Raw genomic sequence first — 56798 nt, 5'->3', positions numbered from 1 at the left:
TCGACGAAGCCGTCGCGCTCGTGCACCAGCGCGCGGTAGTGCGCGCGCGAGCGCGCCGCCAGCCCGGACATGAGCTCGCGCCAGCGCCCCTCGCGCGGCTCCGGCGGCCGCGGGCGCAGGCTGGCGCGCAGCACCGCGCCGGTGGCCTGCTCGAGATTGCGCAGCGCCAGCGCGCGGATGCCGTACTTGCGGTGGATCACCTCGCCCTGCTCGGTGACGCGCAGGCTGCCGTCGACCGAGCCGCGCGGCGCGGCGATGATCGCCTTGCCGGTCTTGCCGCCGCCGCGGCTGACCGAGCCGCCGCGGCCGTGGAAGAACACGATGCGCACGCCGGCCTCGCGCGCCAGCGCGGTCAGCTCCACCTGGGTCCGCTGCAGCGCCCAGCGCGAGGCCAGCAGGCCGCCGTCCTTGGCGCTGTCCGAGTAGCCCAGCATCACGGTCTGGCGGCCGCCGCGCGCGGCCAGGTGCCCGCGATAGACCGGATCGTCGAACAGCGCGCGCATCACCGCCGGGGCGGCGTCGAGGTCGTCGACGGTCTCGAACAGCGGCGCCACGTCCAGCGGCACCTCGCCGTCCTCGACGCAGCCGGCCACCCGCGCCAGCGCCAGCACCGCCAGCGCGTCGGCGGCATTGCGGCTCATGCTGATGATGTACGGCCCGAAGGCGTGCTCGCCGTAGCGCTGGCGCGCGTCGCGCACCGCGCGGAACACGGCCAGCGTGGCCGCCGCCCCGGCCGCCTCGGGCGCAGCCGGGGCGGTCCCGCCGATCCAGCCGTGCAGGTCGGCGGTGCGCGCCTCCACCGCGCGCTCCGGCCAGTCCGGCTCGCCGCGCAGCGCCGCCACGGCCGCGTCGTGCACCGCCGAATCCTGGCGCAGATCGAGCGCGGCCAGGTGGAAACCGAAACTGCGCGCCCGCAGCAGCACCCGCTGCAGCGCGTAGCGGCCGGCGTGCTCGCCGCGACCGCGCGCCAGGCTGGCGTCGATCAGCTCCAGGTCGGCGATGAAGCCGCGGGCGTCGGCGTAGCCCGAGGCATGGCCGCGCCCGGTCGCCGACAGCCGCGCCGCCATCATCTCCAGCAGCTGGCGGTAGACCATGTCCGCCTGGCGCGGCTTGAGCCGGCGCCCGGCGTCGGGCAACAGCTCGCGGTAGTGCGCGATACGCGCGGGAACGGCCGGATCGATCGCGACGCGGTCCTCGGTCTGGGTGAGGATGGTCATCAGCCTGCGCAGGTCGTGGCGATAGCAGCCGAGCACCTGCGCCCGCTGCGCCGCCAGCGTGGCCAGGATGGTGTCGGCGCCGACGTTGGGGTTGCCGTCCATGTCGCCGCCCACCCAGGTGCCGAACTGCAGCAGCACCGGCAGCTCGGCCGGCGCGCCGTAGACCTTCTCCAGCGCCTCGGCGAAGGTGCGGTAGTACGCGGGCAGCACCCGGTACAGCACGTCGCCCAGGTAGAAGCCGACGTGCTCCATCTCGTCGATCACCGTGGGCCGGGTCGGCGGCGCCTCCGAGGTCTGCCACGCGGCGGTCAGCGCCTGGCGGATGCGCTCCAGATCGGTGGCGCGCTCGTCGGGAGTGCGGCCGCGGTCGATGTCGGCGACCAGGCGGCGGACGATGTCGCGCTCCTTCTCCAGCAGGGTGCGGCGGATCGCCTCGGTGGGATGCGCGGTGAACACCGGCTCGATGCGCATGCGCCCCAGCAGCGCGCGCACCTCGTCGAGCGGCACGCCGTCGTCGCGCAGCTGCGCCAGCACCGCCTCCAGCCCGCCCGGCTGCGGGCCGTCGCCGGTACGCTGGTAGTCGCGGCGGCGGCGGATCCGGTGCACGCGCTCGGCCAGGTTGATCGCGCCGAAGTAGGCGGCGAAGGCGCGCACCAGGGCCTCGGCGTCGGCCAGCGGCACGCGCGAGAGCTGCTCGGCGAGCGCGTCGACCGGCTCGCCGGCCTCCCGCCGCGCGATCGCCGCGCGCCGCACGCCCTCGACCTCGTCGAGCAGCGCCGGCGAGCCCTGCTCGGCGAGCACGTCCCCGACCAGTGCGCCCAGGCGGCGCACGTCGTCGCGCAGCAGCTCGTCCGTGGCTGCGAACTCGGGTTCGCGGAGGGGTTCGTCGCGGTCGTTCGGTGATGTCGTGGCCATGACCCGAGACTAACGCAGGATCGCGTTGCCCGTTCGTGGGCGCGGTTCGCGCCCGGCCCGGGCCGGTGCGCTTGAACGGCACCGGCACTTGAATCAGACTGCCGCGGCGCACGCGCATTCACCCTCCGACCCACACCTCCCACAGGGACGTCATCCGATGCCTGATTTCCTTCGCCCGCTGTCATCGCGCCTGCTGCTGGCGCTGGTGCTCGCCACCGCCGCGACCGCATGCTCCGGCCCGACCGGCGCCGACGCCGATGCCGATGCCACCACCACGCAGGCCGAGCTCGACCCGATCCTGGCCGATCCCAGGCCCGGCGACCTGTACGCCGCCGAGGTCACGCACTTCTCCGGGGTCTCGTTCGGCAACGACGAGGACCGCAGGGCCTACGGCCTGATGAAGGTGCAGGAGGTGACGCCGGACCAGGTGATGGTCATCACCGAGATGGGCGCGTGGCCGAAGGCGCGCGGGGCCGTCAACGAGCTGCGCGGCGATCTTTCCGAGATCACCTGGGACGAGCAGGAAGTGATCCCGCTGTACCGCAACGAGCTCGCCGGGCTGGTCGCCGACGGCAAGATCGTCGAGGTGCGCAGGCTCGAGGCGGAGTGATCGCCCGCCGGCGCCCGCGGGCGCCGGCTTTCGCGCGGGCTAGTAGGCGAATTCGCGGAACACCCGGTCGATGTCGCCGCCCCATTCGCCGTGGTACAGCGCGAGCTTGCGCTCGGCCGGCGTTTCCCCGGACTCGGCGAACTCGATCAGCGGATCGAGGAAGTGGGTCTCGTCGGCGCCGGACGGGTTGCGGCGGTCGCGGCGGCGCAGCCCCGCCACCGAGATCTTCAGCGCCTCGATCGCCAGCTCGCGCACGCTGGCGCCGCGGAACGGCAGCCCGAGCGCCCGCTTCGGCACCCCGTCGCGCAGCGCGTGGCGCTCGGCCAGGTTGAAGTCCTTGACCAGGTCCCAGGCGGCGTCCAGCGCGGTGTCGTCGTAGAGCAGCCCGGTCCAGAACGCGGGCAGCGCGCACAGCCGGTTCCACGGGCCGCCGTCGGCACCGCGCATCTCCAGGTACTTCTTCAGCCGCACTTCCGGGAAGGCGGTGGTCATGTGGTCGGACCAGTCGCGCAGGGTCGGCAGCGTGCCGGGCGCGGCCGGCAGGCGGCCGGCGAGGAAGTCGCGGAAGCTCTGCCCGCTGGCGTCGGCGTAGCCTCCATCGCGGTACACGAAGTACATCGGCACGTCGAGGATGTAGTCGACGTAGCGCTCGTAGCCGAAGCCCTCGTCGAACACGAAGTCGAGCATGCCTGTGCGGCCCGGGTCGGTGTCGGTCCAGATGTGCGAGCGGTAGCTGAGATAGCCGTTGGGCCGCCCTTCGGTGAACGGCGAATCGGCGAACAGTGCGGTGGCGACCGGCTGCAGCGCCAGCGACACGCGGAACTTGCGCACCATGTCGGCCTCGCTGGCGTAGTCGAGGTTGACCTGCACGGTGCAGGTGCGGGTCATCATGTCCAGGCCGAGGCCCCCGACCTTGGGCATGTAGGCGCGCATGATCCCGTAGCGGCCCTTGGGCATCCACGGCATCTCGTCGCGCCGCCATTTGGGCTGGAAACCCATGCCCAGGAACCCCAGGCGCAGGTCGTCGGCCACGGTCTTGACCTCGAGCAGGTGCGCGCCGACCTCGCTGCAGGTCTGGTGGATCGACTCGAGCGGCGCGCCGGAGAGCTCCAGCTGCCCGGCCGGCTCGAGGGTGACCGAGGCGCCGTCGCGGACCAGGGCGATGGTGCGCCCGTGCTCGCGCACCTCTTCCCAGCCGAAGCGCGCCATGCCGCGCAGCAGCGCCTCGATGCCGCGGTCGCCGTCGAACGCGGGCGGGCGCAGGTCGTCGAGCCGGAAGCCGAACTTCTCGTGTTCGGTGCCGATGCGCCAGTCGGCGGGCGGCTTCTCGCCGGCGGCGATGTAGTCGACCAGCTGCTGGCGGTGCTCGACCGGCGCGTCGCCGGCTTGGCTGGGGCTGGACAATGGCGCGCTCGCTCGGGAAACGGAAGCGACGCCGGCACGTGGCGGGCGTCGCGGGGCCCACTATATCCGTTGCGCTGCCCCGGTTAAGCGCCGCGCACGGCGCGTCAGTGTTCCGCCGGCGTGTGGTGCCGCCCCGCGTCGGCGAGCCGGCGGGCCGCGGCACGTATCACGCACGCGCGGGCCGGCGCGGCGGGCCGCACCGGCCATCGCACCATCTCCCCTTGAGCCCCCACGGCCTTCATCGGCGACGCCGCCACGCCCAGGCCACTCCTACGGGGAAGGAGGCTTCATGCGGCAGTGGCCGTCACAGCGGCCGGTGATGGACCTGGAACGCCATGTCGCGAACGCCGGCGGCATCGAACAGCTCGATCCAGGCCGGGCCGTTGCCGTCGGCGATGAAGTAGCCGCGCCCGGCAGGGTAGCTGTTCCCCGGCGGTCCCACGTACGCGCCGCAGTCGCCGTCGTAGGCGGTGAGCGTGAAGGCGTACAGGCCCGGATCGAGCTTGGCCGGTTTGGTGAACTCGACCATGCGCATGCCCACCGCCGGGGTCGGGATCGAGGTGAACACGTAGCCCGGCACCTTTTCCTCGGCCAGGACCGAGCCGTTGGGCACGCCGGCGCTGGTCTTCTCGATGGTGACGTACACGGTGGCCTTGGGCTGGCACGACAGCGGCAGCATCAGGTGGCTGAGCAGACCGGGCTCGTGCAGTTCGAAGGCCTGCGCCAGGCGCTGGTGGACCGAGCCGCCGAGGGCGAGCAGCCCGGTGGTATCGATATTGACCTGCTCGGCGCCGAGTTCGGGCTCCACCGCGGAGGCATCGCCCGCGGCCGGCAGCGCCGCCGCCAGGACCAAAGCCAGGGTCGGGGTCGGGATCTTCATCTGCATCTCTCCGATCGCGCCGGCGGGGCGCCGGCTCGTAAGGAGACACACGCAGTCCGGCGGCCGCGGGTGCCACGGCCACTCCAGGAGACCACGCGGCCGGCATCATCCCTGGCAGCGCTCCGCACTGGCGCGCTCCCGGAGCCTTCGCTTGGCCCGGGCGGGCAGCGAAGCCGCGCCGGCGGGTGTCCGGACTGCCGTCGCTCCCACCACAGCGGAAATACGCGGCGGGCACCGCGACTCGCGGCCGGATCTTGTCCTGGCGACGGGCGCGGCTGCGCCTCAGAGCTGCAGCCAGCCCTCGACCACGGCGCGCGCCTCGTCCAGGCCCTGCTTGGCCAGTGCCGAGAACGTCTGCACCCCGACCCCTTCGCCGAATTCGGCCTTCAGCTCGCGGCGGACCGCCTGCAGCGCGTTGGCGGCGCCGCCGCGGCTGAGCTTGTCGGCCTTGGTCAGCAGCACGTGCGCCGGCAGCGCGCGCCGCACCGCGTAGCCGAGCATCTGCCGGTCGTAGTCCTTGAGCGGGTGGCGGATGTCCATCACCACCACCAACCCGCGCAGCGCCTGGCGGCGCTCGAAATAGCCGGCCACGAACGCCTGCCAGTGCGCCTGCAGCTCGCGCGGCACCTTGGCGTAGCCGTAGCCGGGCAGGTCGACCAGGTGCCGGTCTTCGTGCGGGGCGATCTGGAAGAACACCAGCTGCTGGGTGCGGCCGGGGGTCTTGGACACCCGCGCCAGCGCGTTCTGGCGGCACAGGGCATTGAGCGCGCTGGACTTGCCGGCGTTGGAGCGGCCGGCGAAGGCGACCTCGTGGCCGAGATCGGGGGGCAGCTGCGCGGGGGTGTGCGCGGCCAGCCGGTATTGCGCGCGTGCGAGGGGTTCGGACATGGCGCTAGCATCGCACGGCGGGGCGCCCGCGCCGCGGCGCCATGGCGTGGTTTGACCGCGCTTGCGGCCGCCGACGATAATTCCGGGTCATGCCGGGCGCAGGTCGCGCCCGAATCCCGCGTTTCGGAGCCCAGCAATGCGCCACGCCCGCGCCTACGGTATCGCCGGCCTCACCGCCCTCGGGGTGGTGGCTGCGGTCGCTTTCGCCCAGTCCACGACCGTGCCCCTGCCCGAGGAGGCACCGGTCGAGGCCTCGCCGCTGGGCGAGACGGCGGTGGCCGACCTGGCGGAGGCCGACTGGGGCGACCCCCAGAACGGCGCCACCCTGGCCGGCACCTGCGCGGCCTGCCACGGGCTCGACGGCAAGGCTACCGTGCGCGAGGTCTACCCGAGCATCGCCGGCCAGAGCGAGCGCTACATCGCCCGCCAGCTCGCGCTGTTCAAGAGCGGCGAGCGGGTCAGCCCGATCATGCAGCCGTTCGCCGCGCCGCTGAGCGCGCAGCAGATGCGCGACCTCGGCGCGCACTACGCCATGCAGGAGGCGGGCGCCGGCGTCGCCGACGACACCGTGGTCGCGTCCGGCCCCTACGAGGGCATGAAATTCTTCGAGATCGGCCAGCAGCTGTTCCGCAGCGGCGATGCGGAGCGCCAGATCCCCGCATGCATGGCCTGCCATGGCCCCACCGGCGCCGGCAATCCGGGCCCGCCCTACCCGCATGTGGGCGGCCAGAGCAGCTGGTACTCGGCGCGGCGCCTGCAGGAGTTCCGCGAGGGCACCACCGGCGAGAGCGACACCCGCCTGTTCGACATCATGCACGAGGTGGCGCAGGACCTGACCGACGAGGAGATCCAGGCACTGGCCAGCTACATGGAAGGCCTGCATACGCGCCCCGACGCGCGGATGCGCGAGATGATGGCCCAGCTCGACACCGGCGCGGCGCCTGCGCCCGCCGCCGGCCAGGGCGAGGCCGACATCCAGACCCAGGACGGCGGCACCGTCGTCATCGAGGAGGGCCAGGACGCCGCCGGCGCCGTGGCCGCGCCGGACGCCTCGGATCCGGCCGGTCCCCGCACCGGCTCGGAGCAGGCCGAGGGCGAGGCCGAAGCCGGGACCGAAGGCGACCGAACCGGCGACCCCTCGCAGCAGTGAACTTCCACGGCCGCGGCCGGTCCAACCGCCCACAGCCCTTGAAACGATCCGCCGGCCGAGGCACATCGGCCGGCGTTTTTTTGTCCGGGAGGCCCCGCCGATGACACCGATCCGACGTTGGCCGCTGGCCGCCCTCGCGGTCCTGATGCTGTGGGCTGGCGCCGCGCAGGCCCAGCCGGCACCGGTCGAGGGCCAGGACTACGTGACGATCGCCGACGGCGCACCATGGGCCGCGGACGGGCGCATCGAGGTGGTGGAGATCTTCTCCTACGCCTGCCACATCTGCGACGAGCTCCATCCGATGGTGGAGGCCTGGCGCGGTCGCCTCGCCGACGATGTCCGCTTCGAATACCTGCCGGTGGTCTACCGCCGGCAGGACGCGTTCGCGACCGCGTTCTTCGCGGCGCAGGCGCTGCGGCAGCTGCCGCGGGTGCACGGCGCGACCTTCGATGCGGTCCACCGCGGCGGCGATCTCGCGCGCAACGCCAGCACCGCCGAGCTGGCCTGGTTCTACGCGCAACAGGGCGTCGACCGCGGCGCGCTCGAACGGGCGATGGCCGACGCGGCGACCGGCCAGAAGCTGAATGCGGCCCGCGAATTCCTCCTGCGCAGTGGCGCGGAGGGGACGCCTACCTTCATCATCGACGGACGCTATCGCGTCCAGGCGCGCAGCCTGCGCGATCTGCTGCGGATCACCGACCAGCTGATCGCCATGGTGCGCGCCGAACGTTCCCGAACCGGCACCTTGCCGACCACCACGAGGCCAACCCCGCCATGACCAAGCGCCTGGGCTTTCTCCCGCTGTTGCTCACCGTGATGCTTGCCGCCTGCTCCGGCGAGGACGCCGCGCCGGCGGCGGACGCCACCCCGGCCACCCCGGCCCCCGCCGCCGCCAGCGCGGAGCCCGCGCCCGCCGCCGACCCCGCGCCCGGGGCGGACGCCGAGGCCGCTGCCGCCAGCGCGGATGAAGACGCCGCCGCGGCGAGCGCCGAAGCCACCACCGAGACCGCCCGTCCCGCGCCGCAGCCGCCGGAGGGTCCGGCCCCGCAGCCGGGCACCGACTACGCGGAGATCCCCAACGGCCAGCCCTACCAGCCGCTCGACGGCAAGATCGAGGTGGTGGAAGTGTTCGGCTACACCTGCCCGGCCTGCGCGCAGTTCGAGCCGCAGATGGCGGCCTGGAAGCGGCGCCAGCCGGCCGACGTGCGGGTGACCCCGGTCGCGGCGCCGTTCGGCGGCTACTGGATGCCCTACGCCAGGGCGTACTACGCCGCCGAGTCGATGGGTCTGGTCGATCAGACCCACCAGGCGGTGTTCGAGGCCATCCATCTGCAGCGCACGCTGCCGGTGCAGAACGCCACGCCGCAGGCCATCGGCGAGTTCTACGCCGGCTACGGCGCCGATGCCGGACAGTTCGCCAGCACCATGGAGAGCTTCGCGGTCGCCGGCAAGCTCAAGCGCGCGGAGGCGTTCATCAACCGCGCCGGCGTCGACTCGACCCCGACCATGGTGGTCAACGGCAAGTACCGCGTGCTCGGCCCGAAGCCGTTCGACGAGGTGCTGCGCATCGTCGACCACCTGGTGGCGCGCGAACGCGCCGCGATGCAGCCCTGACGGCGGCGCCTGCCCGACCCTCCCGATGGCGACAGAACCGGACTCCCTGGAGCCGCAGCCACAGCGGCTGCGGCTGCTAAGCGCCAACATCCAGGCCGGCTCCAGCACGCGCAGCTACAGCGACTACGCGATGCGCAGCTGGTCGCACGTGCTGCCGGCAGGCAACAAGCTGCGCGCGCTCGACCAGATCGCCGAACTGGCCGGCGGCCACGACATCGTCGGCCTGCAAGAGAGCGACCCGGGCAGCTGGCGCTCGGGGTTCACCAACCAGACCCACTACCTGGCCGAGCGCGGCGGTTTCGACTACTGGACCCACCAGCCGAACCGCCGCGTCGCCAACGTCGCCTCCAGCGCCAACGGCTTGCTCAGCCGCTACGAGCCGATCGAGGTGCACGACCATCCGCTGCCCGGCCGGGTGCGCGGCCGCGGGCTGCTGCTGGCCCGCTTCGGCGAGGGTGACGCCGGCCTGACCATCGCGGTGGCGCACCTGTCGCTGGGCGCGCAGTCGCGGCGCGCGCAGCTGAGCTACATCGCGGAACTGCTCAAGCAGTATCCCAACGCGGTGCTGATGGGCGACTTCAACTGCACCTCCGACCGGCCGGAGATGGAGATCCTGTACCGCGGCACCTCGCTGCAGCCGCCGTCCTGCCAGGTCCACACCTTCCCCAGCTGGCGCCCGCAGCGGGCGATCGACCACGTGCTGGTGACCAGCAACCTGTCCTGCGACAACATGCGGGCGATGCCGGCGGCCCTGTCCGATCACCTGGCGCTGTCGGTCGAGCTGGTGATCCCGGAAAACGCGCTGCGCACCGAAGGCTGAGCCCGCCGCGGCCGTGCCGCGCCATTGGGCAATGCCGCGCAGACCCAGCAGCGCCGCGGGCCCACCTGGCGAACCGATCATGACCAGGCCGAGCCGAACTCGAGCCGAACTCGAGCCGAGCCGAGCCGAGCCGAGCCGAGCAGGATGGTCGATCGCATGTGGGAGCGACGGCAGTCGCGACGCGACGCAGCGCCCGCAGGGGAACATCGCTGGCCCCCAAGCCGTAAACCTCCTCCAGCCGTGGCCGCGCTCCCGCCTTGCCGGCGGGAGCACCGGGCCGATCAGAACCGCAGGTCGGCGCGCAGGTACCAGAACCGGCCGCCAGGGATGTCGTAGGTCGATGCGTCGTAGCCGTTGAGCGAGCACGACAGGCAGATCGGCGGATCCTTGTCGAAGACGTTGTTGACCCCCGCGGTCAGCTCCAGCCCGCGCATCCAGTCGAAACGGTAGCCCAGCTGGACGTCGTGGTAGGTGGTGGCGTCCAGGGTGTTGGTGCCGGTGGCCTGGTCGCTGCAGACCGGGAACGCCGCCGCGCGGCCGCAGGCCTCGGTCAGCTCGGAGATATGGCGTACCGTCCAGGCGGCGCGCCAGGCGTCCAGGGTCCAGTCCAGGCTCGCGGTCGAGGTCCATTCCGGAATGGCGCTGTCCTCCACCTCGACGCCGGGCTCGCGCGGCTGCCGCTGGCCGGCGCCGCCGACCGCTTCGTAGCGGCCGACGAAACTGTTCTGCCAGGCGAGCTTGAACTGCCCGGCATCCCCGGCCGGCAGCGTCCAGTAGAGGTCCACGTCCCAGCCGTCGGTCTTGATCGAACCCAGGTTGGTCAGACGGTTGTTGAATGCATTGATGTCGCCGGTCACGGCGCGGCCGATGCCGTCGCAGTACAGCGGATCCAACGTTTCTACGCATTCGTCCAGTTGCGCCTGGGCGCTGAGTGCCTGGATCGGCCCCTCGATGGAATGGCGGTAGAAGGTGACCTCGAAGTCCAGCCGCTCCGACCAGCCGGCACCGCTGGCGAACCAAGGACTCCAGACGAAGCCGGTGGTGAAGCTGCGTGCGCGCTCGGGGTCGAGCTCGCTGTTGCCGCCGGTGGTTATCGAAATCTGCGGGTTGGGCTGCGAGTAGCCCCCCGGTACGCCCAGTGCGCGACAGTTGGCCTCCAGCGACGGATCCGGCAATGGTTCTGAGCACGGGTCGTCCAGCTGCGCATCGAAGCGGCTGTCGGAGCCGAACAGCTCGCCGATCGACGGCGCGCGGAAGCCCTCGGCATACGTGGCGCGCATCAGGAAGTCGTCGGTGACCTGCCAGCGCAGGCCGTACTTGGGGGTGAACTCGCCGCCGAAGGTGGAGTAGTCGGAGTAGCGGCCGGCGAGATTGAGGTCCAGCCGCTTGCCCAATGGCGAGTCTGCGAAGATCGGCACATTGAGTTCCGCGAATACCTCGTTCACGTCGTATTCGCCGGAGGTCGGCAGCGAGGGCACGCCGTTGTAGTGCCCGCGCACCGTGATCGGATCGGGCTGGTACCGACCTTCGTACTTGCGGTACTCGTAGCCTGCGGCGAAAGCTACGTAACCCGCCTCGCCGGGCATCCTGAACAGATCGCCCGACAGGTTGGCGGAGACCAGCGTCAGCTCGTTCTCGCTTTCGTCGCGTACCACCGGCTGGATCCACGCCAGCATTTCCGGCGTGAGAGTGCCCGGACCGCCGAAGATGTTCATCGGTACGCAGCCGGTGACCGCCGCGCAGTCGGCCGGATCGCCCAGCGCCAGCGCAATGTTGAAGATGTTGTAGCTGCCGTAGTTGGTCTGTTGGGCCTTGTTCTTGCTGTAGGCCGCGTTGACGTCCCAGAACCAGATGGTGTCGCGGACGTCGAAGCTGCCGACCAGGCCGGTATTGAAGTATGTGGTGTCGACTTCCTGCTCGAACACGCGCGGGCCACCTTCCACCGGTCGGCGGGTGAGCAGGAGCAGGTTCTCACCCGACACCAGATCGAACCCGAACGGGTTGTAGGGATTGAGTGCAGAAATGGTGATCTCGTCGGCCAGCGGGTTGCCCGTGCCGGCGCTGGGACCCAGGAAAATGGGCTCGGGCGCAGCCTGATTGGTCGACTCGCGACGGTTGTACAGCGCCTTGGCGTACCACTGCAGCCCTGGATTGATGTCGAAGCGAAACTGTCCGAATACGCCCGTACGCTCAGACGGCGTCATCAACAGGTTGTACTCGGAGAAGTTGAACAGGTTCTCCGGGCCAAACGCGATGAAGTCCTCGGGATAATCCACGCCATCCGGAAAACTGGTCCCGTTGGGCGTGGTGATGTCGCACAGATTAATCGGCGGGGTAGCCGGATCGTTGTCGTGATCGACCAGCGGGCAGCTCGGATCCAGGAAGCGGAAACGCCCGTTCGGCGTCCCGGAACTGCCGAACGCTACCCCGGTTCCCGGCACCGGGAACCGCGACTGCTCGCGGGTGCGCGAGTACACCACGCCCTGGTCGACGTGGCTCAGCCCCAGGAACAGGTTGCTGCGCTCGGTGGTGCGCCCCCAGGCGAAATCGAAGCCCTTGACCGCGCCGTCGCCCTCGCCGTACTCGCCGTAGTTGAGGGTGACCTGGCCGCCGTCGAAATCCTGGCGGGTGATGATGTTGACCACGCCGGCGATGGCGTCCGAGCCGTACAGCGAGGAGGCGCCGTCCTCGAGCACCTCGATGCGCTCGACGATCGCCAGCGGAATGGTGTTGAGGTCGGTCGAGGCGCCGACGCCCGAGGCCGAGGCCTCGTTGACCCAGCGGATGCCGTCGACCAGCACCAGCACGCGCTTGGAGCCGAGGTGGCGCAGGTCCACCTGCGCCGAGCCGGCGCCGACGCCGCCGCCGTCGGGCGGAAAGCCGAAGTTGCCCGAGGAATTGAACTTGGTGTTGAGCGCCGAACCCGAGCCGCTCAGCTGCTGGATCACGTCGCCGATCGAGGTCAGGCCGCTGCGGTCGATGTCCTCGCGGGTCACCGTATGCACCGGCACCTGGCCCTCGATCTCCGCGCGCTTGATCCGGGTGCCGGTGACCTGCACGGCATCGAGGGTGCGGGTGCGCTCCTCGGCGGCGTCCTGGGCGGCGGCGGTGGCGGGAACGGCGAGCAGCAGGGACAGTTGGACCGCGAGGGCCAGCCGGCAAGGGGTGGGCGACGTCATCGATCTCTCCTTGGTGTGAACGGCCGCCGCGTGCCCCTGTCCACGCGACAATGCCCCCGTTGTAAACAATCTGTAAAAGTCAGACTGCGACGACCATCACTTAAATCGCGAGACCGGGCCAAGTTTCATCGCCAATCTCGCACATCGGCGGGCGTCCGGATCATCCCGCCGAGCCAGGCGCCGCGGCCAGGCGCCCGCTGCGCTGCAGCGCCAGCATCGCCGCGATCCCCAGCAGCGGCCCCGGCACCAGCACCAGGAACACCCAGCGCCAGCTGCCCAGCGCGGCGGCCAGCAGCGGCACGATCCAGATCGTGGCCACGGTGAGGGCGAAGCCCAGCGCCAGCTGCAGCGTGAGCGCGGTGCCGATGCTGCGCTGGTCGCCGTGCTCGGTGACCAGCGCCGAGAACTGCGCCGAATCGGCGATCACGCTGATTCCCCAGACCAGCGCCACCGCAACCAGCAGCCAGCCGGGGCCGGCGTGGGCCCAGCCGGCGGCGATGCAGCAGGCCCCGGACACCGCCATCGCCGCGGCCGCGGTGCGGGCGCGCCCGAAGCGGTCGGCGGCCGCGCCGGCGAGCACGCAGCCGGGCAGGCCCGCGGCGATCGCGGCGAACGCCAGCAGCGAGGCGCGGCCCGGGTCGCCCGCCACCGCGGTGGCGGTCAGCGCGAACGTCGAGAACCAGGCCCACATCGCATACAGCTCCCACATATGACCGAGGTAGCCGAGCGAGGCCAGCACCACCCCGCGATTGCGCAAGATCGCCGTCACCTCGCCGAGCCGGAACGGCGCCCGCGGGAACGGGTACGGACCTTCGCGCACGCCGAAGGCGACCACTGCCGCTCCGGCCAGGGTCAGCGCCGTGGTCCAGCCGATCACCCCCTGCCAGCGCGCGCCGCCGAGCGCGTTGACCAGGTGCGGCAGCGCCGAGCCCACCGTGATCGCGCCGATCAGCACCCCCAGCGCCAGCCCGCGGCCGCGCACGAACCAGGTCGCCATGAGCTTCATCGCCGGCGGGTAGACCGCCGCCAGGCAGGCACCGGTGGCGACCCGCGCCAGCAGCAGCTGGAGCGGCGATTGCGCCAGCAGCACCAGGGCATTGGCGGTCGCGGCGCCGCAGGCCGCGATGGCGATCAGCCGCGGTGCCGACACGCGGTCGGCCAGCCCGAGCAGCGCCGAGCCCAGCGCCCCCAGCACGAACCCCAGCTGCACCGCGATCGTGATCCAGGCCGCCAGTGACGCGCCGAAACCCCACTGCGCGCGCAGCTGCACTACCACCGCGCTGGCCGAGAACCATGGCGACATCGCCAGCACCAGCGCCAGCGCCATCAGCGCCAGCGCGCGGCCGCGGCCGGCGGCCGGCGCGGCCACTGCCGCCGCATCGCTCACCACAGCAGCAGGCTGGCGCCGACCAGCACCATGAACACCGCGAACACCCGCCGCAGCGCTGCCCCGCTGATCGCGTGCGCCAGCCGCGTGCCTAGCGGCGCGGCCAGCACCGAGGCCAGGGCCACGCCGATCGCCGCCGGCAGGTACACGTAGCCGATCGCATGTTCCGGCAGCGCGCCGGGCGGAGCCTGCAGCGCATAGCCGGCGGCGGCGGCGATGCCGATGAAGATGCCGCAGGCCGACGAGGTGCCCACCGCACGCACCGGCGCCACCCCCAGCCACACCAGCAGCGGGACCGTCATGCTGCCGCCGCCGATGCCGACGACCGCCGAAATCGCGCCGATGCCGCCGCCGGCGGCGGCGATGCCGACCCCGCGCGGCACCACCGCGGCGCCGTCCGCCTGGCGCGGGCGCGACAGCGCCATCTGCGCACCGACCACGAAGCAGTAGATCGCCACGCACCATTTGAGGACGTCGCCGTCCAGCGCGATCGCGAAGCGGCTGCCCAGCCAGCCGCCCAGCAGCACCCCGGGCACCATCCAGGCCACGGTCGGCCACAGCACGCTGCCGCGGCGGTGGTGGGCGCGCGCCGAAGAGGCCGCGGTGAGCACGATGCTCGCCATCGAACTGGCCAGCGCGGCATGCATCGCCGCCTCCTTCGGCACCCCATGCAGCGGCAGCAGCCATGCCAGCGCCGCCACCAGCACCAGGCCGCCACCGATGCCGAGCAAGCCGGCCAGCACCCCGGCGATCGCGCCGAGCAGGAGGAAGGTGAGCAGCAGCATGCGCGGGCCAGGGTCTGCGGGAGGTCGCGCCATCATGCCGGACCTGCGCGCGCGGGGCCGGGCGCGCTTCCCGCCCGCGGCATCGCCAGGACCGCCGGTGGCGCGCCGCGCTGGCGCGGCGGCGGGCGCTTCATGCGCGCTCCGCTATAGTCGGGCGCCCCCATCGACATCGTCCGCCGATGAAGCTCCTGTTCGCCGCGGCGCTCGCGCTGGCCGCCGTTCTCCCCGCCGCGCGCGCCCAGACCAACGACCAGCAACTGCGCGCCGCGCTCGATGCCGCGGCCCGCGGCCAGCCGGTGCCCGCGCACCTGGCCTCGCACCCCGCCTACGGCTGGATCGAGTACGCCGGGCTGCGCCGCAACCTGGACAGCCTGCCGGCGGCGCAGGCGCAGGCGTTCCTGGCCCGGTACGCGGAGCAGGCGGTGGCCGGCGCCTTCCGCGAGGAATGGCTGCGCGCGCTGTACCGGCGCCAGGACTGGGCTGGCATCCGCGCCGCCTGGTCGCCTTCGATCCGCAACACCGCGCTGCGCTGCATCGAGCTGGACGCGCGCCAGCGCACCGGCGCGGCCGATGCGCGCTGGACTGCGGAGGTGCAGGAGATCTGGCGCAGCAGCGGCAATTCGCTGCCGGACGAATGCGATGCGCCGTTCGCGGCGCTCGACGCGCGCGGCGGGCTCGCGCCGGAGCTGCGCTGGGAACGCATCGAGATGGCCGCCGCGGAGTGGAACGTCGCGGTGATGCGCAGCGCCGCGCGCGGCCTGCCCGCGGCCGAGCGCGCCCTTGCCGACGACTATGCGGCCTTCCTGCAGGCCCCGCACGAGCGCGCGCTGCGCTGGCCGAAGACCCCGCGCAGCCGGCTGGTCGCCTCGCACGGCCTGGCGAAGCTGGCCAAGGAGGCGCCCGCGGCCGGCGAGGCGCAACTGCCGCGCTACGCCGAGGCGCTGGGCTTCACCGAGCAGGACCGCGGGCGGGTGCTGTACCAGGCGGCGCTGTGGACGGTGGCCTCCTACGAACCGGATTCGGCGCGGCGGCTGGCGCGGGTGCCGGCGGCGTCCTACGACGAGCGCCTGCACGAGTGGCGCGCGCGCGAGGCGCTGGCACGCTCGGACTGGCGCGCAGCGCTGGCAGCCATCGAGGCGATGGGCGACGAGCAGCGCAACGACGCGCGCTGGACCTATTTCGCCGCGCGCCTGCACGCGCTGCTCGGCGACGCGCCGCGCGCGCAGGCGTTGTACGAACGGGCCGCGCGCGAACCCAACTTCCATGGCTTTCTCGCCGCCGACCGCCTGCAGCGGCCCTACGCACTGTGCCCGATCGAGGTCCCCGGCGATGCCTCCGCCCGCGCACGGGTGGCCAACGACCCGGCGATGGTGCGGGCGATGGCGCTGTATCGCGCCGACCGCCCCGGCTGGGCCACGCGCGAATGGAGCAGCGCGCTCGAACGCTTCGACGACACCCAGCGGCGCATCGCGGTACAGGTGGCGCAGGACAACGGCTGGAACGACCGCGCCCTGTTCGGGCTCGGCCGCCAGCCCGAAGAGACCCGCCTGTACGCGCTGCGCTTCCCGCTCTCCCACGACGGCCTGATCCGCGCCGAGGCGCAGCGCCAGGCGCTCGACCCGGCCTGGATCGCCGCCGAGATCCGCGCCGAGAGCGTGTTCAACCCGCGTGCGCGCTCGCAGGCGGACGCGCGCGGGCTGATGCAGGTGCTGCCCACCACCGGCGCGGCGGTGGCGCGGCGCCTCGGTCTGGCCTGGGGCGGCGCCGCCAGCCTCTACGACCCGGCCACCAACATCCGCGTCGGTACCGCGTACCTTCGCGAGATGAAGGAAAAGTACGGCCGGCCGTACGTGGCCATCGCCGCCTACAACGCCGGCCCGGCGCCGACCGCGCGCTGGCAGTCGCAGCGCCCGGGCATGGACGCCGATTTCTGGATCGAGACCATCAGCTACAAGGAAACCCGCGAGTACGTGGCGCGGGTGCTGGCCTTCAGCGTGATCTACGACTGGCGCCTGCACGGCGCCGCGGTGCCGGTGACCGATCGCATGCACGGCCGCCTCGGCACGCCCCGGCGCGAGTTCCACTGCCCCGCCCCGGCCGCCGCGTCCGCGCCGGGCTGACGCGGCGCCGATGGATCGGTGGTCCGCGCTCGCGGCGGTCGCGACGCCGCGCGCCGAAGGGCGCCTCGACCCGAAGCCCGGCAACCGGACGCGAGGCCTGAAGCAATCGGGCATCATGCCGCCATGAACACCTACCTCGTCGGCGGCGCGGTGCGCGACCGCCTGCTCGGGTTGCCGCCGGGGGACCGCGACCACGTGGTGGTGGGGGCGGCGCCGGAGGCGATGATCGCGGCCGGGTTCCGCCCGGTCGGGCGCGACTTCCCGGTGTTTCTGCATCCGGACACCGCCGAGGAGTACGCGCTGGCCCGGACCGAGCGCAAGTCGGCGCGCGGCCATCGCGGCTTCGTGGTCCACGCCGATCCCTCGGTCACCCTGGAGCAGGACCTGGAGCGGCGCGACTTCACCATCAACGCGATCGCCGAGGCCGCCGACGGCGCGCTGGTCGATCCGTTCGGCGGCACCCGCGACATCGAGGCGCGGGTGCTGCGCCACGTCGGCCCGGCGTTCGTCGAGGACCCGCTGCGGGTGCTGCGCGCGGCGCGTTTCATGGCGCGCTTCGCCGGGCTCGGCTTCGGCGTGGCCCCCGAAACGATGGCGCTGATGCGCGAGATGGCCGCCGGCGGCGAGCTGGCGGAGCTGGTGCCCGAACGGGTCTGGCAGGAGCTGTCGCGGGCGCTGGCGATGCCGACCCCCTCGGCGTTCCTCGCCACCCTGCGCGCGGCCGGCGCACTGGCGGTGGTGCTGCCCGAGGTCGACGCGCTGTACGGCGTGCCGCAGCGCGCCGAGTACCACCCCGAAGTCGACACCGGCGTGCACGTCGAGCTGGTCTGCGACATGGCCGCGCGGCTGGCGCCTGGCGATGCGCTGGTCGGCTTCGCCGCGCTCGCCCACGACCTGGGCAAGGCGCGTACCCCGCCGGAGGAATGGCCGAAGCACATCGCCCACGAGCGGCGCGGCCTGAAGCCGCTGGCGGCGCTGTGCGAACGGTTGAAGGTGCCCACCGCGCACCGCGAGCTGGCGGCGATGGCGTGCCGCGAGCACCTCAACGTGCACCGCATCGGCGAGCTGCGCGACGCCACCGTGCACGACCTGCTGGCGCGCTGCGACGGGTTCCGCAAGCCCGCCCGGATCGCGCTGCTGGCGCTGGTCTGCGAGGCCGACAAGCGCGGCCGCCTCGGCCGCACGGAAGACGACTATCCGCAGGGCCGCGAGCTCGTGCGGCTGCACGCCGCCGCCGCCGCGGTGAGCACCCGCGACCTGGCGATCGACGGGCTCAGCGGCCCGGCGGTCGGCGAGGCGCTGCGCAAGGCCCGCATCGCCGCCATCGCGCGCGCGCGCCTGCCGGGCGACGCGTAGCCGTGGACTGCGGCGCGCGGGCTCATTCCTCCTCGGCCGGCGCCTGTGCCAGGATCCACTCCCGGAATGCCTGCATCGCACCCGTTTCCGGCCGCGTGCGCAACCGCGTCAGCCAGTACGCGCCCACGTCCACCTCGATGTCGAAAAGGCGCACCAGCCGTTCGGCGGCCAGCTCCGCCCCGAACATGCGCAGCGGCAGCAGCGCCACCCCGGCGCCGGCGGCGGCCGCGCTGGCGATGGCCAGCGACGAATCGAATACCGGCCCCCGCGGCGTCGGCTCCGGCAGCCTGGCCGCGCGGAACCAGCGCGACCATTCGTCGGGGCGGTAGGAACGCAGCAGCGGCAGCGCGGCCAGGTCGCGCGGCTCGCGGATCCGCCGCGCCAGCGCCGGCGCGCACACCGGCGCGAACGGCGCACCGCACAGCCGCACGGCGTCCAGGCCCTGCCACGCGCCTTCGCCGAAGCGGATCGCCAGGTCCAGCCCCTCGCCCGCCTGGTCGACGCGGTTGTTGTGGGTCAGCAGGCGCAGGTCCACGCCCGGGTGCGCGAGCGCGAAGCCGCCCAGCCGCGGCAGCAGCCAGCCGGTGGCGAACGTGGCCACCGCGCTGACGGTGAGCGCCTCCAGCAGGCGCCCGCCCTCGAACCGGCCGAGCGCGGCGCCGATGCGGTCGAAGGCGTCGCCGATCACCGGGAACAGCGCCGCGCCCTCGTCGGTCAGCGCGACCCCGCGCGGCAGCCGCCGGAACAGGGCGAACCCGAGCCGCGCCTCCAGCCCCTTGATCCGGTGGCTGAGCGCGGCCTGGGTGACGCACAGCTCCAGCGCCGCGCGGGTGAAGTTCAGGTGCCGGGCGGCGGCCTCGAAGGCGCGCAGCCCGTTGAGCGGAAGGTTGGGGCGATCCATGGAGCCATGAACCCGGCTAATGACTTCGATGAGATAACGTCGCTTGTCGCCCGCGGTCAAGCTTTCCAGAATCGCTGCGGCTGGCGCACCGCCAGGACCGAGACCGGAGCGAAAACGATGGGCATGGGAGCCGGGGCCGCATTCGCGGCGATGTGGCTGGCGGGCGCCGGCGCGGCGGCCGCGCAGGACACCGCGCCGCTGCCGCAGCTGCGCGCGTACGAGGTTCCGGCGGCGTGGCGGCAGCCGGTGGCGCCGCTGCGCATCGCCGAGCGCACCTGGCAGATCGGCACCGCCGGGCTGAGCGCGATCCTGCTGCAGGGCAGCGAGGGCGCGGTCCTCATCGACGGCGGCATGCCGCAGGCCGCCGATCACCTGCTCGCCAACCTGCAGGCGCTGGGCCTCGCCCCGGCGGACCTGAAGCTGATCCTGCACAGCCACGCGCATGCCGACCACGTCGGCCCGCTCGCCGCGCTGCGCCGGGCCACCGGCGCGCGCGTGCTCAGCAATGCCGAGTCGGCGCGGCTGCTGGCGCAGGGCGGCGCCGACGACATCCACTTCGGCGACGGCCTGCTGTACCCGCCGGTGCACGTGGACCGGGTGCTGCAGGACGGCGAACGCGTGGTGCTCGGGGACCTGGCGCTGCTGGTGCATTTCACCCCGGGGCACACGCCCGGCAGCATGAGCTGGAGCTGGGAGGATCGCCGCGAAGGCCGGGCACTGCGCATCGTCTATGCCGACAGCCTGAGCGCGCCCGACTACCGCCTGCTGGACAATCCCCGCTACCCGCGCATCGTCGACGACTACCGCGCGGCCTTCGCCACGCTGCGCGCCCTGCCCTGCGACTTGCTGCTGACGCCGCACCCCGACGCCAGCGGCTGGCGCTTCGATGCCGGCGCGGCGACCCAGCCTTCGCCGGTGGACTGCCGCGCGTACGCCGACCGGGCCGAGACCAGGCTGGAGGCGCAACTGGCCGCCGAGCGCGACGGCGCAGGGCGCTGACGCCTCCCGATCGCGGCGGCTGCGCACCACGACATGGACCCCGCCCGCGACCTCGTTGTCCAACCGTTCCAGCCACGGAGCCCGGCATGATCGACAGACGCGGATTCCTGCGCGCCACCGGTGGCGCGATCGCCCTCGCCGGGCTGCACGGCGCGCTCGCGGCACAGGGCCCGCCCTGGCTTCCCGGACTGGCGCAGGCCCTCGACGGGCTGGAACGCGACAGCGGCGGGCGGCTGGGCGTGGCCATCCTCGACAGCGGCTCCGGGCGCCGTTTCGGCCGGCGCGCGGACGAACGCTTCCCGATGTGCAGCACCTTCAAGCTCCTGCTGGCCGCAGCCGTGCTGCGGCGGGTCGACCAGGGCAGCGAGCGGCTGGACCGGAACGTGTCCATCGCCGCCTCCGACCTGGTCCCGCATTCGCCGCGCACCGGGCGGCGGGTCGGGGAAGGCATGCGCGTGGACGACCTGTGCCGGGCCAGCATGATCTGGAGCGACAACGCCGCCGCCAACCTGTTGTTGCGGACCATCGGCGGACCGGGCGGGCTGACCCGCTTCGCGCGCGCGCTCGGCGACCCGCACACCCGGCTGGACCGCTGGGAGACCGCGCTCAACAGCGCCACCCCCGGCGATCCGCGCGACACCACCACGCCCGCGGCGATGGCCGGGAACCTGCGGCGCCTGCTGCTGGGCGAGGCCCTGCACCCCGCCTCGCGCGCCCTGCTGACCGGCTGGCTGGTCGACAACCGCACCGGCGATGCGCGCCTGCGCGCGGGCCTGCCGGCGGGCTGGCGCGCTGGCGACAAGACCGGCACCAGCATCAACGCCGAAGACCAGGGCACCGCCAACGACATCGCCGTGCTCTGGCCGCCCGGGCGCCAGCCGGTCCTGGTGGCCTGCTATCTCACCGGTGCGCCGCCGGACGTCGACGCGATGAACGCGGTGCATGCGGCGGTCGCGCGCGCCGCGGCGGCGGCGCTCGGCTGACCGGCGCGGCGCAACAGCCGGGCAGGCGGTGCGCCCACACCCGCGGGCGCCGCCCCGGAACGTCGGCCGCGACCGGCCGCGGTCCGGCAAACTGGCCCGTCACGCGTCCTGCAGCCGCGCCTGCAGCGCCATCGCCGCGGCCGGGTTGCGCGCCTTGGCGGCGCCGATGAAATAGACGAATACCTCGCGCGGCCGCGCCGGCGGCCGCTCCGCGCCGATGGTCGGCAGGTCCTCCGGCGCGCCGCCGGCGGCCCAGGCGCGCGCGCGGCGCGCCCAGGCGTCGAGTTCGTCGTCGGGGTAGCCGCTGGCGACCCGCTCGCGGCTGCGCATCAGCCGCGCATAGACGAAGTCGCCGGTGAGGTCGGCGAAGGACGGGTAGTCGGGCGAATCGGTGAACACCGTCGGCAGGCGGTGCTGGCGCGCCAGCGCCAGGTACTCCGGGCAGGCGAACGATGGATGCCGCACCTCCAGCACGTGGCGCAGCGGCGCACCGTCGAGTTCGCGCGGCAGCAGCTCGAGGAACGCGGCGAAGTCGTCGCGGTCGAACGCGCGGCGCGGGTCGAACTGCCAGAGGATCGGCCCAAGCCGATCGCCCAGCTCGGCCAGCCCGCCGAAGACGAAGCCCTCGATCGACTTGCCAGCGCCGGCCAGGCGCTTGGCGTCGGTGCAGTAGCGCGGCGCCTTGAGCGAGAACACGAAGCCCTCCGGCGTCTCCGACCGCCAGCGTGCGTAGGTGGCCGGCTTCTGGGCGCCGTAGAAGGTGCCGTTGATCTCGATCGCGGTCAGGTGCCGGCTGGCGTATTCCAGCTCGCGCTTCTGCACCAGCCCGGCCGGATAGAAGTTGTCGCGCCACGGCTTGAAGGTCCAGCCGCCGATGCCGGTGCGGATGCCGTGGATCGGTACCGGCGCGTCGGCGAACAGGTCGGTGCTCATGCGCTTTTCCTTGGATGCAGGTGGTGCGAAGTCGCTTTGCATAGAGCGGAGCTTGCTCCGCCGATCCCGGCTCCGGGAACCCGCGCAGCCGGGCAAACTCGGCTCCACGGGAACTTCGGGGGCATGCAGCCGGACAGGCCGGGCGCTACACGCCGGAGCGACGCACGTGGCGATCGAGGATGGCGGACAGCGGCGCGAGCTCAGGATATCGCGGCAGCACCTGGTCCAGGTAGGCAACGAAGCGGGGCGCGTCGGCCAGGTATTTAGGCTTGCCATCGCGGTAGTGCAGCCGGGCGAACAGACCGAGGATCTTGAGGTGGCGCTGCATGCCCGCGCAGTCGGCGTCACGCCGGAATGCGTCGGGCGCGGGCACCGGCAGCCCGGCTGCGAGGGCGCGTGCATGGTAGCGGCCGAGCCAGGCGTCCACCCTCGCCGCCGGCCAGGAGTGGAAGGCGTCGCGGAACAGGCTGACGGGGTCGTAGGCGAGCGGCCCGCGCACGGCGCCCTGGAAATCGATCACCGCTACGCCGCCGGGTACCGGCATCAGGTTGCGCGGCATGAAGTCGCGGTGCACGAACCCCTGCGGCTGGGCCAGCATGTTCCCGATCAGGTGGTCGGCCACCCGCTGCAGGGCGTCGCGCTCCTGCCCGTCGAGCGCCACGCCCAGGTGGCGGCCCAGGAACCACTCCGCGAACAGGTCGATTTCCCGCTGCAGCATCGGCCGGTCGTACCCCGGAAGGTCCGGTGGACACGCGATCGCCTGCAGCACCAGCAGCTGGTCGAACGCGGCCTCGAACATCGCGTCGGCATCCAGTGGGCCGATCGCCTGCAGACAGGTCTCGGTGCCCAGGTCCTCCAGCAGCAGGAACCCGGCATCGACGTCCGCCGCCAGGATTTCGGGCACGCGCACCCCGGCCCCGTCCAGTAGCGCGTGGATGCGCAGCCATGGGCGCACGTCTTCCAGCGCCGGCGGCGAATCCATGACGATGCGGCTGCCGGCGGCCGTCCTCGCGCGCCAGTAGCTGCGGAAGCCGGCATCGGCCGAGGCCGGCTCGAGTGCGAGCGCGCTGTCCCCGACCACCTCGCGCGCCCAGTGCAGGCGCGCGGCGACACGGGCGGCGGCCGGAGCGAGCGCTGCGATCTGGATGGCGTCCATTCGCGCAGGGTAGCAAGCGCACGGGCGGCCCATAAGAGCGCGCGATGCGCGCGGATCAGATTCTGGGATACCAGCCCCGGCGGTCCATCGCGTACACCACCGCCCACCACACCGCGACAAAGGCCACGGCGAAGGCCAGCGAAGGCAGGAATGGGCCGAAAAGCGGCGCCAGCCAGCCAAACCCGATCCGGTACAGCGGCTCCAGCCACCCGGCCGCGATCAGCAGGTAGACCATGGCCGCGGATCCGGCGTAGGCGACGATCGCGTTGCTCCCGAAACGGCGCCCCAGCGGCGGCCAGCCGCGGCGGTCCACCAGCACGTGCGCCGCCGCCAGCGCCAACAGCGCCCAGCCCGCGGTCCACAGCACATACGAGGGAGTCCAGAGATTCTTGTTCAGCGGCAGCGCCTGCGCCCCTAGCGCCCCAAGCGCCAGCGCCGCCGCGCCGGCCGCCCACAGCCGCGTGAGCCGCCCCGTCCTGAGCCACGCCCCGGCGCGCAGCCCGATCAGCGTGGTGGCGAGTGCGCCCAGGGTGGAAAGCAGGCCTTCCGGATCGTGGCCCCGGCCGGTGGCCGCATCGAAGCGGTACAGCAGCGGCCCGAACAGTCTGGTGTCGATGCGGCTGGCGGGATTGCTCCACGGCTCGACGCCACCGGCGTACGCGAGCAGCGCGGCATACCCGGCCAGGGCCCCGCCCAGCAGCCACCATTGCGCCCGTGGCCCGGTCCACAACGCCAGCGACCCGACCACCAGGAAGCAGACGCTGATCCGCTGCAGGACCCCCCACAGGCGCAGGTGCGGCGCGTCCAGCACCCACCATGCCAGCAGGTGCAGCAGCAGGCCCAGCGCGACGATGCGCAGTGCGCGCGCCAGCACCGCGCGCTGCAGCGCCGGGCGCTCGGCGCCGGCCTCGGCGCGCGCCGATATCCCCAGCGCGATCGAGACCCCCACCAGGAACAGGAACAGCGGGAACACCAGGTCGGCGGCCGTGCAGCCATGCCAGGCCGCGTGCAGCAGCGGCCGATAGACGTGCCCCCAGTCGCCCGGATTGTTCACCAGCAGCATCGCCGCCACGGTCAGGCCCCGCAGCGCATCCACCGAGGCGAAGCGGGGCAGACCCGGACTTGGGGCAAGCCGAGGCGCCGGCAGGCACAGCCCGGCGGCGGTACCCAGGCCCGGGCCGTGGGCGAAGCGCCCCTGGCTACTCGGGCTCACCGCCGATCCAGGTCCGGCGCACCCGCAGATCGGCGTCGAGCAGCACCAGGTCGGCGCGGTACCCGGGTGCGATGCGTCCGTAGCGGTCGCCCAGGCCGAGGCATTCGGCCGGATAGGCCGACGCCATCCGTGCCGCCTCCTCCAGCGGCAGCCCCAGCAGGCGCACGCAGTTGCGCACCGCCGTGGCCATGTCCAGCGCGGACCCGGCCAATGCTCCGGCTGCATTGCGGCAGATGCCGTCTACCGCGGTGATGGTCTCGCCGTACAGCGTGTAGGCGGGATCGTCGGCGCCGACCGGCGGCATCGCATCGGTGACCAGGAACAGCTTGCCGCGCGGCTTGGCCGCCAGCGCCACCCGCAGGCTCGCCGGGTGGGCGTGCACGCCGTCGACGATGACGCCGCACCAGCTGTCGCGGTCCTCCAGCGCGGCGCCGACCGCACCCGGCTCTCGCCCCTGCAATGGCGTCATCGCGTTGAACAGGTGGGTGAAGCCGCGCACGCCAGCGGCCAGGCCCGCGCGCAGCTCGTCGTAGCTGCCGTCGGTGTGGCCGGCGAAAACGACCACGCCCGACTCGGCGAGCGCGCGGATGGTGGCGGCCGGAACGCGCTCGGGTGCGAGCGTGAGCAGCGTCGGGCCGTTGTCCAGCGACCCGGCCAGCGCGATCTCGGCGGGGCCGGGCACGTGGAACATGGCGGCATCGTGGGTCCCCTTGCGGGCTGGCGCGAGGTAGGGTCCCTCGAGATGGATGCCGAGCACGCCGGGCACGCCCTGCGCGATCGCCTCGCGCACCGCGGCGATCGCCGTGCGCATCGTCTGGGGCGTGTCGCTGATGAGCGTCGGCAGCAGCGCGGTGGTGCCGAAGCGGCGGTGCGCGCGGGCGATCGCGCGTACGCCCTCGACGGTCGGCAGGTTGTTGAACAGCACGCCACCGCCACCGTTGACCTGCAGGTCGACGAAGCCCGGCAGCAGCGTCGCGCCGCCCAGGTCGACCCTGTCCGCGTTGCGCAGCCGCGGATCGTCCGGCGCGGCCACGGCCCCGATGCGCGCACCCTCCAGCAGCACCGCGACATCGTCGCGAAAGCCCTGGTCCACCAACACCCGGCCATTGAGCAGCGCCGTTGCCATCACACCGTCTCCGTCACCTTGGCCAGATGCGGCGGCGCGTCCGGCGCGAAGCCGCGCGTGCGCGAGAGCGCCTCGACCGCCCGGTAGAAGCTCTGCACCGTCAGCAACGGCGCGGCGGCGGGGTGCGGCGCCTCCGCGACCGGCAGATTGCCGTGGCGCGAGGCCGTCCACGTGGCGGCGCCACGGGCGCGGAACTCGTGCGCCATCGCCAGCGTGCCGCGCTCGGTCTCGTCGGGCTGCGCGAGCACCAGCACCGGGAAGCCCGGACCCACCAGCGCCATCGGACCATGCTTCACCTCGGCCGAACTGTACGCTTCGGCGTGGAGGCCGCAGGTCTCCTTGAACTTCAACGCCGCCTCCTGGGCCACGCCCAGGCCCAGGCCGCGCCCGAGCACGAACAGGTTGGCGGTTCCGGCGAGCCCGTCGACCAGCGCCGTCCAGTCCTGGTTCCAGGCGGTGCGCAGCGCATCCGGCAGCGCTGCGAGCGCCTGCTGCAACCGCGGATCGTCCTTCCAGCACGCGGCCAGCTGCAGCAGCGCGGCCAGCGAGGCGATATAGCTCTTGGTGGCCGCGACGCTGCGCTCGGGACCCGCATGCAGGGCGATCACCGTGTCGGCCAGGGCGGCGAGCGGAGAATCCTCGGCATTGACCAGCGCCACCACCCGGGCCCCTGCCGCCTTCGCGCCTTCGGCGTTGCGCAGCAGGTCGGGGCTGCGCCCGGACTGCGAGATCACCAGGTAGAGCGCGCCGCGCAGGTGCTGGCTGGCGGCGTAGACCGAGCCCACCGATGGCGAGGCCGAAGCCGTGGCCCTGCCCAGCTGCGTCTCGAACAGATACTTGCCGTAGGTGGCGGCGTGATCGGAACTGCCGCGGGCGCAGGTGACCACGAACGGCGGCGGATCGCGGCGCAGCGCACGGCCCAGCTCGGCGACCGCTTGGGCGTTGCGCGAGAGCTGCAGGGCGACGACCTCGGCCGCCTGCGCGGCCTCGTCGAACATCCAGCTCGGGCCGGTCGGAGCGGCGGCGGTATCGGCATGAGCGTGCATGTCAGGCGTCCTGGGCGGGGGGCGGGCGCGGACGCATCGGGGCAGTGGAACCACGCACCACCAGCTGCGGCACGAAGCCGTGGTTGTGCACCGCGGCGACGGGCGCCTCCGGCGCGTCGAGACGCAACTGCGCGATCAGCAGCCGCGCGGCGTGGCGGGCGATCTCCTCGGTGGCCTGCTTGGCGGTGGTCAGCGGCGGCCACGACTGCTTGGAGAACGGACTGTCCTCGAACCCGGCGATCGACAGATCGTACGGGACGTTCATCCCGACCGACTTGGCCGCGGCCAGCACCCCGGCGGCGATCTCGTCGTTGGAGCCGAAGATCGCGGTCGGCGGGTCCCTCAGCGCCAGCAGCCGGCGCGCGCCGCGGAAGCCGTCGTCGAAGGTGTAGTCGCCCGGCACCACCAGGTGTTTGTCGAGGGTGATCCCGTAGTCCTGCAGCGCCTTCTCGTAGCCGAGATAGCGCTCCGAGCTGGAACGATGCTCCTGCCCGCCCCAGAGGAAGCCGATCCGCTGGTGGCCCAGCTGCACCAGGTGCTCGGTGATCTCGTAGGCGGCGTCGCGGTCGTCGACGAACACGCAGGGGTGGCCGTCCTGGGGGTCTTCGGCGGCGGCGATGATGCGTACCAGCTTCACTCCGCGCGACGCCAGCGCCTCCACCAGTTCCATGCGCTCGGACATCGGTGGCGCGAGCACCAGCCCGGCCAGGCGCGAGCGCCGCATCCAGTCGCACAGTTCGTTCACCAGCAGCGGCGAGCTGGCGTCGCAAGGGTGGATCTGAAGGTCGAAACCGGTCTCGCGGCAGGCGGAAAGGACGCCGTTCTGCACGCTGATGATGTAGTAGGGGTTGGGGTTGTCGTAAGCCACCCCGATCACGAACGCGGTGGCGCTGCGCAGGTTGCGCGCCGATGGATCCGGCTCGTAGTCGAGCTCGGCGATGGCGTGCAGGACCCGCGCCCGGGTCGCCTGCATGACCGACGGCTCGTTGTTGATCACCCGCGAAACCGTCTTCAGGGACACCTTCGCGCGCTCGGCGACGTCGCGGATGGTCGGCTTTCTCATGTTCGTCTATCCCGGCCGGTGAAGCTCATGATGCGTCCGGTCGCCGCGCACCGGCCAGGCCCAGGCGATGGCCGCGCCGGGCGTAGTAGAGGATGTACAGGTAGCAGGGCAGCATCAGCAGCAGGAACACCAGCTGGAAGTCGAAGTGCTGTTTGAAGACCGCGAACGCCTGCGGGATGATCGCGCCCCCGGCGATCCCCATCACCAGCAGCGCGGAGCCGGTCTCGGTGGAGCGCCCCAGGCCGCGGATCGCCATGGGGAAGATCGCCGGCCACATCATCGCATTGGCGAAGCCGAGCGCGGCGACGAAGCCCACCGACAGGTAGCCGCCGGTCAGGTACGCGGCGGTGGTGAACGCGATGCCCAACAGCGCCGAAACGCTGAGATACCGTTCCTGCGAAACGAAGCGCGGGATCAGCACCAACCCCGCCAGGTAGCCCAGCAGCATCGCGAACAGGGTGAACGAGGTGAAGAACTTGGTGTGATCCAGCGGCAGCGCCAGCGCCTGGCCGTAGGTGCCGATGGCGTCTCCCGCCATGACCTCCACGCCGACGTAGGTGAACAGGCACAGCACGCCCAGCCACAGGTGCGGGAAGCTGAAGATTCCGCGTCCGGCGCCCGCCCCGCCCGCGTCCGCATTCGCCTCCGCCGGCCGGAGCTCGGGCAGCGGCGAGAGCAGCACGCCGGCCGCCACCAGCATCAACACGCCGGCCATCGCCATGTACGGTGCGTGGATCTTTGCGGCGAAGGCGTCGAGCAGCTGCGCCCGCCCGGCGGGATCCGCGGCGGCGACCTCGCCGGCAAGATCACCGATGCCGTGCAGCACCAGCGTTCCCAGCACCAGCGGCGCGAGGATCCCCGCGACCTTGTTGCAGATCCCCATCAGCGCGATCCGCTGCGCCGCGCTGTCGATGGGCCCGAGGATGCTGACGTATGGATTGACCGCGGTCTGCAGCAGCGCGAGACCGCCGCCGATCACGAACAGTCCCGACAGCGCACCCGGGTACCAGCGCTGGGTGGAGAACTCGCCGAACAGCATCGCCCCGCCCGCCATCACCGCCAGGCTCAGGGCCAGGCCCTTCTTCATGCCGGTCCGTTTCAGCACCCAGGCCGCGGGCAGCGCCAGGAAGAAGTAGGACAGGTAGAACACCATCAGCACCAGGAAGGCGTTCACCTCGTCGAGTTCGAAGGCGAGCTGCACGAAAGTGATCAGCGGCCCGTTGATCCAGGTGAAGAAACCGATGATGAAGTAGAGCAGCCCCATGATCGCGATGGCCATGGGGAGTGGCGAGCGGGCGCTCACGGCGGCAACTGCGGTCATCCTGGCGTCTCCTGTGATTCGGCCCCGGCCTGCGCGAACCACGCGGGCGCCGGTGTCTTCTTCAAGCCATATGAGTCCAACGTTGTCATAAAACTTGCCGGACTGCCACGAAATCGACGAGATTTGCGTCGAAGAACGTGCTGTCATGCAACATTTGTCCTGCCAATTCTGTCGATGTCCTGCTTAAGACAACCGTTATTATCTACATCCGTGGCGCTAAATTAGCTCTTGGTTCACATGAATACCCATGAATAGATCTAATTGCGCCGAGCCGGCAAGGAAATCCACAAACCATGTTGACATCGTTGTCAAACTATTTTCACACTCGGTCACGACTTCCGCGGTGCATCTCGCCGCAAGCACCCACACCAGCACCGGGGACGACGTGCCAGCGATCGCAAGCCCGCTACGGATCGACGCCATGAACAGCAGCGCGAAACCGTTCATCGCCGCAGACGTCGGCGGCACCCATGTGCGCATCGGGCTGGTACGGCGCAGCGACGACCCCTCTCATCCGATCTCGGTGCTTCAGTACCGCAAGTACGTCTGCGCCGCATGGCCGGGGCTGGCGGACATCGTCGAGGACTTCCTGGCCCGGCTCGGTGCCGTCGGCGTCGAGGAGGGCGCGATCGCCAGCGCCGGTTACGCGCTCGAGGACGGTTCGGTGATCACCGTGAACCTGCCCTGGGGCATCTCGCTCAACGAGATCCGCGAGCGCCTCGGCTTCCGGGAGTTCCACCTGGTCAACGACTTCGAAGCCGTCGCCCATGCCGCCGCGTATGTCGACGCCAGCGAGGTGCTGCAGTTGGCGGGCCCGGAGACCGCACCCCCCGGTCCGACCCTGGTCGTCGGCCCCGGCACCGGCCTGGGCGCGGCGGTATGGATCCCGACCGCCAAGGGACCGGTGGTCCTGGCCACCGAGGCGGGACAGGCGGCGCTGACCACCGGCAACGATCTGGAAGCCGCGTTGCTGCGCGAACTGCTGCGTGAGCGCGACCACGTGCCCAACGAGCATGCGCTTTCCGGCCCCGGGCTGATGAACCTCCACGCGGCGCTGGCGAAGCTGCGGGGCGGGGGTCGGGCCTACGCCACGCCCGGAGAGATCACCGCCGCGGCGCTCGAGGGCAGCGACCCGCTCGCGCGCGAGAGCCTGGAGGTGTTCTGCGGCCTGCTGGGGAGCACGGTCGGCGACATGGCGCTGCTGTACGGGGTCCACGGGGGGATCTACCTGGCGGGCGGGATCCTGCCGCAGATCCGCGAATTCCTGCTCCAGAGCAGCTTCGTGCCGCGGTTCCTCAACAAGGGGCCGATGCGCGAGGCGCTCGAGCGCATCCCGGTGAAGCTGGTCGAGCACGGCCAGCTGGGCGTGATCGGCGCCGCCACCTGGTACCTGGGCACGAGGGCGGACGGGCGCTGAGGCGGGAGCCGGCGCCAAGGGCAGCAAGCGCGCGGGCGGGCAGCGACGCGCGGTACGGATACGCAGGGCACGGCACCGGCCGCACGGCCGCCGCCGCAACTCAGACAGCGACGAGGAGACACATGATGAATCACCGTAAATCCGTATTGTCCGCGGCGATCCTGGCCTGCCTGGGTGTGAGCGCACAGGCGCAGGCACAACAGGCTCCCGCGCAGCAGCCGGTGGCGGAGGCCGCCGAACTCGACCGCGTGGTGGTGACCGGCATCCGCGGCAGCCTGCAGCAGGCCCTGGACACCAAGCGCAATGCCGACGCCTTCGTCGACGCGATCACCGCCGAAGACGTGGGCAAGTTCCCGTCCACCAACGTCGCCGAGGCGATGACGGTCATCCCCGGCGTGACCATCGACCGCCTGTTCGGCCAGGGCGAGAAGGTGAGCATCCTCGGCACCGACCCTGCGCTCAACCGCACGCTGCTCAATGGCCAGACGGTCGCTTCGGCCGACTGGTTCATCGTCGACCAGCCCGGCCGCACCTTCAACTACGCGCTGCTGGCGCCCGAGATCGTCGGCAAGGTGGAGGTGTACAAGTCGCCCGAGGCGCGCATCGACGAAGGCTCGATCGGCGGCACGGTCATCGTCACCACCCGCCGTCCGCTCGACCTTGACGCCAATACCTTCGCCGGCTCGATCGGCTATCTCTACAACGACCGCTCCGAAGAGGCGGATCCGCAGGGTTCGCTGATGTACAGCTGGAAGAATCCGGCCGGCACCTTCGGCGTCGCCGTCTCGTTCCAGACCTCCACGGAGAACCTGCGCCGCGACGGCGTCGAATCCTATGGCTCGGTGTCGGCGCGCGACTATCGCGACGGCCAGGGCGGCGGCGGCTCGGTCAACAACCTGCCGCCGGACTGGTCGCAGGCGCCGAATCCGGACGGCTCGCAGCCGACCCTGCCAGCCAGCTGCACCGGCACGTGCGCCGAGACCCTGGAGAATAACCTCGACGCGCGCGGGCCCAACTCGCTCAGCGCCTCGTTCTTCGAGCAGGAGCGAAAGCGCAACAGCTTCACCCTGTCGCTGCAGGCCAGGCCGGTGGACAGGCTCGATCTCGAGTTCAACGCCCTGCGGGTGGATGCCAGCTACGACAACCTCAACCAGTCCATGTTCGCCTTCATGGGCAACGCCTGGAACGGGTTGATGAAGATGACCGACGTCACCATCGAGGACGGCATCATCACCCGGGGCACATTCGCCAACGCGCTGTCGGTGCTCGACGTGCAGAACCGGCTCGCGGAGATCGATACCGAGTCGTACGACTTCAAGGCCGGCTGGGACGACGAACGCTGGTTCGCCTCCGCCCACGTCGGCACCACCAAGGCCACCGGCGGCACCAGCCAGCAGGTGTTCGGCGAGTTTCTCAACTGGGCCGACTACAGCTACGACATCAGCGGCGCGCCGGGACGCCCCGGCAGCGTCTCCTACCCGGGATCGAATCCGTTCAGCGACCCCTCGGCGTTCCGGTTCGACGGCGGCTGGGGCACCGACCCCGACGACCCGGCGGCCTGGAACCCCGGGTGGGGCGGCAACGTGGTGTTCAAGCCCACCAGCGACCGCGAGCGCTACGGCCAGCTGGACTTCGGCGTCCGCCTGGATTCGCCGGTCTACCTGCTGCGCTTCGGCGCCAAGCGCCGCGAACACGAGACCGAGCAGCTGATGGGCGGCGTCTCGCTGGCATCGGTGGCCGGCTACGGCGATGCGCCCGCCTCGCTGTTCGATCCGAGACAGGTGCCCGACAACTACCTCGACGGGTTCGACGGCGTCACCGACGAGATGGAGAATCGCTTCTACATCGACGGATGGGCGCTCGCCGACTACATCCTCGGCGGCGACTGGCTTGCCCCGTGGCAATCGATGCCGGTGCCGAGCACTTTCAACGATCCATCTTTCGCGGCCAACACCTTCAAGATCACCGAGGATGTCGACGCGGCCTACGTGCAGGCGGACTTCAGCTTCGCGCGCGTGCGCGGCAACGTCGGGCTGCGCTACGTGCGCACCGAGTCCGAGAGCGCCGGCTGGGCCTGCGTCGCCACCGACGTGCCGCCGCCCTGCCCGGCCGACGGCTATGCGCCGGTGAGTGTGAACAAGCAATACAACAACGTGTTGCCGAACCTCAACCTGGTGTACGAGGCCACCGACGACCTGCTGCTGCGTTTCTCCGCCGCGAGCGTCATCGCCCGGCCCAACTACGCCGACATGTCCAGCTACTTGTGGCTGGGCGACCAGACCCTCACCGGCGGCGGCGGCAACCCGGATCTGGAACCCTACGAGGCCAACAACTTCGACGCGTCGGCCGAATGGTACTTCGCTGAAAACTCGATCCTGTCCGGCACCGTGTACTACAAGGACATCGACAACTACATTCTCACCACCACGCGCCCGGAAACACATTTCAACCAGGCGCAGGGCGAGGAGACGGTCTACCAGGTCTCGCGCCCGGACAACGCCGGCACCGCCAAGATCCAGGGCGTGGCGATCGCCTTCCAGCAGAGCTTCGACAACGGCCTGGGCGTCCTGGCCAACTACACCTACTCCGACGGCGAGTCGAGCACCGGGGAACCGATGCCGTACAACTCCGAGAACCAGGTCAATCTCAGCCCGTTCTTCGAGGCCGGCGCCTGGAGCGCGCGCGTCACCTATTCCTGGCGCTCGAAGTACTTCACCAACGTCGACCGCGGTGACGAGCTGTGGGTGCGGCCGTACGAATCGGTGGACGCCTCGCTGGGCTACCGCTTCAACGACAACTACAGCCTGACTCTCAATGCGATGAACCTGCTCGACGAGGCCTATCACAGCTATGCCACCGACGAGCGGCTGACCCGCGGCGTGTACCGCAGCGGCCGGCGCTATACCGCGATGTTGCGGGTGAACTTCTGAAACCGTCGGCGCATGCCCCTGCCGTTGAGGCGACCTGCGCGGGCCGGGTGCGCCGGGCCCGCATTCTTCGGACACTGGATAGAGGACGAGGCGATGATCCGCGCTTGCAGCCCCCTTCTTCGCACGCTACTCATCGGCCTGGCCGTCCTGCTGGCCGCCGCCTGCGGCCCGCTCGACGCGGCCTCCGCGGGGGCGGAAGAGACCGCGGTGCCCGATCCGGCCGCGGCCCTGGTTCCGGCGCCGGTATCGCTGCGCGCCGGTGACGGCCGGTTCGCGCTGTCCGCGGCCACGCCAGTGCACGCCGAGGGCGCGGACGCGGCCGCGGCCGCACGCCATTTCGCTGCGTACGCAGCGCGCAGCCACGGGCTGGCGCTGGAGGTCGGCAGCGGGCAAGGCAGGGCCGGCGGCATTCGTTTCGACATCGACGCTGGCGCGGACTTCGGCGGGCCCGAGGCCTATGCGATCGAGGTCGCGCCGGAAACGGTGCGCGTGAGCGCGGCCGATCCGCGCGGGCTGTTCTATGGCGCGGTGACCCTGTGGCAGCTGCTCCAGGGCGATGCGGACCGTACCGGCGGAGTCGCGCTCCCGGCGGTACGGATCCAGGACGCCCCGCGCTTCGGCTGGCGCGGCTTCATGCTGGACTCGGCGCGGCATTTTCAGAGCGTCGAGGAGATCAAGCAGCTGCTCGACGCGATGGCGCGCCACAAGCTCAACGTCTTCCATTGGCACCTGACCGACGACCAGGGCTGGCGTATCGAGATCCGGCGCTACCCCCGCCTGGCCGAAGTCGGCGGTTGCCGCATCCCCGCCGGAGACGGAGGCGTCGATCCCGGCACGGGGGCGCCGGTGCCGTACTGCGGCTACTACACCCAGGCGCAGATCCGCGACATCGTCGCCTACGCCGCCGAGCGGCACATCACCGTGGTGCCGGAGATCGACGTGCCGGGGCATGCGCAGGCGGCGGTGGCGGCCTACCCCGAGCTCGGGGTGACCGGCGAGCAGGTCGAGGTGCTGAACGAATGGGGCGTGAACCAGACCCTGTTCAACGTCGAGGAGAGCACCTTCGAGTTCCTCGAGAACGTGCTGGCCGAGGTCGTGGAACTCTTTCCCGGCACCTACATCCATGTCGGCGGCGACGAGGCGGTCAAGGACCAGTGGCAGGCTTCGGAACGGGTGCAGGCGCGGATGCGCGAACTCGGCCTGGCCGACGAGGCAGCGTTGCAGAGCCACTTCATCAAGCGCATGGAGCGCTTCCTGGTGGCCCGCGGCCGCCGCCTGATCGGTTGGGACGAGATCCTCGAAGGCGGCCTGCCGCCGGAGGCCACGGTGATGTCCTGGCGCGGCATCGAGGGCGGCATCGAAGCGGCCAGGCAGGGCCACGACGTGGTGATGACGCCTTCTTCCGAACTCTATCTCGACTACCTGCAGACCGATTCGCCGAACGAACCCCCGGGCCGCCCGGCGATGGTGACGCTGGAGCAGGTCTACCGTTTCGAGCCGGTGCCCCCGGGACTGGAGGCGGAACGCCGGATGCACGTGCTGGGAGTGCAGGCCAACCTGTGGACCGAGCATGCGCGCACGTTCGAGCGCGTGCAGCACCACGTCTTCCCGCGCCTGGCCGCGCTCGCAGAGACCGCCTGGACGCCGGCGGATCGGCGCGAATACGACGGCTTCCTGCGGCGCCTGCCGGCGCAGATGCAGCGCTATCGCGCAATGGGGATCGAGCCTGCGACGACCCCGTTCGAAGTGCTTGCGGACGCCACCCGCAACCGCGGCAGCGTCACCGTCGCGCTGCGCAATCCACTGGGCTATCCGGTGCGCTACACCCTCGATGGCAGCGAGCCGGGGCCCGGTTCGGCCATCTACCGCGCACCGCTCGATCTCGCGCTGCCCGCCACCGTCCGGGCGGCGGCATTCCACGGCGGCGTGGCGCTGGCGCCCGCCGCGACCCACGTTTTCGACGACGCCTCGCTGCTGGTCCGCACCGACGAGCAGCTCGGGACCTGTCCCGATACCGGCCGCCTGCTCCTGAGGCTGGAGGACGATGGCCCCCTGCACGGCGAGCGCGCGATCTTCAATGTCACGATCTTCTACCCGTGCTGGCTGTGGCCCGAGGCCGATCTGGAAGGCATCGCCGCACTGGAGGTTCGCGCAGGACGCATCCCCTATTACTTCCAGCTCGCCCACGACGAGCCGAACCGCAAGTTCCTGCCGGCGAGCACGGCCCACGGTGAACTGGTGGTGCAGTCGGGCGGTTGCCAGGGACCGCGTGTGGCCACGCTGCCGCTTCCGGCGAAGCCCGATGCCGACGGCTTCATCACCCTGCGTGCCCCGCTCACTCCGACTGCCGACAGGACCGACCTGTGCCTCACCTTCACCGGCGATACCCGGCCGACGATGTGGGTGCTGGACCGCGTCCGCCTGCTCCCCGGCCGGCCCCGGCCGTAAAGCGGAGTCTGCTCCGCCGCGCCCGGCCCCCGAAGGGCGAATTCGCAAGCCGCGGTCGCACACGAAGCAGTGGAGCGTGTTCCGCGCTACGGATCGACGTCGCGGCCGGAGGGCGGGATCCGTCGATCGACCGCGAGCAACGCATCGCGCCAGGGCGTGAGCCGCGTCGCCAGCCCGGCGATCACCCCGAGCGTGTTGGCGAGCGCGTCGGCGCGCTCGGCCTGGCGCAGATCGGTCAACGCGCCCTGCGCGTACTCCAGCCCGATCCCCATCAGGACCAGGCCGAGGCCGGCGCCGAGCAGCGAAGCCCAGCGCGAGTGCAGCTGCACCGCGCCGGCGGCGAGCACGAAGTAGGCGGCGAGGTGGCCGAGCTTGTCGCCGCCGGCGACCGGCGGCAGCGGCGGCGGCGGCGCCAGCGAGGCCGCCACCACCGCGGCCACCGCCAGGCACCACAGCCCGCTCCACAGCAGCGGACGGCGGAACGGCTTGAGCGAGCGGCCGGGGCGCAGCCGGGTCACAGGCGGTAGCTCAGGTCGCCGGCGAGGAAGGCGTGCGCGAAGTGGACGTCGCGGGCGAAGCCCATCGCCTGGAAGCGCTCGCCCATCGCGCCGGGCAGGGTCAGGGTCTTGACCTGCTGGCGCAGTGCGTAGCGGGCGGCCTCGTCGGCGGCGCGCGCCTCCTGCTCGGCCAGCAGCCGGTCGAGCCCGTTGCCGAGCAGGAAGCTGGCCTGCGAGCAGTAGCCGGAGAACTCGAAGCCCGCGCCGGTGCCGGCCTCGGCCAGCGCGGTGAAATCGACCGACGCGGTCAGGTCCTGCAGGCCGAGGTTGGCATATGCGTTGCCGGCCACGCGGTGGCGGTGGAAGGCGCGCAGGGTGCCCTCGTCGCGCTGCGGCAGGTAGTACTCGCGGCGCGGGTAGCCGTAGTCGACGAACAGCAGCGCGCCGGTGTCCATGCCGCCGATCACCGCCTGCACCCAGTACGGCAGCTGCGGCAGCAGTTCGGAGCGGTAGCCGTCGGCGAACGGAGCGTCGAGCTGGCGCTCGACGTGGCGCACGGCCGCGGCGAGCAGCGCATCCGCGGGCCGGTCGAGGCGCGCGAAGTTCCCGCCGGGCTCGATCCCGACGTGCTCCTCGAACACCTCGCCGTCGCGAAGCACGAAGCGCGGGGTGGGCAGCGCGTCGATCACCTCGTTGGCGAACAGCACGCCGTTCCAGCGCTCCTCGAGCGGCCGTTCGAGCCAGCGCACCCGGTCGAACACCGGCGGGGTCAGGCGCCGCTGCAGGTGCTCGCGCTGGCGCTGGCGCAGGTCCGCGCTGGGCTCGAGGATGGCGTAGCTGGCCGGCATCGCATCGAGCTGCATCAGCTGCTTGATGGCGTATTCGGCGAAGCGACCGCTGCCGCCGCCGATCTCGACGAACCGCGCGTCCTCGCCGATGGCGCGCAACACCGGCGCCAGCGCCTCGGCCACGCAGCCGGCGAACAGCGAACCGAGCTCGGGTGCGGTGACGAAATCGCCGGCGGCGCCGAACTTGGCCGCCCCGGCGCTGTAGTAGCCGAGCCCGGGCGCATACAGCGCCAGCTCCATGAAGCGGGAGAACGGGATACTGCCGCCGGCCTGCGCGATCTGCTCGCGGACCAGCGCCTCGAGGCGCCGGCTGTGCGCCAGGGCGTCGGCGTCTGCTGGGGGAATCGACATCGGCGCTCCATTCAGTCCTGCTTCCAAGTCTACGGAAGCGGCGTTGAATGGCGGGTGGCGATAGCCGGTATCGTGGCGGCTGCCGCATCGCACCGGAAGCCCGCCATGGCCGCAGACCACCGCCCAGTCGCCCTCGTCACCGGCGCCGCGCGCCGCCTGGGCGCGGCGATCGCGCGGCGCCTGCATGCCGACGGCTACGACATCGCCCTGCACTACCGCCGCTCCGCGCGCGAGGCCGCGGCGCTGCTCGCCGAGCTGGAGACAGCGCGGCCCGGCAGCACGCTGGGGCTGCAGGCGGAACTCGGCGACTTCGACCGCCTGCCCGAGCTGGTCGCCGGGACGGTCGGCCGGTTCGGCCGGCTCGACGCGCTGGTCAACAACGCCTCGAGCTATGCCGCCACCCCGCTGGGCAGCGTCACCCCTGCGCAGTGGGACGCGTTGTTCGCCAGCAACGCCCGGGCGCCGTTCTTCCTGGCGCAGGCCGCGGCACCGCACCTGCGCGCGGCGCGCGGCGCGATCGTCAACCTCACCGATATCCACGCAGAGCGCCCACGGCCCGGCTACGCGCCGTACTGCATGGCCAAGGCCGCGCTGGCGATGGCCACCCGTGCACTGGCGCTGGAGCTGGCCCCGGAGGTGCGGGTGAACGCGGTGGCCCCGGGGGCGATCCTGTGGGCCGAGGACGAGACCGACGAGGCACGCCAGCGCCGCCTGCTGGCGCGCACCCCGCTCGGCCGCACCGGCACCCCCGGCGAGGTGGCCGCCGCGGTGGCCTGGCTGCTGGCGGATGCCGGCTACGTCACCGGGCAGGTGATCGCGGTCGACGGCGGCCGGCTGATCGGCGGCTGACACCCGCTCCCGCAGAGCCGGGTTTGCCGGGCTGCGCGGGCCGGTTGCAGCTGCGGAGCCGCCAGCGTAGGAGCGTGCCATGCACGCGAAGGCCGGCGCGGCAGGCAAGGTCCGGGGTCGCCGCCCACCCCCGCCCGGAACCGCCCGCGACCCCCGCGGCCATGGGCCACTCCTACAACACAACGGTCAGGCCATCTCCCCGGCCGCGCGGTCAGCGCTTGTCGAACGCGTGGTCGAGCTGCAGGCCCTGGAACGCCTCCGGGGTCTGGTGCGAGACCGCGTAGCGGTACAGCACCGCCGAATACACCCCGCTGAGCGCTGCCTGGAACACCCCCAGCAGCAGCAGCGCGATCAGGAACAGGCCGCCGACCAGGATCGCCAGGCCCAGCCAGGCCTGCGCCGCGAGGATCGTCAGGCCGATCCCGAGCAGCACGGTGCCGAAGGTGATCAACCCGAACGCCGCGCCGATGCCGATGTTGCCGATGGCGTTCTCGCCCCAGGTGCGCTTGAGCAGGGCCACGCTTTCCTTCAGCGCGTCGATCGGCCCGAGGTCGCGGCTGACCAGCACCGGCACCACCAGGAAGGTGGCCAGGGTCCAGGCCGCGCCCAGGCCGCTGCCGATCAGGCGGACGATGAAGTTGTTGCGGTGGTTCTTCAGCGACTGCAGCAGCACGCCGACCGTGGCGGCGATGGCGGCATAGCCGAGGATCGCGGGAATGCGCTTCTTGGCGGCATTGAAGCCGTCGGCCAGGGTCGGGTCGCCGCCGTCCAGGCGGATCATCGCCGCCGCCACCAGCGCGCTGTTGAAGAAGATCACCACGCTGTACTGGCAGAAATAGAACAGGAACCCGAACACGAAGGCGCCGGCGCCCCAGCCCTCGGCGAAGACGCCCAGCAGCGACATCGGCAGCAGGAACGTCGCCAGCACCACCAGGGTGGCGGCCCCTGAGATCACCGGGAACAACATCAGCTCCTTGTCGGAGCGCAACACCGCAGCGCTGGCCTTCACCAGCGCCCAGCTGCGGGAAAATTTCTCGAACATTGTCCTGCCCCCTGTGATGATCCCATTCATCCTGCCGGCAGACGCGGCCCGCGACAAGTCCGGCTCGCCCCGCGGGAGCGTGCCGTGCACGCGAAGGCCGGCGCGGTGGACCACACCCGGAATCACCGCCGACCCGTCCGGAGCCACCCGCGCCCTTCGCGGCCATGGGCCGCTGCTACGGGAGCTCGAATGGCGAGGCGCCGGGCAGCGGTACCGGCGCCATCGGCACCGCGCGCTCGGGCGAGGCGGCCCACAGCTCGGCCAGGGTGCGGCCGCTCACCGGCTCGACCAGCTCCGGCGCGACCTCGGCCAGCGGCCGCAGCACGAAGGCGTGGCGCAACTCCGGCCGCGGCAGCCGCAGCGGCCGGCCCGGACCCTGTCCGGCCCCGGCCGGGGCGTCGAGCACCAGGTCGCCGAACAGCACGATGTCGATGTCCAGGGTGCGGTCGCCGTAGCGCGGGCCGGAACGGTCGCGCCCGTGTGCGTCCTCCAGCGCATGCAGCCAGGCATCGAGTGCGGGTGGATCGAGGTCGCTGTCGATCACCGCTGCGGCGTTGACGAAGTCCGGGCCGTCGAAGCCGACCGCCGCGGTCCGATAGGCCGGGGAGAATCTGGCGCCCGGAAAGCGTGCCGCGATCGCCGCGATCGCGGCGGCCAGGTGCCGGCCCGGCTCGATGTTGCTGCCCAGGCTCAGGCAGGCGCTGGCCACGTCAGGGCGCCGCCTCCGCGGCATCTGGCCTGCGCTCCAGCCGGGCCAGCCCGCCCGCGACGTCGGCGCCCGAGGGCGACTGGAACAGGCGCAGCCCGAACTCGGGCAGCACCGCCAGCAGGTGGTCGAAGATGTCCGCCTGGATGCCTTCGTATTCCGCCCAGGCGGTGGTGGCGGTGAAGCAGTACACCTCCAGCGGGATGCCGTGCGCATCCGGCTGGAGCTGGCGGACCATCAGGGTCATGTCCTGGCGGATCTGCGGGTGCGCGCGCAGGTAGGCGGCGACGTAGGCGCGGAAGGTGCCCAGGTTGGTGACCCGGCGGGTATTGACCGGATCCTTGCCGGCCGCCTCCAGCTTCGCGTTCCACTCCTCCAGTTCGCGGCGCTTGGCATCGAGGTACTCGTCGATCAGGGCGATCCGGCGCAGCGCGTCGCGCTCGCCCGGCTCGAGGAAGCGCACCGAGCTCTGGTCGATCAGCAGCGGCCGCTTGATCCGGCGCCCGCCGGCCTCGCTCATGCCGCGCCAGTTCTTGAACGAATCGCTGATCAGGCGATAGGTCGGAATGGTGGTGACGGTCTTGTCCCAGTTCTGCACCTTGACCGTGTTCAGGGCGATATCGATCACGTCGCCGTCGGCGCCGAGCTCCGGCATCTCGATCCAGTCGCCGACCCGGAGCATGTCGTTGCTGGCCAGCTGCACGCTGGCCACCAGCGAGAGGATGGTGTCCTTGAAGACCAGCAGCAGCACCGCGGTCATCGCGCCGAGGCCGGACAGCAGGATCAGCGGCGAGCGGTCGATCAGCGCGGCGATCGCCAGCACCGCCGCGAGCAGGAACACCACCAGCTTGGCGACCTGCAGGTAGCCCTTGATCGGCCGGGTGCGGGCGCGCTCGGCGTTGCGCGCGTACAGGTCGCCCAGGGCATTGAACAGGTTGCCCAGCGACAGCGCCACGGTGAGGATCACGTAGGCGCGGGCGACGTTGCGCACCACCAGCACCACCGCCTCGGGCAGGTCCGGCACCGCGGCGATGCCGAACGAGATCACCAGCGCCGGCACCACGTGCGCCAGCCGCGACAGCACTCCGCGCGCCAGCAACGCGTCGTCCCAATGCATCGGAGAGGCGCGCACCAACCCCCGCACGATGCGCAGCAGCACCCGCTGGGTCAGCCAGCTGGCGAGCGCGGCGACGACGACCAGGAGCAACAGGGAAAGCAGGGGGTCGGCGTGCGGCACGCTGGCCAGGGCGGGAATGGAGTCGCTGAATCGCTGCATGCGGACAGGTTAACAGGCGGCCGCCGGCGGTCGCGTCATGCGCCGCGGGTGCGCTCGATCACCACGCCCACCGCGCGCGCGCCGCGCACCGCACCGGGCTTGCCGAGTTTCAGCCGGAGCCAGGTCACCCCGAACTCGGACAGCACGATCTCCGCGCAGCGCTCGGCCAGGGTCTCGACCAGGCCGAATTCCGACTGCGACACATATTCGATCAGCCGCTTGCTGACCGCCTTGTAGTCCAGGGTGTCGCCGATGGCGTCGCTGGCCGCGGGCACGCGGTTGTCGAACGCCATCTCCAGGTCGATCACCAGCGGCTGGCGGATCCGCCGCTCCCAGTCGTAGATGCCGATGGTGGTCTCGATCTCGAGACCTTCTATGAAGACTTTGTCCATAAGAGCCGTGAATCGGGATTCGTGGTTGGCGATTCGGGATTGGCGATTCGCGAGAGCCGAAGCGGGTCGCAGGCACAGGTTAACGCGCCGACGCATCCCGCACTTGCGAATCACCAATCACCAATCACGGCGCCGGCGCCGCCAACGGCGGCAGCGACGCCATGTCCCAGCGCGGCAGCGCGCGGACCGCGGCGGTATCGTGCTGGCCGGCGGCGAGCCGAAGGGCGCCGGCGAAGGCGATCATCGCCCCGTTGTCGGTGCACAGCTCCGGGCGCGGAAAGCAGACCCGGCCGCCACGGTCGGCGGCCATGGCGTGCAGGCGCTCGCGCAGGCGGCGGTTGGCGCCGACTCCGCCGGCGACCACCAGCACCCCGCTGCCGGCCGCGTCCAGCGCGCGGCCGCACTTGATGGCCAGGGTCTCGACCACCGCGTCCTCGAAGCCGCGGGCGATGTCGGCGCGGGTCTGCGCGGACTGATCGCTGCCGCGCCAGGCCAGCAGCACCTGGGTCTTCAGCCCGCTGAAGCTGAAGTCGAGGCCGGGCCGGTCGGTCATCGGCCGGGAGAAGCGATGCGCGCCTGGGGCGCCCTCCGCGGCGAGCGCCGCCAGTTGCGGCCCGCCGGGATAGGGCAGCCCCATCAGCTTGGCGGTCTTGTCGAAGGCCTCGCCGGCGGCATCGTCCAGGGTCTCGCCGAGCAGGCGGTAGACGCCGATGGCGTCCACCGCCACCAGTTGGGTGTGGCCGCCCGAGACCAGCAGAGCGACGAACGGCGGCTCCGGCGGATCGTCCTCCATCAGCGGTGCCAGCAGGTGGCCCTCCATGTGGTGGACGCCCAGCGCTGGCACGTCCAGGGCCCAGGCCAGGGCCCGCGCCACCCCGGCCCCGACCAGCAGCGCACCGACCAGCCCCGGGCCGGCGGTGTAGGCCACCCCGTCGAGCTCCCGGACCCCGAGGCCGGCCTCGGCGAGGGTCCGGCGCAGCAGTGGCAGCAGCTTGCGCACGTGGTCGCGGCTGGCCAGTTCCGGCACCACGCCGCCGTATTCGGCGTGCAGGGCGACCTGGCTGTAGACCGCCTGGGCGCGCAGGCCGGCGGCGCCCGGCAGGGCGGTGTCGTAGACCGCCACGCCGGTCTCGTCGCAGGAGGTTTCGATGCCGAGGACGCGCATGGGCTGCCAGATGGGGGCGGGAAGGGCGGAACACCACGCCGGCGGGCGGGGAGATGGCTTGCGGGGGGCGTGCCGGTGCCGTTATCATACGCGGCTCGCCGTGCCCAGCCCGGCGAAGCTACCGTCCCGGAGAGTCCATGCCAAGCGTCAAAGTCCGCGAAAACGAGCCGTTCGAGTTTGCCCTCCGCCGCTTCAAGCGCACCTGCGAGAAGGCCGGAGTGCTGGCCGAGACGCGCAAGCGCGAGTACTACGAGAAGCCGACCCAGGAGCGCAAGCGCAAGGCCGCGGCCGCGGTGAAGCGCCAGGCCCGCCGCGCCTCGCGCGACGTCACCAAGCGCCAGCGCCTGTACTGAGTGCCGCCCCCGCGCCTTCGGCGCGGAGCGACCCGTACTCCTGCGAGAAGCCGGCACGCGCGAGCGTCGCCGGCTTCTTGTGTTGGAGGCCGGGATTCGTCGAAGCGCCGTGATTCGGCATGGGTGATGCGGGATTGGATCAAGCGAATCGCGCGAACCGGAGCTTTCGGCCCCCGTGAATTCCTTCGACAAGGCTCCTCGAATCACACATCCCCAATCACCATCACGGCTCCGACCATGACCCTCAAGCAGACCCTCACCGACGACATGAAGGCGGCGATGAAATCCGGCGACAAGGCCTCGCTCGGGGTGATCCGGCTGATCAATGCCGCGATCAAGCAAAGAGAAGTCGACGAACGCGTCGAGCTCGACGATGCCGCGGTGATCGCGGTGATGGAGAAGATGGTCAAGCAGCGCCGGGACTCGGTCTCGCAGTACGAGGCCGCGGCCCGCGAGGACTTGGCCGCGGTGGAGCGCGACGAGATCGCAGTGATCGAGCGCTACCTGCCGGCCAAGCTCGACGAGGCGGCGATCGCGCGGGCGGTCGACGCGGCGATCGCCGCCACCGGCGCAAGCGGCCCGGCCGACATGGGCAGGCTCATGGGCGTGCTCAAGCCGCAACTGGCCGGCCAGGCCGACATGGGCCAGGTCTCGGCGCTGGTGAAGAAGAAGCTCGCGGGCGGCTGATGGCGGCGGGCGCTCCCGGGCGGGGGCACATCGCGCTGCGGCCGGCGCGGCGCGAGGACGTGCCGCAGATCCTCGCCTTCATCCGCGAGCTCGGCGAGTACGAGCGCCTCGCGCACGAGGTGGTCGCCGACGAGGCCACCCTGGCCGACAGCCTGTTCGGCGCGCGCCCGGGCGCGGAGGTGGTGATCGCCGAGGTCGACGGCCGCGCGGCGGGCTTCGCCCTGTTCTTCCACAGTTTTTCGACCTTCCTCGGCCGGCCGGGCCTGTATCTGGAGGACCTGTACGTGCGCACGGAATTCCGCGGCCTGGGCGTCGGGCGCCGGCTCATGACGCACCTGGCAGGACTGGCGGTGGAACGCGGCTGCGGCCGCTTCGAATGGTCGGTGCTGGACTGGAACGCCCCGGCGATCGCGTTCTACCGCGGCATCGGCGCGGTCGGCATGGACGGCTGGACGGTGCAGCGCCTCGATGGCGACGCGCTGCGGCGGCTTGCCGCTGCGGACCCGGACGCTGGCGCCCACGGCTAGTCCTGCCACCGGCGCCGCGCCGCGGCGCTTTGCCGCGCTCCTGCGCCGTCGACCTGCCGTTCCCAGCGGCTCCCCGTCCGCCGCCGGCGGATTCGCGTCCGACCGGCCGGTGCGCTGCCTGCGGTCGCCCAGCCACCGCCGGCGGCGTGGCTCTCACGCTCCAGCCACGTGGCTCTGGCATGCTGCCGGCTCGACGCTCGCCCGCGACCTCCGGAACAGATGCCGCTGCCCGCCACCGACCTCAGAACCCGCCTGCTGCGGACCGTGCAGGACAGCCTGCCGGCGGCGGTGGTGCGGCGCTTCATCGAGATCGATCTGCTCACCCACGCCGCCTCGCTGTCGTTCTTCACCCTGATCTCGCTGGCTCCGCTGCTGGTGCTGCTGCTGTGGTTGACCTCGCTGCTCTACCCATCGGCGCAGGCGGCGCTGATCGACCAGGTCGGCGACCTTGCCGGGGCCAGCGCCGAGGAGGTGGCCGGAACGGTCATCGACAACGCGCGGCAGCGGCCAGACCTGGGCTCGCTGGCCGGGCTGTGGAGCACGCTGCTGCTGCTGCTCGGCGCGACGGTGGTGTTCGCGCGGCTGCAGCAGACCCTGAATCTGATCTTCCACACCGACGCCCGCCGCCTGGCGCTATGGGCCTGGCTGCGCAAGCGGGTGTTCTCGTTCGGGGTGGTGCTGGCGCTGGGCTTCCTGCTGCTGGTCTCGACGCTGCTGTCGACGGTGCTGGAGCTGGTGTTCTCGGGGGTGCCCTCGCTGCTGCCGGCGATCGGCAACGCCAGCGCGTTCGCGCTGTACGCATTCGCCTTCGGCCTGCTCTACCACTACCTGCCGGACCGTCGGGTCCGCTGGCACCAGGCGTTGCTCGGCGGGGTGCTCACCGCCGCGTTGTTCGTGCTGGGCCGGTGGGGGATCGGGCTGTACATCCGCCAGGCCGCCCCCGGCAGCGCCTACGGCTCGATGGGCACGCTGGTGGTGCTGCTGGTCTGGATGTACTACGCGGCGATGGTGTTCTTCGTCGGTGCGCTGATCACCGCGGTCATCGACGAGCGCTGGCGCGAGCGCCGCGGCACGCCGGAAGACGAAGCATCATTGCCGCCCGACCTCGCGGTCGAGGCCGAACCCCCGCCGCGGCGGCCGCCTGGGTAGGAGCGGCCCATGGCCGCCAAGGCCGCGGGTGGCGCCGGGCGGGCGGGTGCCGGTGGCGGGCGCGGTCCACGCCGCCGCCGGCATGCGTGCTGCGCACGGGTTGCGTGGCATCCTAGCGCGGCCATGGCCCGCATCCCCGACGCGTTCATCGACGACCTGCTCGCCCGCACCGACATCGTCGAGGTGGTCGGCGCGCGGGTGCCGCTGAAGCGCCAGGGCAAGGAATACGCTGCCTGCTGCCCGTTCCACGACGAGCGCTCGCCCTCGTTCACGGTCTCGCCGGTCAAGCAGTTCTACCACTGCTTCGGCTGCGGCGCGCACGGCAGCGCGATCAGCTTCCTGATGAACTACGACCGGATGGAGTTCCTCGATGCGGTCGAGGAGCTGGCGCGGCGGGCCAACATGGAGATCCCGCGCGAGACCGTGCAGCGCAATCAGGACGGCGAGACCCGGGAACTGTACGCCGCGCTGGACGCCGCCGACCGCTTCTTCCGCCGCCAGCTGGCCGGCAGCGACAGGGCGCGCGCCTACCTGGACCGCCGTGGCGTCGACGAGGCGATCCGCGCGCAGTTCGGCATCGGCTACGCCCCGGACGGATTCTCCGCGCTGAAGGACGCGCTGGGCAGCGACCAGCGCCGCCTCGGGCTGCTCGAGCGCGCCGGCCTGCTCTCGAAGAACGACCGCGGCCACAGCTACGACAAGTTCCGCGACCGGGTGATGTTTCCGATCGCCGACCGCCGCGGCCGCACCATCGCCTTCGGCGGCCGGGTGCTGGACAAGGAGGACGGCCCCAAGTACCTCAACTCGCCCGAGACCGCCCTGTTCCACAAGGGCCGGGAACTGTACGGCCTGTGGCAGGTGCGCCAGGCCAACCAGAAGATCGCGCGGCTGATCGTGGTCGAGGGCTACATGGACGTGGTGGCGCTGTTCCAGCACGGCATCGCGCAGGCGGTGGCGACGCTCGGCACCGCCACCACGCCGGACCATGCCGAGCTGCTGTTCCGCAACGCCCCCGACGTGTTCTTCTGCTTCGACGGCGACGCGGCGGGCCGCCGCGCCGCGGTGCGGGCGATGGAGACGGTGCTGCCGCGGATGCGCGACGGCCGCCAGGCGTTCTTCCTGTTCCTGCCCGAGGGCGAAGACCCCGACTCGCTGGTGCGCGCGGAAGGCGCGGCAGGCTTCGATGCGCGCCTGCGCGAGGCGGTACCGCTGTCCCGGTTCCTGTTCGACACCCTGGGGGCCGACGTCAATCTAGCAACCCTGGACGGCAAGGCGCGCCTGGCCGAGCGCGCCCGGCCGATGCTCGAGCAGATTCCGGACGGCGCCTTCGCCGACCTGATGCGGCAGCGGCTGACCGAACTGACCGGCGTGGGCGCACGCGCCAGCGCGCCGCAAACCCACGTGCCGACCCACCGGGTCCGTCCTGGCCGCGGCGTTCCCGCGCCGAAGCGCAGCCTGGTGCGCACCGCGATCACCCTGCTCCTGCAACGGCCGGCGCTGGCGCTCGAGCTCGGCGGCGAGCAGCGTTTCGCCGCGCTGCGCCAGCCCGGCGTCGCCCTGCTGGCGGAGCTGGTCGAGCTGGTGCATGCGCGCCCGGGGATCGCCACCGGCGCCGTGCTCGAACACTTCGAGGGCCGCGAGGAGGCCGAAGCGCTGCAGAAGCTGGCCGCGGTGTCGCTACCGGGAGACGAAGCCAGCTGGCGCGAGGAGTTCCTGGGCGCGATGTCCCTGCTCGACCGGCAGACCCTGCAGCAGCGGGTCGACGAACTGCAGGCGCAGCTGGGCGCGGGCGGCTTCGCCGCGCTCGGCGAGCACGAGAAGTCCGAGCTGCGCATGCTGCAGCAGGCGCTGAGCGAGCGCCGCTGACGCCAAAATGGCGGAACCGCGACCGACGCGCCTCGGGGAGCCGCCGCGCGCCTTCGGTTAAGCTGGGGGCTCGAGTCTCCGGAGGCCATCGATGCGCAGCACTCGTTTCCCGTCCGCCCTGGCGGTATTGCCTGCCGTTCTCCTGCTCGCCTGCTTGCCCGCCACGGCGCAGGATGCCGCGCAGGTCGAACGCCAGCACGTGGGCAACCGCGTCGTCGAGAACATTCCGGAGATCCCGGCCGAGCTGCTCGCCCGGCTCAACCGCTACCAGAACACCCGCGGCGCCGGCCTCGCCGGCTGGACCGCCGACGGCTGCCTGCTGATCGGCACGCGCTTCGCCGAGACCACCCAGGCGCACCGGGTCTGCGAGCCGCTGGGCATGCGCGAGCAGCTGACCTTCGAACCGGAGCGGATCGGCCTGGGCGACATCGCCCCTGCCGGATCCGGCCTGGACGGCTTCGTCTACAGTCGCGACCTCGGCGGCGACGAGTTCTGGCAGCTGTTCTGGTACGACCTCGGCACCCGCGAGTCCAGCCTGCTCACCGACGGCGAACGCAGCCGCAACCAGGGTGCGCTGTTCTCGCCCGACGGCAGCCGTCTGGCCTACAGCAGCACCGCGCGCAACGGCACCGATACCGATGTCTGGGTGATGGACTTCGCCACGCGCGAGGCGCGCCCGGTGGTGACCGAGGGCGGCAACTGGAGCGCGGAGGACTTCTCGCCCGACGGCAGCCGGATGCTGGTGACCCGCTACGTCTCGATCAACGAGTCCTACCCGGGCGAAGTGGACCTGGCCAGCGGCGCGCTGCGGATGTTCCCGGTGGAGGGCGGCAAGGCCGGCTTCGGCGGGTTCCGCTACGCGCCCGACGGCGAAGGCGTGTTCTACGTGTCCGACGAGCCGGTCGACGGCCAGGCGCAGGAGTTTCGCACCCTCCGTCACCACGTGCCGGGCAGCGCGCCGCGGATCGTCAGCGGCCACATTCCCTGGGACGTGCGCGGCTTCGAGATCTCCGACGACGGCCGCCACCTGGCCTACGTCACCAACGAGGACGGCATCGCCAGGCTGCACCTGCTGCGGCTGCCGGGGCTCGAGCCGGTCCCGCTGCCGGAACTGCCGGTGGGCGTCTTCGGCGGCGCCAGCTTCTCGCCGGACGGCAGCAGGCTCGCGCTCTCGCTCAACACCGCCACCTCCCCCAGCGACGTCTACGTGGTGGATATCCAAGCCGGTTCGCTCGAGCGCTGGACCCGCAGCGAGGTCGGCGGCCTGCCGGTCGACGGCTTCGTCGAGCCGGCCCTGGTGCGCTATCCCACCTTCGACCGGGTCGACGGCGCGGCGCGCACGATCCCGGTCTTCTACTACCGGCCGCAGTCGCCGGCCCCGCCCGGCGGCTACCCGGTGGTGGTCAGCATCCACGGCGGCCCGGAGGGCCAGGCGCTACCGACCTTCAACCCGAGCTTCCAGTTCCTCGCCAACGAGCTCGGCATCGCCGTTCTGGTGCCGAACGTGCGCGGCTCCTCCGGCTACGGCAAGAGCTACCTCTTGCTCGACAACGCGACCCTGCGCGAGGACTCGGTCAAGGACATCGGCGCGCTGCTGGACTGGATCGGTAGGCAGCCGGAGCTGGACAGCGAACGCATCGGGGTGATGGGCGGCAGCTACGGCGGCTACATGGTGCTGGCCTCGCTGATGCACTACAGCGACCGGATCCGCGCCGGCATCGACGTGGTCGGCATCTCGCATTTCGGTACGTTCCTGAAGAACACCGAGGACTACCGCCGCGACCTGCGCCGCGCCGAGTACGGCGACGAGCGTGACCCGGAGATCGCCGCGTACTTCGATCGCATCTCCCCGCTCACCAACGCCGGCCGCATCGCCACGCCGCTGTTCGTGGCCCAGGGCCGCAACGATCCGCGCGTGCCCTACACCGAAGCCGAGCAGATCGTCGAGGCGGTGCGCGGCACCGGCCAGCCGGTCTGGTTCCTGATGTTCGACGACGAAGGCCACGGCTTCGCCAAGAAGTCCAACAGCGACTACTTCGGCGCCGCCGCAATGCTGTTCTGGCAGCGCTTCCTGCTCGGCGAAGGGGACGACCACGGGGAATGAAGCAGGTGTTCCGCCCCGAGCCGCCGGGATCCGCAAGACCGTAGGCGCGTGCCATGCAGGCGAAGGCCGGCGCGGCGGGCCACGCCCGCAACCGCCGCCGCGCCCGCCGGAGCCGCCCGCGGCCTTCGCGGCCTTCGCGGCCATGGGCCCTCCTGCGGGGATATCGTAGCCCCGCGTCGGCGGCTCACCTCACCCGCTGGAACTCCATCAGCGGCGGCGGCTGCAGCCAGGGCAGCAGCCAATGGTCGACCAGCAGGAACGCGAACAGCGCCATCAGGTAGACCACCGAATAGTTGAACACCCGCATCGCGAAGAACTCGTCCGGCGGATCCAGCAGCTTCCACGCGTACCACAGGAACACCGCGCCCAGCACCGCGGCGCCGCCGAGGTAGAAAAGCCCGCTCATCCCGGTCACCCATGGGAGCAGCGTGACCAGCACCAGCAGCACGGTGTAGAACAGGATCTGCCAGCGGGTGTAGACCACCCCGTGGGTGACCGGCAGCATCGGGATCAGGGCGCGGGCATAGTCCTCGCGGCGGAAGATCGCCAGCGCCCAGAAATGCGGCGGTGTCCAGACGAAGACGATCAGCACCAGCAGCAGCGCATGCGGGTCCAGGGTGCCGGTGATCGCGGCCCAGCCCAGCGCCGGCGGCGCCGCGCCGGCGATCCCGCCGATCACGATGTTCTGCGGGGTGGCGCGCTTGAGGTAGCCCGTGTAGACGATCGCGTAGCCGATCAGCGAGGCGAAGGTCAGCGCGGCGGTCAGCGGGTTGACCAGCGCGATCAGGATCGCCATCGACGCGGTGCCGAGCAGCACAGCGAACGCCAGCACCTGCGCCGGCCGCAGCGCGCCGGTCGCCAGCGGCCGGTGTGCGGTGCGCGCCATCAGCTTGTCGATGCGCTGGTCGATCAGATGGTTGATCGCCGCCGCCGAGGCGGCTGCCAGCCAGATGCCGAGCAGGCCGAACACCGTCTGCCGCAGCGGCGGCAGGCCGGGCACCGCCAGGAACATGCCGACCAGGGCGGTGAACACGATCAGCGCCACCACCCGCGGCTTGGTCAGGGTCCAGTATTCGTGGGCCAGGTTCGCCATCGCTAGTGCCGCCCCCCGGGCCTCGCGGCCGCCGTCACCGCGGCTCCTCCAGCCGCGCCAGCAGCGAGACCAGCACGAACAGCAGCAGCGCGGCCCCGGCGTTGTGCAGCACCGCCACCGCCAGCGGCAGCGACAGCTTGACGTTGAGGATGCCCAGGGTCACCTGGGCCAGCGCCAGCGCGCCGAGCGTACCGCCCCAGCCGCGCAGGCCCGGGGTCCGCAGCAGGCGGGCGGCGATCCACAGCAGCGCGCCGAGCACCACCACCGCCATGAGCCGGTGCACCATCTGGATCGCGATCCGCGCCTCGCCGCCGAGCACCCCGCCCTCGTAGTCCGGCCCGAGCCCCCGCCACAGCACGAAGCCCTCGCGGAAATCCGCCGGCGGCCACCAGCGGCCGACGCATTGCGGGAAGTCGAACCCGTGGCCGTCGGCGGTGGTCCAGCCGCCGCCACCGCAGGCGAGTGCGGCGTAGTTGGCGCTGACCCAGCCGCCGAGCGCGATCTGCAGCGCCAGCAACCCCAGGCCGATCGCCAACAGGCGGCGCAGAGCCGCGGCGCCGGCGAGCCGGATCGGCACGTCGGTGGCGCGCCAGGCCATCCACGCCAGCAGCGAGAAGGTGAGCAGGCCGCCGAGCAGGTGGCCCATCACGATCACCGGCTTGAGCAGCAGCGTGACCGTCCACTTGCCCAGCAGCGCCTGGAACACGATCACCGCGAGGGTCAGGGCGGCGGCACGGGCCAGGTCGACATTGGACCAGCGCAGCGCGGCGAACAGCAGGATCGCCTCGCCCAGCCCCGCCAGCGCCAGGGCGGCGCCGGTGTGCCCGCCCATGTAGGCGGGGATCGCCGCCGCCACCAGCAGCGATGCACCGAGGATCTGGGCGACGCCGAGCCGGCGCCGGCGCGCCGCCAGCAGCGCGAGCACCAGCACCAGCACCCCCAGCGCGGCGGCGATGTGGCGATGCACCTGCTCGCGCCAGGCCTTGTGGGTCTCGAACGGGCGGATGCTGCTGGCGGCGTGGGCCTCCGCCTCCGCGGGCGCCTGCGGCCAGGCCGCGCGGCCGTAGCAGGTCGGCCAGTCGGGGCAGCTCAGGCCGGCATCGGACAGCCGGACGAACGCACCGAACACCACCACGCACAGGGTCAGCGCCACGGCGAACCAGGCGATGCGATGGAAATGGCGATGGACGTTGGGGGACAGGCTGGGCATCGGCAGGAGCGGGACTGGGTTGCGGTTCGGGGGCCGCGCGATGCCGGCGAACACCGGCCGGGGCGCTGCGGCCCGGGCTATCGCAGCTTGAGCAGGCGCGACATGTCCTGCCGCAGGTGGGCCGGGTCGAAGCCGGGAGCGTAGCGCAGAATCACGAAGCCATTGGGATCGATCACGTAGACCGGAACGCCGGCCGGGTCGTCGACCCGTGGCAGCGCGGCGCGCAGCGCCGGATCGGGCAACACCTCGCGCAGGGCCGCGTCGCGGGTGGCGCCCTCGGGCAGTTCGCCGATCCAGAGGATGTGCACGCGGTCGGCCTGGCGACCGAACAGCTGCCAGACGGTGTCGAGCTGGGCGGACAGCGCCACGCAGGGTTCGGCGCAGCCGGCCGGCGGCGCCAGCGCGATCCGCCACTGGCGTGCCCCGGGATTCCAGGAATAGTCGCCCCCGTCGCGCAGCCGCGGCGTGAGTTCGCGCAGGTCGCCCGGTGGCTGCAGCAGCTCGCCGTGGTTGCGCATGCCTTCCGGGCGCCATCCCGAGAAGCGGAGCGCGCCGGCCACCAGCGCGCTGCCCAGGAACAGCGCCACGATGAGCACGAGCAAGCCGCGGTTGCGGTCGCGCTGGCGGCGGGAGACGGGGGCGTTCATGGGCGGACCTGCGGTTTGTCGGACGGGCGCCGCGCGCGGCGGCGGAACGTGAGAACCAGTGCCGTGACCAACACCGCGAGCGCCAGGCCGTACCACTGCACGGCATAGCCGAGGTGGCGTTCCGGCGGCAGGGTATTGGGCAGCACCTCCAGGTCGCGGGCGTGGCCGCCCGCAAGCTCCGGATCCAGCCGCAACACCCGCGGCGCCAGCGCCGGCAGTCCCAGCGCCGCGGCGACGGACTTGGGCTCGAGCGCGGTCGCCAGCAGCGTGCCGTCGGCCTGCGGCTGCAATGCCGCGCGGGCGAGCCCCGCCGAAGGCGGCGGCGCCAGCAGGCCGGCGACGTGGCGGGCGGCCGGAGGCGGCGGCAGCGGCGGCATGCGCCGGTCGGCCGGCAGCGGCAGCCAGCCGAGGTCGACCAGCAGCGGCACGCCCCCCGGTTCCGGCGAGAAGGCGCGGTGGACGCGCACGCCGGGGCGGCCGCCGCGCTGCTGGTTGTCCAGCAGCACCGCGGGCAGGTCGAGATAGCGGCCGGTGCCAGCGGCCCAGCCCAGCGCGCGGGCGGCGGCCTGGTCCGCGGCCGCGGCCAGCGGCTGCGGCTCGCGCCGCTGCAGCGTCAGCGCGGCCTCGTCGAGCCGCCGCTGTTTCTGCTCCTGGCGCCCGAGCTGCCAGGTGCCGAGCGTCGCGAACAGCGCCATCGCCAGCAGCGCCAGGGTCCATCCCGCCAGCAGGGTGCGGCGACGGCTCACGCCGGGCGGCCCACCAGCTGCGATAATGACGCTCTGCGCCGTGCCCCGTCGGAGACCACCGTGAGCGATTCGCTGAAAACCCTGCTGGTCGTCGCCTTCCTGATACTCATCCTCTGGAACCTCGGCGCGGGCCTGTACTACATGATGGTCGACAAGGGCGAGACCAAGCGCACCGTGAATGCGCTGACCAAGCGTATCGGCCTGTCGGTGGCCCTGATCCTGCTGGTGATGCTGGCGATCTGGATGGGCTGGATCACGCCGCACGGCGTCGGCGGCTGAAGGGGCCGCGATCGGTCATTCGCGATTCTTGATTCGAAGGAGCCGAGCGCGCGGGCGCTGCGTCGGCCGGCGCGAGGATCCGATCGGGTGTTGCCGCTTTTGCGAATCACCCATCACGAATCCCGGATCACCGCCCTCATAGCACGTACACGAACAGGAACAGCCCCAGCCACACCACGTCGACGAAATGCCAGTACCAGGCGACCGCTTCGAAGGCGAAATGGTTCTCCTTGGTGAAGTGGCCCTTGAGGCAGCGGAACCAGATCACCAGCAACATGATGGTGCCCAGGGTGACGTGGGCGCCGTGGAAGCCGGTGAGCATGAAGAAAGTCGAGCCGTAGATGCCGGAGCCGAGGGTCAGGTTGAGGTCCCGGTAGGCGTGGATGTACTCCTCCGCCTGGAAGAACAGGAACAGCGCGCCGAGCAGCACGGTCAGCCCCAGGAACACCAGCAGCCGGGTGCGCTGGCCCGCCTTGAGGGCGTGATGGGCGATCGTGACGGTGATCCCCGAGGTCAGCAGGATCAGGGTATTGAGCAGCGGCAGACCCCAGGCCGGAATGGTCTGGAAGTCTCCGCCCACCTGGCCCGGCCCGCTGGTCGGCCACGCGGAACTGAAGCCTTCCCACAGGTAGGTGTTGGTCGCCACGCCCTTGACGCCCTCGCCGCCCAGCCACGGCAACGCCAGCGTACGCGCGTAGAACAGCGCGCCGAAGAACGCCGCGAAGAACATCACCTCGGAGAAGATGAACCACATCATCCCCATCCGGAACGAGGTGTCGACCTGCTTGTTGTAATAGCCCGACACCGACTCGAGGATCACGTCGGCGAACCACTTGAACAGGATCGCCGCCAGCCCGGCCAGGCCCACGTAGAACACCGTCGATCCCCAGCCCGCGTCGTTGAACCAGCTCGCCAATCCGAACATGGCCACGAACAGGAACACCGAGGCGAAGACCGGCCAGCGGCTGCCGTGCGGCACGAAGTAGACGTTCGCGTCGGTGGGGTGGGCGTGTGCTTGTGCCATGGTCGTGGTCCGGTCGGTGATGCGGTTGATGGGGTTCAGCGCGCCGCCAGCACGGGCGCGGCGTCGCCCCGGGAGCGCGCCAGGCGCTCTGTGGCGACGTCGTTCTTGAAGAAGGTGTAGGAAAGCGTGACGGTGGAGACGTCCGGCGGGAGCGCGGGATCGATGATGAAGCGCACCGGCATGTCGCGGGTCTCGCCGGCTTCCAGGGTCTGCGCGGTGAAGCAGAAGCACTCGGTCTTCTGGAAGTACCCGGACGCGCGCGCCGGGGCCACCGACGGCGTGGCGCTGCCGACGATCGCGCGCCCGCCGTCGTTGTGGGCGTAATAGGTGGCTTCGTGGATCTCGCCCACCCGCACCTGCATGCGCGCCTGGTTGGGCCGGAACGACCACGGCAGCTTGGAATTGACGCTGGCGTCGAATTCCACCGTCACCACGCGGCCGGGCACCGGCTGTGCGGCGCCGGCAGGCTCCGCGGCCGCAGCGGAGCCGTCGAGGCGAATGCCGAACACCTTCTCGCAGGCGATCCGGTAGACCGGCACCAGCGAGAAGGTGAATGCGAACGCCGCCACCGAGATCGCCACCAGCTTGATCACGTCGCGCTGCGCCTTCATCGCCCCAGCGCTCCGGACAGGATGAACACGACGTAGATCGCCACCGCGATCGCGCCGACCGCCAGCGCGGTACGGCGCGCCCGGCGCCGCCCGGCCACGACCGGATCGTTCGCCGGTGGCCGGGCGTCAGGCTTCCCGGTCATTGCTGCGGCCCGCGGTGTCGAGATGCGCGCTGGTCTCGTCGTAGTCGAGGTGCTCGAAATCGCCGTGCGCCAGGTCGCCGTCGCGGATCACCGGCGGCACGCCGAAGGTGTGGTGCGGCGCGGGCGACGGCACCGTCCACTCCAGGCCGCGCGCGGCCTCCCACGCCCGTGCCGCCGCCGGGGCGCCGCGCTTGAGCGAATGGAACAGGATCGCGAACATCATGAACGGGGTGACGAACATGCCGAAGGCGCCGATCGAGCTGATCAGGTTCCAGTCGGCGAACACCACGTTGTAGTCGGGAATGCGGCGCGGCATGCCCGCCAGGCCGAGGAAGTGCTGCGGGAAGAACAGCAGGTTCACGAACACCATCGACCACCAGAAATGGACCTTCGCCCAGGTCTCGTTGTACATCCGCCCCGTCCACTTCGGCCACCAGTAGTAGACCGCGGCGATGATCGCGAACAGCGCGCCGGTGACCAGCACGTAGTGGAAGTGCGCGACCACGAAGTATGTGTCGTGGTACTGGAAGTCAGCCGGCACGATCGCCAGCATCAGCCCCGAAAAGCCGCCGATGGTGAACAGGATCACGAAGGCGATCGACCAAAGCATCGGCGATTCGAAGCTCAGCGAGCCCCGCCACATGGTGCTGACCCAGTTGAACACCTTCACCCCGGTGGGAATGGCGATCAGCATGGTGGCGAACATGAAGTAGATCTCGCCGCCCAGCGGCATGCCTACCGTGAACATGTGGTGCGCCCAGACGATGAACGACAGGAACGCGATCGCCGCGGTGGCGTAGACCATCGCCTGGTAGCCGAACAGCGGCTTGCGGCTGAAGGTCGGCAGGATCTCCGAGACGATCCCGAACGCCGGCAGGATCATGATGTAGACCTCGGGATGGCCGAAGAACCAGAAGATGTGCTGGTACATCACCGGGTCGCCGCCGCCGGCGGCGAAGAAGAAGCTGGTGCCGAAGAACTTGTCGGTGAGCAGCATCGTCACCGCGCCGGCCAGCACCGGCATCACCGCGATCAGCAGGAACGCGGTGATCAGCCAGGCCCAGCAGAAGATCGGCATCTTCAGCAGGTCGATGCCCGGCGCGCGCATGTTGAGGATCGTGGCGATGACGTTGATCGCGCCCATGATCGAGCTGATGCCCATCATGTGGATGGCGAAGATGGTGAAGGCCACGCTGTTGCCGCCCTGCAGGCTGAGCGGCGGGTACAGGGTCCAGCCGCTGGCCGGGCCGCCGCCGGGCAGGAACAGGGTCAGCAGCAGCATGGTGAACGCGAACGGCAGGATCCAGAACGACCAGTTGTTCATGCGCGGCAGCGCCATGTCCGGCGCGCCGATCTGCAGCGGGATCATCCA

The 56798-nt window shown here is 71.6% G+C and carries 49 protein-coding genes and 2 pseudogenes (2 of these 51 running past the window's edge); 20 read left to right on the top strand and 31 right to left on the bottom strand.

What is annotated here, in order from left to right; translation table 11 throughout:
* Positions 1 to 2132 carry the 5' portion of a phosphoenolpyruvate carboxylase gene (gene ppc, locus QFW77_RS16695; protein ID WP_280575942.1) on the bottom strand. 595 nt of this gene lie to the left of the window's left edge, so only the first 2132 of its 2727 coding nucleotides appear in the window; its start codon is at positions 2130 to 2132; its stop codon lies beyond the left edge, outside the window.
* 157 nt (positions 2133 to 2289) lie between these two features.
* On the opposite strand from ppc, the gene QFW77_RS16690 reads away from it, so the two are divergent.
* On the top strand, positions 2290 to 2742 hold the full coding sequence (locus QFW77_RS16690) for a hypothetical protein (RefSeq protein ID WP_280575941.1): 453 nt from the start codon (positions 2290 to 2292) through the stop codon (positions 2740 to 2742).
* 39 nt (positions 2743 to 2781) lie between these two features.
* Here QFW77_RS16690 and QFW77_RS16685 read toward each other — a convergent pair whose 3' ends face one another.
* The 3 genes from QFW77_RS16685 to yihA all read right to left on the bottom strand — a co-directional run bounded on the left by QFW77_RS16685 (position 2782) and on the right by yihA (position 5914).
* A complete protein-coding gene (locus QFW77_RS16685; protein ID WP_280575940.1) occupies positions 2782 to 4146 on the bottom strand; it encodes a glutamate--cysteine ligase in 1365 nt (454 codons plus the stop codon).
* 304 nt (positions 4147 to 4450) lie between these two features.
* Positions 4451 to 5026: a hypothetical protein gene (locus QFW77_RS16680; RefSeq protein WP_280575939.1), complete on the bottom strand. Its 576-nt coding sequence runs from the start codon at positions 5024 to 5026 to the stop codon at positions 4451 to 4453.
* 282 nt (positions 5027 to 5308) lie between these two features.
* Positions 5309 to 5914, bottom strand: a complete 606-nt coding sequence (yihA, locus tag QFW77_RS16675) for a ribosome biogenesis GTP-binding protein YihA/YsxC (RefSeq protein ID WP_280575938.1) — start codon at positions 5912 to 5914, stop codon at positions 5309 to 5311.
* A gap of 136 nt (positions 5915 to 6050) precedes the next feature.
* Between yihA and QFW77_RS16670 the strand changes: the two are divergent.
* From QFW77_RS16670 to QFW77_RS16655, 4 genes and pseudogenes are all read left to right on the top strand, one after another.
* Positions 6051 to 6860: pseudogene (locus QFW77_RS16670) on the top strand (c-type cytochrome); the annotation flags it as partial.
* A gap of 304 nt (positions 6861 to 7164) precedes the next feature.
* Positions 7165 to 7842 (top strand): thiol:disulfide interchange protein DsbA/DsbL, encoded by a 678-nt coding sequence (locus tag QFW77_RS16665; protein ID WP_280575937.1) that lies wholly within the window; start codon positions 7165 to 7167, stop codon positions 7840 to 7842.
* Positions 7839 to 8678, top strand: a complete 840-nt coding sequence (locus tag QFW77_RS16660) for a thiol:disulfide interchange protein DsbA/DsbL (protein ID WP_280575936.1) — start codon at positions 7839 to 7841, stop codon at positions 8676 to 8678. The genes QFW77_RS16665 and QFW77_RS16660 overlap by 4 nt, the downstream gene beginning before the upstream one ends.
* 25 nt (positions 8679 to 8703) lie before the next feature.
* Positions 8704 to 9498: an endonuclease/exonuclease/phosphatase family protein gene (locus QFW77_RS16655; RefSeq protein ID WP_280575935.1), complete on the top strand. Its 795-nt coding sequence runs from the start codon at positions 8704 to 8706 to the stop codon at positions 9496 to 9498.
* Between the two features lie 281 nt (positions 9499 to 9779).
* On the opposite strand, the gene QFW77_RS16650 is transcribed toward QFW77_RS16655, so the two are convergent.
* From QFW77_RS16650 to QFW77_RS16640, 3 genes are all read right to left on the bottom strand, one after another.
* Positions 9780 to 12635, bottom strand: coding sequence for a TonB-dependent receptor (locus tag QFW77_RS16650; protein ID WP_425603376.1), 2856 nt, complete (start codon positions 12633 to 12635; stop codon positions 9780 to 9782).
* A gap of 202 nt (positions 12636 to 12837) precedes the next feature.
* Positions 12838 to 14064, bottom strand: coding sequence for an MFS transporter (locus QFW77_RS16645; RefSeq protein ID WP_280575933.1), 1227 nt, complete (start codon positions 14062 to 14064; stop codon positions 12838 to 12840).
* Positions 14061 to 14849 carry a sulfite exporter TauE/SafE family protein gene (locus QFW77_RS16640; RefSeq protein WP_280575932.1) on the bottom strand — a complete coding sequence of 263 codons (789 nt, stop codon included), beginning with the start codon at positions 14847 to 14849 and terminating at the stop codon, positions 14061 to 14063. Before QFW77_RS16640 ends, QFW77_RS16645 begins: the two co-directional genes overlap by 4 nt.
* Before the next feature lie 179 nt (positions 14850 to 15028).
* On the opposite strand from QFW77_RS16640, the gene QFW77_RS16635 reads away from it, so the two are divergent.
* Positions 15029 to 16969, top strand: a complete 1941-nt coding sequence (locus QFW77_RS16635) for a lytic transglycosylase domain-containing protein (RefSeq protein WP_280575931.1) — start codon at positions 15029 to 15031, stop codon at positions 16967 to 16969.
* Between the two features lie 123 nt (positions 16970 to 17092).
* On the top strand, positions 17093 to 18325 hold the full coding sequence (locus QFW77_RS16630) for a multifunctional CCA addition/repair protein (protein WP_280575930.1): 1233 nt from the start codon (positions 17093 to 17095) through the stop codon (positions 18323 to 18325).
* Between the two features lie 22 nt (positions 18326 to 18347).
* Here QFW77_RS16630 and QFW77_RS16625 read toward each other — a convergent pair whose 3' ends face one another.
* Entirely contained in the window at positions 18348 to 19226 is an 879-nt protein-coding gene (locus QFW77_RS16625; protein WP_280575929.1) for a LysR substrate-binding domain-containing protein, read from the bottom strand.
* A gap of 123 nt (positions 19227 to 19349) precedes the next feature.
* Between QFW77_RS16625 and bla (QFW77_RS16620) the strand changes: the two genes are divergently transcribed.
* Together bla (QFW77_RS16620) and bla (QFW77_RS16615) are read left to right on the top strand one after the other, a co-directional pair.
* Positions 19350 to 20225 (top strand): subclass B3 metallo-beta-lactamase, encoded by an 876-nt coding sequence (gene bla, locus QFW77_RS16620; RefSeq protein WP_425603375.1) that lies wholly within the window; start codon positions 19350 to 19352, stop codon positions 20223 to 20225.
* 86 nt (positions 20226 to 20311) lie between these two features.
* A complete protein-coding gene (gene bla / locus QFW77_RS16615) occupies positions 20312 to 21208 on the top strand; it encodes a class A beta-lactamase (protein WP_280575927.1) in 897 nt (298 codons plus the stop codon).
* 99 nt (positions 21209 to 21307) lie between these two features.
* Here bla (QFW77_RS16615) and QFW77_RS16610 read toward each other — a convergent pair whose 3' ends face one another.
* From QFW77_RS16610 to QFW77_RS16575, 8 genes are all read right to left on the bottom strand, one after another.
* Positions 21308 to 22141: a DUF72 domain-containing protein gene (locus QFW77_RS16610; protein ID WP_280575926.1), complete on the bottom strand. Its 834-nt coding sequence runs from the start codon at positions 22139 to 22141 to the stop codon at positions 21308 to 21310.
* Positions 22142 to 22286: 145 nt separating this feature from the next.
* Positions 22287 to 23282 carry an aminoglycoside phosphotransferase family protein gene (locus tag QFW77_RS16605; protein ID WP_280576130.1) on the bottom strand — a complete coding sequence of 332 codons (996 nt, stop codon included), beginning with the start codon at positions 23280 to 23282 and terminating at the stop codon, positions 22287 to 22289.
* A gap of 70 nt (positions 23283 to 23352) precedes the next feature.
* A complete protein-coding gene (locus QFW77_RS16600; RefSeq protein WP_280576129.1) occupies positions 23353 to 24411 on the bottom strand; it encodes an acyltransferase family protein in 1059 nt (352 codons plus the stop codon).
* Between the two features lie 85 nt (positions 24412 to 24496).
* Positions 24497 to 25636, bottom strand: a complete 1140-nt coding sequence (gene nagA / locus QFW77_RS16595; protein WP_280575925.1) for an N-acetylglucosamine-6-phosphate deacetylase — start codon at positions 25634 to 25636, stop codon at positions 24497 to 24499.
* The gene (locus QFW77_RS16590; protein ID WP_425603374.1) at positions 25636 to 26634 is read right to left on the bottom strand and encodes an SIS domain-containing protein; all 999 of its coding nucleotides are present in this window, start codon (positions 26632 to 26634) and stop codon (positions 25636 to 25638) included. The genes nagA and QFW77_RS16590 overlap by 1 nt, the downstream gene beginning before the upstream one ends.
* Positions 26635 to 26683: 49 nt before the next feature.
* The gene (locus QFW77_RS16585) at positions 26684 to 27745 is read right to left on the bottom strand and encodes a LacI family DNA-binding transcriptional regulator (protein ID WP_280575923.1); all 1062 of its coding nucleotides are present in this window, start codon (positions 27743 to 27745) and stop codon (positions 26684 to 26686) included.
* Between the two features lie 25 nt (positions 27746 to 27770).
* Positions 27771 to 29066, bottom strand: a complete 1296-nt coding sequence (locus QFW77_RS16580) for a sugar MFS transporter (protein ID WP_280575922.1) — start codon at positions 29064 to 29066, stop codon at positions 27771 to 27773.
* A 216-nt stretch (positions 29067 to 29282) separates the two neighbouring features.
* Complete coding sequence (locus tag QFW77_RS16575) at positions 29283 to 29513, bottom strand: hypothetical protein (protein WP_280575921.1); 231 nt, start codon at positions 29511 to 29513, stop codon at positions 29283 to 29285.
* Between QFW77_RS16575 and QFW77_RS16570 the strand changes: the two genes are divergently transcribed.
* The 3 genes from QFW77_RS16570 to QFW77_RS16560 all read left to right on the top strand — a co-directional run bounded on the left by QFW77_RS16570 (position 29488) and on the right by QFW77_RS16560 (position 35861).
* Positions 29488 to 30483: a glucokinase gene (locus tag QFW77_RS16570; RefSeq protein WP_280575920.1), complete on the top strand. Its 996-nt coding sequence runs from the start codon at positions 29488 to 29490 to the stop codon at positions 30481 to 30483. The two genes, QFW77_RS16575 and QFW77_RS16570, sit on opposite strands and share 26 nt — an antisense overlap.
* Before the next feature lie 125 nt (positions 30484 to 30608).
* A complete protein-coding gene (locus QFW77_RS16565; RefSeq protein WP_280575919.1) occupies positions 30609 to 33413 on the top strand; it encodes a TonB-dependent receptor in 2805 nt (934 codons plus the stop codon).
* Between the two features lie 93 nt (positions 33414 to 33506).
* The gene (locus QFW77_RS16560) at positions 33507 to 35861 is read left to right on the top strand and encodes a beta-N-acetylhexosaminidase (protein ID WP_280575918.1); all 2355 of its coding nucleotides are present in this window, start codon (positions 33507 to 33509) and stop codon (positions 35859 to 35861) included.
* Positions 35862 to 35947: 86 nt separating this feature from the next.
* Here QFW77_RS16560 and QFW77_RS16555 read toward each other — a convergent pair whose 3' ends face one another.
* Together QFW77_RS16555 and QFW77_RS16550 are read right to left on the bottom strand one after the other, a co-directional pair.
* Positions 35948 to 36379: a VanZ family protein gene (locus QFW77_RS16555; RefSeq protein WP_425603367.1), complete on the bottom strand. Its 432-nt coding sequence runs from the start codon at positions 36377 to 36379 to the stop codon at positions 35948 to 35950.
* Complete coding sequence (locus QFW77_RS16550; protein ID WP_280575917.1) at positions 36376 to 37557, bottom strand: class I SAM-dependent methyltransferase; 1182 nt, start codon at positions 37555 to 37557, stop codon at positions 36376 to 36378. The genes QFW77_RS16555 and QFW77_RS16550 overlap by 4 nt, the downstream gene beginning before the upstream one ends.
* A 105-nt stretch (positions 37558 to 37662) precedes the next feature.
* Here QFW77_RS16550 and QFW77_RS16545 point away from each other — a divergent pair, with 105 nt between their 5' ends.
* Positions 37663 to 38406 (top strand): pteridine reductase, encoded by a 744-nt coding sequence (locus QFW77_RS16545; protein WP_280575916.1) that lies wholly within the window; start codon positions 37663 to 37665, stop codon positions 38404 to 38406.
* 211 nt (positions 38407 to 38617) lie between these two features.
* Here QFW77_RS16545 and QFW77_RS16540 read toward each other — a convergent pair whose 3' ends face one another.
* The 5 genes from QFW77_RS16540 to tsaD all read right to left on the bottom strand — a co-directional run bounded on the left by QFW77_RS16540 (position 38618) and on the right by tsaD (position 42987).
* Complete coding sequence (locus QFW77_RS16540) at positions 38618 to 39448, bottom strand: DUF6159 family protein (protein ID WP_280575915.1); 831 nt, start codon at positions 39446 to 39448, stop codon at positions 38618 to 38620.
* 175 nt (positions 39449 to 39623) lie between these two features.
* Positions 39624 to 40157 (bottom strand): 2-amino-4-hydroxy-6-hydroxymethyldihydropteridine diphosphokinase, encoded by a 534-nt coding sequence (gene folK / locus QFW77_RS16535; protein WP_280575914.1) that lies wholly within the window; start codon positions 40155 to 40157, stop codon positions 39624 to 39626.
* A gap of 1 nt (position 40158) precedes the next feature.
* Positions 40159 to 41430, bottom strand: a complete 1272-nt coding sequence (locus tag QFW77_RS16530; RefSeq protein WP_280575913.1) for a mechanosensitive ion channel family protein — start codon at positions 41428 to 41430, stop codon at positions 40159 to 40161.
* Between the two features lie 35 nt (positions 41431 to 41465).
* Complete coding sequence (gene folB / locus QFW77_RS16525; RefSeq protein WP_280575912.1) at positions 41466 to 41822, bottom strand: dihydroneopterin aldolase; 357 nt, start codon at positions 41820 to 41822, stop codon at positions 41466 to 41468.
* A gap of 124 nt (positions 41823 to 41946) precedes the next feature.
* Positions 41947 to 42987 (bottom strand): tRNA (adenosine(37)-N6)-threonylcarbamoyltransferase complex transferase subunit TsaD, encoded by a 1041-nt coding sequence (gene tsaD / locus QFW77_RS16520; RefSeq protein WP_280575911.1) that lies wholly within the window; start codon positions 42985 to 42987, stop codon positions 41947 to 41949.
* A gap of 137 nt (positions 42988 to 43124) precedes the next feature.
* On the opposite strand from tsaD, the gene rpsU reads away from it, so the two are divergent.
* The 6 genes from rpsU to QFW77_RS16490 all read left to right on the top strand — a co-directional run bounded on the left by rpsU (position 43125) and on the right by QFW77_RS16490 (position 49673).
* Positions 43125 to 43340 (top strand): 30S ribosomal protein S21, encoded by a 216-nt coding sequence (gene rpsU, locus QFW77_RS16515; protein ID WP_111267721.1) that lies wholly within the window; start codon positions 43125 to 43127, stop codon positions 43338 to 43340.
* Positions 43341 to 43577: 237 nt separating this feature from the next.
* Positions 43578 to 44027, top strand: coding sequence for a GatB/YqeY domain-containing protein (locus tag QFW77_RS16510; RefSeq protein WP_280575910.1), 450 nt, complete (start codon positions 43578 to 43580; stop codon positions 44025 to 44027).
* Positions 44027 to 44554: a GNAT family N-acetyltransferase gene (locus QFW77_RS16505; RefSeq protein ID WP_280575909.1), complete on the top strand. Its 528-nt coding sequence runs from the start codon at positions 44027 to 44029 to the stop codon at positions 44552 to 44554. Before QFW77_RS16510 ends, QFW77_RS16505 begins: the two co-directional genes overlap by 1 nt.
* Before the next feature lie 219 nt (positions 44555 to 44773).
* Positions 44774 to 45703 (top strand): YihY/virulence factor BrkB family protein, encoded by a 930-nt coding sequence (locus tag QFW77_RS16500; protein ID WP_280575908.1) that lies wholly within the window; start codon positions 44774 to 44776, stop codon positions 45701 to 45703.
* A gap of 123 nt (positions 45704 to 45826) precedes the next feature.
* On the top strand, positions 45827 to 47569 hold the full coding sequence (gene dnaG / locus QFW77_RS16495) for a DNA primase (protein ID WP_280575907.1): 1743 nt from the start codon (positions 45827 to 45829) through the stop codon (positions 47567 to 47569).
* A gap of 91 nt (positions 47570 to 47660) precedes the next feature.
* A complete protein-coding gene (locus QFW77_RS16490) occupies positions 47661 to 49673 on the top strand; it encodes a S9 family peptidase (protein ID WP_280575906.1) in 2013 nt (670 codons plus the stop codon).
* A gap of 184 nt (positions 49674 to 49857) precedes the next feature.
* Here QFW77_RS16490 and cyoE read toward each other — a convergent pair whose 3' ends face one another.
* From cyoE to QFW77_RS16470, 4 genes are all read right to left on the bottom strand, one after another.
* Positions 49858 to 50766 (bottom strand): heme o synthase, encoded by a 909-nt coding sequence (gene cyoE / locus QFW77_RS16485; protein WP_280575905.1) that lies wholly within the window; start codon positions 50764 to 50766, stop codon positions 49858 to 49860.
* A 34-nt stretch (positions 50767 to 50800) separates the two neighbouring features.
* Positions 50801 to 51976, bottom strand: coding sequence for a COX15/CtaA family protein (locus QFW77_RS16480; RefSeq protein ID WP_280575904.1), 1176 nt, complete (start codon positions 51974 to 51976; stop codon positions 50801 to 50803).
* Positions 51977 to 52053: 77 nt separating this feature from the next.
* Complete coding sequence (locus QFW77_RS16475; RefSeq protein ID WP_280575903.1) at positions 52054 to 52623, bottom strand: redox-active disulfide-containing membrane protein; 570 nt, start codon at positions 52621 to 52623, stop codon at positions 52054 to 52056.
* Positions 52620 to 53369 carry an SURF1 family protein gene (locus QFW77_RS16470; protein ID WP_280575902.1) on the bottom strand — a complete coding sequence of 250 codons (750 nt, stop codon included), beginning with the start codon at positions 53367 to 53369 and terminating at the stop codon, positions 52620 to 52622. The genes QFW77_RS16475 and QFW77_RS16470 overlap by 4 nt, the downstream gene beginning before the upstream one ends.
* Positions 53370 to 53429: 60 nt before the next feature.
* Between QFW77_RS16470 and QFW77_RS16465 the strand changes: the two genes are divergently transcribed.
* Positions 53430 to 53648, top strand: coding sequence for a twin transmembrane helix small protein (locus QFW77_RS16465; RefSeq protein ID WP_280575901.1), 219 nt, complete (start codon positions 53430 to 53432; stop codon positions 53646 to 53648).
* A gap of 136 nt (positions 53649 to 53784) precedes the next feature.
* On the opposite strand, the gene QFW77_RS16460 is transcribed toward QFW77_RS16465, so the two are convergent.
* From QFW77_RS16460 to ctaD, 4 genes and pseudogenes are all read right to left on the bottom strand, one after another.
* The gene (locus tag QFW77_RS16460) at positions 53785 to 54672 is read right to left on the bottom strand and encodes a cytochrome c oxidase subunit 3 (protein ID WP_280575900.1); all 888 of its coding nucleotides are present in this window, start codon (positions 54670 to 54672) and stop codon (positions 53785 to 53787) included.
* A 35-nt stretch (positions 54673 to 54707) separates the two neighbouring features.
* Complete coding sequence (locus tag QFW77_RS16455; RefSeq protein WP_280575899.1) at positions 54708 to 55283, bottom strand: cytochrome c oxidase assembly protein; 576 nt, start codon at positions 55281 to 55283, stop codon at positions 54708 to 54710.
* On the bottom strand, positions 55280 to 55426 hold the full coding sequence (locus QFW77_RS16450; RefSeq protein WP_280575898.1) for a hypothetical protein: 147 nt from the start codon (positions 55424 to 55426) through the stop codon (positions 55280 to 55282). Before QFW77_RS16450 ends, QFW77_RS16455 begins: the two co-directional genes overlap by 4 nt.
* Positions 55427 to 55475: 49 nt before the next feature.
* Positions 55476 to 56798 (bottom strand): annotated as a pseudogene (gene ctaD, locus QFW77_RS16445) (cytochrome c oxidase subunit I); its annotated part runs 300 nt beyond the window's last position; the annotation flags it as partial.

The organism is Luteimonas endophytica (genome assembly GCF_029887875.1).
Taxonomy (GTDB): Bacteria; Pseudomonadota; Gammaproteobacteria; order Xanthomonadales; family Xanthomonadaceae; genus Luteimonas; species Luteimonas endophytica.
Note: the sequence above shows the minus strand (reverse complement) of the source record. Positions and strands in the feature narration are given on the sequence as shown.

Coding starts and splice junctions, on each gene's coding strand:
- QFW77_RS16510 (WP_280575910.1), top strand. CDS start 43,578: ATGACCCTCAAGCAGACCCTCACCGACGACATGAAGGCGGCGATGAAA.
- folB (WP_280575912.1), bottom strand. CDS start 41,822: ATGGACAAAGTCTTCATAGAAGGTCTCGAGATCGAGACCACCATCGGC.
- tsaD (WP_280575911.1), bottom strand. CDS start 42,987: ATGCGCGTCCTCGGCATCGAAACCTCCTGCGACGAGACCGGCGTGGCG.
- QFW77_RS16460 (WP_280575900.1), bottom strand. CDS start 54,672: ATGGCACAAGCACACGCCCACCCCACCGACGCGAACGTCTACTTCGTG.
- QFW77_RS16450 (WP_280575898.1), bottom strand. CDS start 55,426: ATGACCGGGAAGCCTGACGCCCGGCCACCGGCGAACGATCCGGTCGTG.
- bla (WP_425603375.1), top strand. CDS start 19,350: ATGGGAGCCGGGGCCGCATTCGCGGCGATGTGGCTGGCGGGCGCCGGC.
- QFW77_RS16565 (WP_280575919.1), top strand. CDS start 30,609: ATGAATCACCGTAAATCCGTATTGTCCGCGGCGATCCTGGCCTGCCTG.
- QFW77_RS16575 (WP_280575921.1), bottom strand. CDS start 29,513: ATGAACGGTTTCGCGCTGCTGTTCATGGCGTCGATCCGTAGCGGGCTT.
- QFW77_RS16455 (WP_280575899.1), bottom strand. CDS start 55,283: ATGAAGGCGCAGCGCGACGTGATCAAGCTGGTGGCGATCTCGGTGGCG.
- dnaG (WP_280575907.1), top strand. CDS start 45,827: ATGGCCCGCATCCCCGACGCGTTCATCGACGACCTGCTCGCCCGCACC.
- QFW77_RS16585 (WP_280575923.1), bottom strand. CDS start 27,745: ATGAGAAAGCCGACCATCCGCGACGTCGCCGAGCGCGCGAAGGTGTCC.
- QFW77_RS16580 (WP_280575922.1), bottom strand. CDS start 29,066: ATGACCGCAGTTGCCGCCGTGAGCGCCCGCTCGCCACTCCCCATGGCC.
- QFW77_RS16505 (WP_280575909.1), top strand. CDS start 44,027: ATGGCGGCGGGCGCTCCCGGGCGGGGGCACATCGCGCTGCGGCCGGCG.
- QFW77_RS16570 (WP_280575920.1), top strand. CDS start 29,488: ATGAACAGCAGCGCGAAACCGTTCATCGCCGCAGACGTCGGCGGCACC.
- QFW77_RS16635 (WP_280575931.1), top strand. CDS start 15,029: ATGAAGCTCCTGTTCGCCGCGGCGCTCGCGCTGGCCGCCGTTCTCCCC.
- rpsU (WP_111267721.1), top strand. CDS start 43,125: ATGCCAAGCGTCAAAGTCCGCGAAAACGAGCCGTTCGAGTTTGCCCTC.
- cyoE (WP_280575905.1), bottom strand. CDS start 50,766: ATGGCGAACCTGGCCCACGAATACTGGACCCTGACCAAGCCGCGGGTG.
- yihA (WP_280575938.1), bottom strand. CDS start 5,914: ATGTCCGAACCCCTCGCACGCGCGCAATACCGGCTGGCCGCGCACACC.
- QFW77_RS16545 (WP_280575916.1), top strand. CDS start 37,663: ATGGCCGCAGACCACCGCCCAGTCGCCCTCGTCACCGGCGCCGCGCGC.
- QFW77_RS16500 (WP_280575908.1), top strand. CDS start 44,774: ATGCCGCTGCCCGCCACCGACCTCAGAACCCGCCTGCTGCGGACCGTG.
- QFW77_RS16660 (WP_280575936.1), top strand. CDS start 7,839: ATGACCAAGCGCCTGGGCTTTCTCCCGCTGTTGCTCACCGTGATGCTT.
- QFW77_RS16540 (WP_280575915.1), bottom strand. CDS start 39,448: ATGTTCGAGAAATTTTCCCGCAGCTGGGCGCTGGTGAAGGCCAGCGCT.
- QFW77_RS16640 (WP_280575932.1), bottom strand. CDS start 14,849: ATGCTGCTGCTCACCTTCCTCCTGCTCGGCGCGATCGCCGGGGTGCTG.
- bla (WP_280575927.1), top strand. CDS start 20,312: ATGATCGACAGACGCGGATTCCTGCGCGCCACCGGTGGCGCGATCGCC.
- QFW77_RS16590 (WP_425603374.1), bottom strand. CDS start 26,634: ATGTTCGACGAGGCCGCGCAGGCGGCCGAGGTCGTCGCCCTGCAGCTC.
- QFW77_RS16655 (WP_280575935.1), top strand. CDS start 8,704: ATGGCGACAGAACCGGACTCCCTGGAGCCGCAGCCACAGCGGCTGCGG.
- QFW77_RS16630 (WP_280575930.1), top strand. CDS start 17,093: ATGAACACCTACCTCGTCGGCGGCGCGGTGCGCGACCGCCTGCTCGGG.
- QFW77_RS16665 (WP_280575937.1), top strand. CDS start 7,165: ATGACACCGATCCGACGTTGGCCGCTGGCCGCCCTCGCGGTCCTGATG.
- nagA (WP_280575925.1), bottom strand. CDS start 25,636: ATGGCAACGGCGCTGCTCAATGGCCGGGTGTTGGTGGACCAGGGCTTT.
- QFW77_RS16550 (WP_280575917.1), bottom strand. CDS start 37,557: ATGTCGATTCCCCCAGCAGACGCCGACGCCCTGGCGCACAGCCGGCGC.
- QFW77_RS16475 (WP_280575903.1), bottom strand. CDS start 52,623: ATGAACGCCCCCGTCTCCCGCCGCCAGCGCGACCGCAACCGCGGCTTG.
- QFW77_RS16490 (WP_280575906.1), top strand. CDS start 47,661: ATGCGCAGCACTCGTTTCCCGTCCGCCCTGGCGGTATTGCCTGCCGTT.
- QFW77_RS16480 (WP_280575904.1), bottom strand. CDS start 51,976: ATGCCCAGCCTGTCCCCCAACGTCCATCGCCATTTCCATCGCATCGCC.
- QFW77_RS16625 (WP_280575929.1), bottom strand. CDS start 19,226: ATGGATCGCCCCAACCTTCCGCTCAACGGGCTGCGCGCCTTCGAGGCC.
- QFW77_RS16690 (WP_280575941.1), top strand. CDS start 2,290: ATGCCTGATTTCCTTCGCCCGCTGTCATCGCGCCTGCTGCTGGCGCTG.
- QFW77_RS16560 (WP_280575918.1), top strand. CDS start 33,507: ATGATCCGCGCTTGCAGCCCCCTTCTTCGCACGCTACTCATCGGCCTG.
- QFW77_RS16530 (WP_280575913.1), bottom strand. CDS start 41,430: ATGCAGCGATTCAGCGACTCCATTCCCGCCCTGGCCAGCGTGCCGCAC.
- QFW77_RS16680 (WP_280575939.1), bottom strand. CDS start 5,026: ATGAAGATCCCGACCCCGACCCTGGCTTTGGTCCTGGCGGCGGCGCTG.
- QFW77_RS16610 (WP_280575926.1), bottom strand. CDS start 22,141: ATGAGCACCGACCTGTTCGCCGACGCGCCGGTACCGATCCACGGCATC.